The organism is Serratia sp. JKS000199 (genome assembly GCF_900215455.1).
GTDB classification, from domain to species: Bacteria; Pseudomonadota; Gammaproteobacteria; order Enterobacterales; family Enterobacteriaceae; genus Serratia; species Serratia ureilytica.
In genome coordinates, this window is the sequence record NZ_LT907843.1 from 2,037,462 (window position 1) to 2,094,189 (window position 56,728).

52 protein-coding genes, 2 tRNA genes, 1 other RNA gene and 1 pseudogene (1 of these 56 running past the window's edge) are annotated in these 56,728 nt (G+C 58.0%); 30 read left to right on the top strand and 26 right to left on the bottom strand.

The window, feature by feature from the left end; all coding sequences use genetic code 11:
- The 5 genes and pseudogenes from trpD to CPH57_RS09780 all read left to right on the top strand — a co-directional run.
- Positions 1–1,591 (top strand): annotated as a pseudogene (gene trpD, locus CPH57_RS24670) (bifunctional anthranilate synthase glutamate amidotransferase component TrpG/anthranilate phosphoribosyltransferase TrpD) (it extends 6 nt beyond the left edge of the window).
- Positions 1,592–1,594: 3 nt separating this feature from the next.
- The gene (gene trpCF / locus CPH57_RS09765) at positions 1,595–2,956 is read left to right on the top strand and encodes a bifunctional indole-3-glycerol-phosphate synthase TrpC/phosphoribosylanthranilate isomerase TrpF (protein ID WP_172428020.1); all 1,362 of its coding nucleotides are present in this window, start codon (positions 1,595–1,597) and stop codon (positions 2,954–2,956) included.
- A gap of 25 nt (positions 2,957–2,981) precedes the next feature.
- Positions 2,982–4,187, top strand: a complete 1,206-nt coding sequence (trpB, locus tag CPH57_RS09770) for a tryptophan synthase subunit beta (RefSeq protein WP_170852993.1) — start codon at positions 2,982–2,984, stop codon at positions 4,185–4,187.
- Positions 4,187–4,993, top strand: a complete 807-nt coding sequence (trpA, locus tag CPH57_RS09775) for a tryptophan synthase subunit alpha (protein WP_046687173.1) — start codon at positions 4,187–4,189, stop codon at positions 4,991–4,993. Before trpB ends, trpA begins: the two co-directional genes overlap by 1 nt.
- Before the next feature lie 218 nt (positions 4,994–5,211).
- A complete protein-coding gene (locus CPH57_RS09780) occupies positions 5,212–5,526 on the top strand; it encodes a BON domain-containing protein (protein ID WP_016927515.1) in 315 nt (104 codons plus the stop codon).
- Positions 5,527–5,570: 44 nt separating this feature from the next.
- Here the strand turns inward: CPH57_RS09780 and ompW are convergent, their stop codons facing one another.
- Entirely contained in the window at positions 5,571–6,203 is a 633-nt protein-coding gene (gene ompW / locus CPH57_RS09785; RefSeq protein ID WP_019452715.1) for an outer membrane protein OmpW, read from the bottom strand.
- Between the two features lie 286 nt (positions 6,204–6,489).
- Here ompW and CPH57_RS09790 point away from each other — a divergent pair, with 286 nt between their 5' ends.
- Complete coding sequence (locus CPH57_RS09790; protein ID WP_033643277.1) at positions 6,490–6,930, top strand: YkgJ family cysteine cluster protein; 441 nt, start codon at positions 6,490–6,492, stop codon at positions 6,928–6,930.
- Positions 6,931–6,964: 34 nt separating this feature from the next.
- Positions 6,965–7,717, top strand: a complete 753-nt coding sequence (locus CPH57_RS09795; RefSeq protein WP_033643278.1) for a YciC family protein — start codon at positions 6,965–6,967, stop codon at positions 7,715–7,717.
- Positions 7,718–7,768: 51 nt separating this feature from the next.
- Here CPH57_RS09795 and CPH57_RS09800 read toward each other — a convergent pair whose 3' ends face one another.
- The gene (locus CPH57_RS09800) at positions 7,769–9,472 is read right to left on the bottom strand and encodes a SulP family inorganic anion transporter (RefSeq protein ID WP_033643279.1); all 1,704 of its coding nucleotides are present in this window, start codon (positions 9,470–9,472) and stop codon (positions 7,769–7,771) included.
- 221 nt (positions 9,473–9,693) lie between these two features.
- Between CPH57_RS09800 and CPH57_RS09805 the strand changes: the two genes are divergently transcribed.
- Both CPH57_RS09805 and yciA read left to right on the top strand, forming a co-directional pair.
- Positions 9,694–10,233 (top strand): septation protein A, encoded by a 540-nt coding sequence (locus CPH57_RS09805; RefSeq protein ID WP_033643280.1) that lies wholly within the window; start codon positions 9,694–9,696, stop codon positions 10,231–10,233.
- A 116-nt stretch (positions 10,234–10,349) separates the two neighbouring features.
- Positions 10,350–10,778 carry an acyl-CoA thioester hydrolase YciA gene (gene yciA / locus CPH57_RS09810; RefSeq protein WP_004932085.1) on the top strand — a complete coding sequence of 143 codons (429 nt, stop codon included), beginning with the start codon at positions 10,350–10,352 and terminating at the stop codon, positions 10,776–10,778.
- Positions 10,779–10,848: 70 nt separating this feature from the next.
- On the opposite strand, the gene tonB is transcribed toward yciA, so the two are convergent.
- Both tonB and CPH57_RS09820 read right to left on the bottom strand, forming a co-directional pair.
- On the bottom strand, positions 10,849–11,592 hold the full coding sequence (tonB, locus tag CPH57_RS09815) for a TonB system transport protein TonB (protein ID WP_033643281.1): 744 nt from the start codon (positions 11,590–11,592) through the stop codon (positions 10,849–10,851).
- Positions 11,593–11,827: 235 nt separating this feature from the next.
- A complete protein-coding gene (locus tag CPH57_RS09820) occupies positions 11,828–12,481 on the bottom strand; it encodes an epoxyqueuosine reductase QueH (RefSeq protein WP_033643282.1) in 654 nt (217 codons plus the stop codon).
- A gap of 176 nt (positions 12,482–12,657) precedes the next feature.
- Between CPH57_RS09820 and CPH57_RS09825 the strand changes: the two genes are divergently transcribed.
- Positions 12,658–12,954, top strand: a complete 297-nt coding sequence (locus CPH57_RS09825; protein ID WP_033643283.1) for a YciI family protein — start codon at positions 12,658–12,660, stop codon at positions 12,952–12,954.
- A gap of 109 nt (positions 12,955–13,063) precedes the next feature.
- On the opposite strand, the gene CPH57_RS09830 is transcribed toward CPH57_RS09825, so the two are convergent.
- The gene (locus CPH57_RS09830; protein WP_033650235.1) at positions 13,064–13,918 is read right to left on the bottom strand and encodes a LysR family transcriptional regulator; all 855 of its coding nucleotides are present in this window, start codon (positions 13,916–13,918) and stop codon (positions 13,064–13,066) included.
- Positions 13,919–14,009: 91 nt separating this feature from the next.
- Between CPH57_RS09830 and CPH57_RS09835 the strand changes: the two genes are divergently transcribed.
- Positions 14,010–14,969 (top strand): DMT family transporter, encoded by a 960-nt coding sequence (locus CPH57_RS09835; protein ID WP_096242311.1) that lies wholly within the window; start codon positions 14,010–14,012, stop codon positions 14,967–14,969.
- Between the two features lie 37 nt (positions 14,970–15,006).
- On the opposite strand, the gene CPH57_RS09840 is transcribed toward CPH57_RS09835, so the two are convergent.
- Both CPH57_RS09840 and CPH57_RS09845 read right to left on the bottom strand, forming a co-directional pair.
- Entirely contained in the window at positions 15,007–16,008 is a 1,002-nt protein-coding gene (locus tag CPH57_RS09840; RefSeq protein ID WP_033643286.1) for a LacI family DNA-binding transcriptional regulator, read from the bottom strand.
- 71 nt (positions 16,009–16,079) lie between these two features.
- Complete coding sequence (locus CPH57_RS09845) at positions 16,080–16,634, bottom strand: D-lyxose/D-mannose family sugar isomerase (protein ID WP_033643287.1); 555 nt, start codon at positions 16,632–16,634, stop codon at positions 16,080–16,082.
- Between the two features lie 228 nt (positions 16,635–16,862).
- On the opposite strand from CPH57_RS09845, the gene CPH57_RS09850 reads away from it, so the two are divergent.
- From CPH57_RS09850 to CPH57_RS09870, 5 genes are read left to right on the top strand one after another with little or no spacing between them, the layout of a single operon-like run.
- The gene (locus tag CPH57_RS09850) at positions 16,863–17,897 is read left to right on the top strand and encodes an NAD(P)-dependent alcohol dehydrogenase (protein ID WP_033650233.1); all 1,035 of its coding nucleotides are present in this window, start codon (positions 16,863–16,865) and stop codon (positions 17,895–17,897) included.
- A gap of 4 nt (positions 17,898–17,901) precedes the next feature.
- A complete protein-coding gene (xylB, locus tag CPH57_RS09855; protein WP_060660637.1) occupies positions 17,902–19,419 on the top strand; it encodes a xylulokinase in 1,518 nt (505 codons plus the stop codon).
- Positions 19,413–20,921, top strand: coding sequence for a sugar ABC transporter ATP-binding protein (locus CPH57_RS09860; RefSeq protein ID WP_369825822.1), 1,509 nt, complete (start codon positions 19,413–19,415; stop codon positions 20,919–20,921). The genes xylB and CPH57_RS09860 overlap by 7 nt, the downstream gene beginning before the upstream one ends.
- Positions 20,922–20,939: 18 nt before the next feature.
- Positions 20,940–21,977 (top strand): ABC transporter permease, encoded by a 1,038-nt coding sequence (locus CPH57_RS09865; RefSeq protein ID WP_033643291.1) that lies wholly within the window; start codon positions 20,940–20,942, stop codon positions 21,975–21,977.
- 33 nt (positions 21,978–22,010) lie between these two features.
- Positions 22,011–23,018, top strand: coding sequence for a substrate-binding domain-containing protein (locus CPH57_RS09870; protein WP_033643292.1), 1,008 nt, complete (start codon positions 22,011–22,013; stop codon positions 23,016–23,018).
- Between the two features lie 143 nt (positions 23,019–23,161).
- On the opposite strand, the gene CPH57_RS09875 is transcribed toward CPH57_RS09870, so the two are convergent.
- Positions 23,162–23,725 (bottom strand): TetR/AcrR family transcriptional regulator, encoded by a 564-nt coding sequence (locus CPH57_RS09875; RefSeq protein WP_033643293.1) that lies wholly within the window; start codon positions 23,723–23,725, stop codon positions 23,162–23,164.
- A 127-nt stretch (positions 23,726–23,852) separates the two neighbouring features.
- Here CPH57_RS09875 and smfY point away from each other — a divergent pair, with 127 nt between their 5' ends.
- Both smfY and CPH57_RS09885 read left to right on the top strand, forming a co-directional pair.
- Positions 23,853–25,325 (top strand): multidrug efflux MFS transporter SmfY, encoded by a 1,473-nt coding sequence (gene smfY, locus CPH57_RS09880; protein ID WP_033643294.1) that lies wholly within the window; start codon positions 23,853–23,855, stop codon positions 25,323–25,325.
- Between the two features lie 200 nt (positions 25,326–25,525).
- Positions 25,526–26,017 (top strand): Dps family protein, encoded by a 492-nt coding sequence (locus CPH57_RS09885; protein ID WP_019452735.1) that lies wholly within the window; start codon positions 25,526–25,528, stop codon positions 26,015–26,017.
- 46 nt (positions 26,018–26,063) lie between these two features.
- Here the strand turns inward: CPH57_RS09885 and CPH57_RS09890 are convergent, their stop codons facing one another.
- The gene (locus CPH57_RS09890; RefSeq protein ID WP_025159792.1) at positions 26,064–26,240 is read right to left on the bottom strand and encodes a YciY family protein; all 177 of its coding nucleotides are present in this window, start codon (positions 26,238–26,240) and stop codon (positions 26,064–26,066) included.
- 242 nt (positions 26,241–26,482) lie between these two features.
- On the opposite strand from CPH57_RS09890, the gene cls reads away from it, so the two are divergent.
- Together cls and CPH57_RS09900 are read left to right on the top strand one after the other, a co-directional pair.
- On the top strand, positions 26,483–27,943 hold the full coding sequence (gene cls / locus CPH57_RS09895; RefSeq protein WP_033643295.1) for a cardiolipin synthase: 1,461 nt from the start codon (positions 26,483–26,485) through the stop codon (positions 27,941–27,943).
- A 56-nt stretch (positions 27,944–27,999) separates the two neighbouring features.
- A complete protein-coding gene (locus tag CPH57_RS09900; RefSeq protein WP_004932139.1) occupies positions 28,000–28,323 on the top strand; it encodes an HI1450 family dsDNA-mimic protein in 324 nt (107 codons plus the stop codon).
- Positions 28,324–28,397: 74 nt separating this feature from the next.
- On the opposite strand, the gene oppF is transcribed toward CPH57_RS09900, so the two are convergent.
- From oppF to CPH57_RS09935, 7 genes are all read right to left on the bottom strand, one after another.
- The gene (oppF, locus tag CPH57_RS09905; RefSeq protein ID WP_019452737.1) at positions 28,398–29,399 is read right to left on the bottom strand and encodes a murein tripeptide/oligopeptide ABC transporter ATP binding protein OppF; all 1,002 of its coding nucleotides are present in this window, start codon (positions 29,397–29,399) and stop codon (positions 28,398–28,400) included.
- Entirely contained in the window at positions 29,396–30,412 is a 1,017-nt protein-coding gene (locus CPH57_RS09910) for an ABC transporter ATP-binding protein (RefSeq protein WP_047574933.1), read from the bottom strand. Before CPH57_RS09910 ends, oppF begins: the two co-directional genes overlap by 4 nt.
- An 11-nt stretch (positions 30,413–30,423) precedes the next feature.
- Complete coding sequence (gene oppC, locus CPH57_RS09915; RefSeq protein ID WP_033643297.1) at positions 30,424–31,332, bottom strand: oligopeptide ABC transporter permease OppC; 909 nt, start codon at positions 31,330–31,332, stop codon at positions 30,424–30,426.
- Between the two features lie 14 nt (positions 31,333–31,346).
- The gene (oppB, locus tag CPH57_RS09920) at positions 31,347–32,267 is read right to left on the bottom strand and encodes an oligopeptide ABC transporter permease OppB (RefSeq protein WP_004932150.1); all 921 of its coding nucleotides are present in this window, start codon (positions 32,265–32,267) and stop codon (positions 31,347–31,349) included.
- An 83-nt stretch (positions 32,268–32,350) separates the two neighbouring features.
- Positions 32,351–33,988 carry an oligopeptide ABC transporter substrate-binding protein OppA gene (gene oppA / locus CPH57_RS09925; protein ID WP_033643298.1) on the bottom strand — a complete coding sequence of 546 codons (1,638 nt, stop codon included), beginning with the start codon at positions 33,986–33,988 and terminating at the stop codon, positions 32,351–32,353.
- Positions 33,989–34,137: 149 nt separating this feature from the next.
- Complete coding sequence (locus CPH57_RS09930; protein WP_096242312.1) at positions 34,138–35,775, bottom strand: ABC transporter substrate-binding protein; 1,638 nt, start codon at positions 35,773–35,775, stop codon at positions 34,138–34,140.
- A gap of 695 nt (positions 35,776–36,470) precedes the next feature.
- Positions 36,471–37,115, bottom strand: a complete 645-nt coding sequence (locus CPH57_RS09935; RefSeq protein ID WP_015378089.1) for a YchE family NAAT transporter — start codon at positions 37,113–37,115, stop codon at positions 36,471–36,473.
- Positions 37,116–37,644: 529 nt separating this feature from the next.
- Between CPH57_RS09935 and adhE the strand changes: the two genes are divergently transcribed.
- Entirely contained in the window at positions 37,645–40,317 is a 2,673-nt protein-coding gene (gene adhE, locus CPH57_RS09940) for a bifunctional acetaldehyde-CoA/alcohol dehydrogenase (protein ID WP_033643300.1), read from the top strand.
- Between the two features lie 119 nt (positions 40,318–40,436).
- Here the strand turns inward: adhE and CPH57_RS09945 are convergent, their stop codons facing one another.
- The gene (locus CPH57_RS09945; protein WP_033643301.1) at positions 40,437–41,021 is read right to left on the bottom strand and encodes a thymidine kinase; all 585 of its coding nucleotides are present in this window, start codon (positions 41,019–41,021) and stop codon (positions 40,437–40,439) included.
- A gap of 704 nt (positions 41,022–41,725) precedes the next feature.
- On the opposite strand from CPH57_RS09945, the gene hns reads away from it, so the two are divergent.
- Positions 41,726–42,133 carry a histone-like nucleoid-structuring protein H-NS gene (gene hns, locus CPH57_RS09950; RefSeq protein ID WP_004932170.1) on the top strand — a complete coding sequence of 136 codons (408 nt, stop codon included), beginning with the start codon at positions 41,726–41,728 and terminating at the stop codon, positions 42,131–42,133.
- Positions 42,134–42,320: 187 nt separating this feature from the next.
- On the opposite strand, the gene CPH57_RS09955 is transcribed toward hns, so the two are convergent.
- The 5 genes from CPH57_RS09955 to rssA all read right to left on the bottom strand — a co-directional run bounded on the left by CPH57_RS09955 (position 42,321) and on the right by rssA (position 47,878).
- Positions 42,321–43,331: an NAD-dependent epimerase gene (locus tag CPH57_RS09955; protein WP_046687224.1), complete on the bottom strand. Its 1,011-nt coding sequence runs from the start codon at positions 43,329–43,331 to the stop codon at positions 42,321–42,323.
- Between the two features lie 9 nt (positions 43,332–43,340).
- A complete protein-coding gene (locus CPH57_RS09960) occupies positions 43,341–44,684 on the bottom strand; it encodes a UDP-glucose/GDP-mannose dehydrogenase family protein (protein ID WP_046687225.1) in 1,344 nt (447 codons plus the stop codon).
- A 43-nt stretch (positions 44,685–44,727) separates the two neighbouring features.
- On the bottom strand, positions 44,728–45,645 hold the full coding sequence (gene galU, locus CPH57_RS09965; protein WP_033650221.1) for a UTP--glucose-1-phosphate uridylyltransferase GalU: 918 nt from the start codon (positions 45,643–45,645) through the stop codon (positions 44,728–44,730).
- 213 nt (positions 45,646–45,858) lie between these two features.
- Positions 45,859–46,872 (bottom strand): two-component system response regulator RssB, encoded by a 1,014-nt coding sequence (gene rssB, locus CPH57_RS09970; protein ID WP_004932178.1) that lies wholly within the window; start codon positions 46,870–46,872, stop codon positions 45,859–45,861.
- A 103-nt stretch (positions 46,873–46,975) separates the two neighbouring features.
- Entirely contained in the window at positions 46,976–47,878 is a 903-nt protein-coding gene (gene rssA / locus CPH57_RS09975) for a patatin-like phospholipase RssA (protein ID WP_042784708.1), read from the bottom strand.
- A gap of 118 nt (positions 47,879–47,996) precedes the next feature.
- Between rssA and CPH57_RS09980 the strand changes: the two genes are divergently transcribed.
- From CPH57_RS09980 to CPH57_RS10015, 8 genes are all read left to right on the top strand, one after another.
- Positions 47,997–48,461, top strand: a complete 465-nt coding sequence (locus CPH57_RS09980; RefSeq protein WP_033643306.1) for a YchJ family protein — start codon at positions 47,997–47,999, stop codon at positions 48,459–48,461.
- A 68-nt stretch (positions 48,462–48,529) separates the two neighbouring features.
- A complete protein-coding gene (gene purU / locus CPH57_RS09985; protein WP_004932187.1) occupies positions 48,530–49,378 on the top strand; it encodes a formyltetrahydrofolate deformylase in 849 nt (282 codons plus the stop codon).
- A gap of 175 nt (positions 49,379–49,553) precedes the next feature.
- Positions 49,554–49,638 (top strand) — tRNA-Tyr (locus CPH57_RS09990).
- Between the two features lie 189 nt (positions 49,639–49,827).
- Positions 49,828–49,912: transfer RNA gene (locus tag CPH57_RS09995), tRNA-Tyr, on the top strand.
- A gap of 48 nt (positions 49,913–49,960) precedes the next feature.
- Positions 49,961–50,088: non-coding RNA, RtT sRNA (locus CPH57_RS10000), on the top strand.
- Positions 50,089–50,264: 176 nt separating this feature from the next.
- Positions 50,265–50,837: a TIGR00730 family Rossman fold protein gene (locus CPH57_RS10005; protein WP_004932190.1), complete on the top strand. Its 573-nt coding sequence runs from the start codon at positions 50,265–50,267 to the stop codon at positions 50,835–50,837.
- Between the two features lie 102 nt (positions 50,838–50,939).
- Complete coding sequence (gene xthA, locus CPH57_RS10010; protein ID WP_004932192.1) at positions 50,940–51,746, top strand: exodeoxyribonuclease III; 807 nt, start codon at positions 50,940–50,942, stop codon at positions 51,744–51,746.
- A gap of 44 nt (positions 51,747–51,790) precedes the next feature.
- Complete coding sequence (locus tag CPH57_RS10015; protein WP_033643307.1) at positions 51,791–52,192, top strand: pyrimidine (deoxy)nucleoside triphosphate diphosphatase; 402 nt, start codon at positions 51,791–51,793, stop codon at positions 52,190–52,192.
- 21 nt (positions 52,193–52,213) lie between these two features.
- Here the strand turns inward: CPH57_RS10015 and CPH57_RS10020 are convergent, their stop codons facing one another.
- Genes CPH57_RS10020 through selD form a run of 4 tightly spaced genes read right to left on the bottom strand, consistent with a single transcriptional unit; the run spans position 52,214 to position 56,593 of the window.
- Positions 52,214–52,510 (bottom strand): YnjH family protein, encoded by a 297-nt coding sequence (locus CPH57_RS10020; protein WP_033643308.1) that lies wholly within the window; start codon positions 52,508–52,510, stop codon positions 52,214–52,216.
- Positions 52,507–54,432 carry a DNA topoisomerase III gene (locus CPH57_RS10025; protein WP_021503851.1) on the bottom strand — a complete coding sequence of 642 codons (1,926 nt, stop codon included), beginning with the start codon at positions 54,430–54,432 and terminating at the stop codon, positions 52,507–52,509. Before CPH57_RS10025 ends, CPH57_RS10020 begins: the two co-directional genes overlap by 4 nt.
- Positions 54,432–55,541 (bottom strand): tRNA 2-selenouridine(34) synthase MnmH, encoded by a 1,110-nt coding sequence (mnmH, locus tag CPH57_RS10030; RefSeq protein WP_096242313.1) that lies wholly within the window; start codon positions 55,539–55,541, stop codon positions 54,432–54,434. The genes CPH57_RS10025 and mnmH overlap by 1 nt, the downstream gene beginning before the upstream one ends.
- An 8-nt stretch (positions 55,542–55,549) precedes the next feature.
- The gene (selD, locus tag CPH57_RS10035; RefSeq protein WP_042784711.1) at positions 55,550–56,593 is read right to left on the bottom strand and encodes a selenide, water dikinase SelD; all 1,044 of its coding nucleotides are present in this window, start codon (positions 56,591–56,593) and stop codon (positions 55,550–55,552) included.
- Positions 56,594–56,728 lie beyond the last annotated feature (135 nt).

A 56,728-nucleotide genomic window follows, 5' to 3' on the forward strand; every position in this document is an offset into this window, starting at 1 on the left:
GATATCCTGCTGCTCGACAACGTCGACTCCTTTACTTACAACCTGGTTGATCAGCTGCGCGCCAGCGGCCACCAGGTGGTGATTTACCGTAACCAGATCGCCGCCGAGGTGATCATCGAGCGTCTGGCGCAGATGGAACAGCCGGTGCTGATGCTGTCGCCCGGCCCCGGCGCCCCTTCCGAAGCGGGCTGCATGCCGGAACTGCTGCAACGCCTGCGCGGCCGGCTGCCGATCATCGGCATCTGCCTCGGCCACCAGGCGATCGTCGAAGCCTATGGCGGCCAGGTCGGCCAGGCGGGGGAAATCCTGCACGGCAAAGCCTCGGCGATCGTTCACGACGGTGAAGGCATGTTCGCCGGCATGGCCAACCCGCTGCCGGTGGCGCGTTACCACTCGCTGGTCGGCAGCAACATCCCGGCCGATCTGACCGTCAACGCCCGGTTCGGCGAGATGGTGATGGCGGTACGCGACGATCGCCGCCGCGTATGCGGCTTCCAGTTCCACCCGGAATCGATTCTGACCACCCATGGCGCGCGCCTGCTTGAGCAGACCCTGGCCTGGGCGCTGGCGAAGTCATAAAAGGAACACGACGATGCAACCTATCCTTGAGAAACTGTACCGCGCTGAATCGATGAGCCAGCAGGAAAGCCAGCAGCTGTTCAGCGCCATCGTGCGCGGCGAACTGGAGCCGAGCCAACTGGCGGCGGCGCTGATCAGCATGAAAGTCCGCGGCGAGCGCCCGGAAGAGATCGCCGGCGCCGCCAAAGCGCTGCTGGAAGATGCTCAACCGTTCCCGCGCCCTGACTATCTGTTTGCCGATATCGTCGGCACCGGCGGCGACGGCACCAACAGCATCAATATTTCCACCGCCAGCGCCTTTGTGGCGGCAGCGTGCGGCGCGAAAATCGCCAAACACGGCAACCGCAGCGTCTCCAGCCGCTCCGGCTCTTCGGATCTGTTGGCGGCATTCGGCATCCGCTTGGATCTGCCGGCGGAAGAGGCGCGCAAGGCGTTGGACGATCTTGGCGTGTGCTTCCTGTTTGCGCCGCAGTACCACACCGGCTTCCGTCACGCCATGCCGGTACGCCAGCAGTTGAAGACCCGCACGCTGTTCAACGTGCTGGGCCCGCTGATCAACCCGGCGCGTCCGCCGCTGGCGCTGATCGGCGTTTACAGCCCGGAACTGGTGCTGCCGATCGCCGAAACCCTGCGCGTGTTGGGCTATCAGCGCGCGGCGGTGGTTCACGGCGGCGGCATGGACGAGGTGGCGATCCACGCCCCGACGCACGTGGCGGAATTGAACAACGGCGAAATCTGCAGTTATCAGCTTACCCCGCAGTCCTTCGGATTGGAAACCTATCCGCTGGAGGCCTTGCTGGGCGGCACGCCGGAAGAAAACCGTGACATTTTGGCGCGGCTGTTACAAGGTAAAGGCGAGCCGGCGCACGCTGCGGCGGTCGCGGCCAACGTCGCGTTGCTTCTGAAGTTATTCGGACATGAAGACCTGCGCCAAAATGCGCGGCAGGCACTGGATATGATCAACAGCGGGCAGGCCTATGAGCGTGTCATCGCACTGGCGGCAAGAGGATAAATGATGCAGGAAACCGTGCTACACAAGATTGTCCGCGACAAAGCGCAATGGATCGCGGCGCGACAACAGCAACAGCCCCTGGCCGGCTTTCAGAATGACATCGTACCGAGCGAACGCAGCTTCTACCACGCGCTGCAGGGCACCCGTACGGCTTTCATTCTCGAATGCAAGAAGGCCTCGCCTTCCAAGGGGCTGATTCGCGAGAACTTTGATCCGGTGGAGATCGCCACGGTCTATAAAGATTTCGCCTCGACGATCTCGGTGCTGACCGACGAGAAATACTTCCAGGGCAGCTTTGATTTCCTGCCGCTGGTGAGCAAAACCGTCAGCCAACCGGTGTTGTGCAAAGACTTTATCATCGACCCGTATCAGATTTACCTGGCGCGCTACTATCAGGCCGACGCTATCCTGCTGATGCTGTCGGTGTTGACCGACGAACAGTACCGCCAGCTGGCGGCGGTGGCCCACAGCCTCAATATGGGCGTGCTGACCGAAGTGATCAGTGAAGAAGAGCTGCAGCGGGCGATCGCGCTGGAAGCCCGCGTGGTCGGCATCAATAACCGCGATCTGCGCGATCTGAGCATCGATCTGGACCGCACCCGGCAGTTGGCGCCGCGCGTGCCGCATGGGGTGACGGTGATCAGCGAGTCGGGCATCAACAATTACGGGCAGATCCGCGAGCTCAGCCACTACGCCAACGGTTTCCTGATCGGCAGCGCGCTGATGTCGGAACCCGATCTGCGCGCCGCCGTGCGCCGTGTGATCCTGGGCGACAATAAAGTGTGCGGCCTGACTCGCCCACAGGACGCCGCCGCCGCGTATCAGGCCGGCGCCATCTACGGCGGATTGATTTTCGTCGGCCGCTCGCCGCGCTATGTGGATATCGTCCGCGCCCGCGAAGTCATTTCCGGCGCGCCGCTGAAGTACGTCGGCGTCTTCTGCGACGCCCAGCTTGATACCGTGGCGCTGACCGTAGAGCGCCTCGGTCTGCAGGCGGTGCAACTGCACGGCGCGGAGGACCAGGCCTATATCAGCGCCCTGCGCGCCCGCTTGCCGGCCGATTGCCGCATCTGGAAAGCGCTGAGCGTGAAAGAACAGGTGCCGGCGCGCGATCTGCAGCATGTCGATCGCTATCTGCTGGACAACGGCGCAGGCGGCACCGGCCAACGCTTCGACTGGTCGGTATTGCAAGGCGAAGATCTGACCAACGTTATGCTGGCGGGCGGTCTGCGCGCCGACAACTGCGTCGAAGCGGCCAAGCTCGGCTGCGCCGGGCTGGACTTCAATTCCGGCGTGGAAAGCGAACCGGGTATCAAAGATCCCGCGCGCCTGGCCTCGGTCTTCCAAACCCTGCGCGCTTACTGAATACGGCTCTACATTATAACGGATAATGACGGGAACTCTCATGACGCTGCTTAACCCCTACTTCGGCGAATTTGGTGGTCAATACGTACCGCAAATTCTGATGCCGGCCCTGAAACAACTCGAAGAAGCCTTTGTCAGCGCTCAGCGCGATCCGGCGTTTCAGGCGGAATTCATCGATCTGTTGAAGAACTACGCGGGCCGCCCTACGGCGCTGACGCTGTGCAAAAATCTCACCGCCGGCAGCAACACTAAGCTCTATCTGAAGCGGGAAGATCTGCTGCACGGCGGCGCGCACAAGACCAACCAGGTGCTGGGCCAGGCCCTGCTGGCCAAGCGCATGGGCAAAACCGAGATCATCGCGGAAACCGGCGCCGGCCAACACGGCGTCGCGTCGGCGCTGGCCTGCGCGCTGCTCGGCCTGAAATGCCGTATCTATATGGGCGCCAAAGACGTTGAGCGCCAGTCGCCGAACGTGTTCCGCATGCGGCTGATGGGCGCGGAAGTGATCCCGGTGCACAGCGGCTCCGCCACCCTGAAAGACGCCTGCAACGAAGCGTTGCGCGACTGGTCCGGCAGCTATGAAACCGCGCACTACATGCTCGGCACCGCCGCCGGCCCGCATCCGTACCCGACTATCGTGCGTGAATTCCAGCGCATGATCGGCGAAGAAACCAAAGCGCAGGTGCTGGAGCGCGAAGGCCGTCTGCCGGATGCGGTCATCGCCTGCGTCGGCGGCGGCTCCAACGCCATCGGCATGTTCGCCGATTTTATCGATGACGCCGACGTTGGGCTGATCGGCGTGGAACCCGCCGGTCTGGGCATCGAAACCGGTCAGCACGGCGCGCCGCTCAAGCATGGCCACGTCGGCATCTATTTCGGCATGAAGGCGCCGATGATGCAGACCGCCGAAGGCCAGATTGAAGAATCCTATTCAATCTCCGCCGGGCTGGACTTCCCGTCCGTCGGGCCGCAGCACGCCTACCTGAACAGCACCGGCCGCGCCGAATACGTGTCGATCACCGACGACGAAGCGCTGGAGGCGTTCAAGGCGCTGTCGCGCCATGAAGGCATCATCCCGGCGCTGGAATCCTCACACGCCCTGGCGCACGCGCTGAAAATGATCCGTGAAACGCCGCAGAAAGAGCAGATCCTGGTGGTCAACCTGTCCGGCCGCGGCGACAAAGACATATTTACCGTTCACGACATTTTGAAAGCACGGGGAGAAATCTGATGGAACGTTATCAGCAACTGTTCACGCGTCTGGAAAGCAGCAAGGAAGGCGCCTTCGTCCCGTTCGTGACGCTGGGCGATCCTAATCCGGCGCTGTCGCTGCAGATTATCGACACCCTGATCGAAGCCGGCGCGGACGCGCTGGAGCTGGGTATCCCCTTCTCCGACCCGCTGGCGGATGGCCCAACCATCCAGAGCGCGACGCTGCGTGCCTTCGCCGCCAGCGTTACGCCGACCCAGTGTTTCGAGCTGCTGGCGGCCATTCGTCAGAAGCACCCGACCATTCCCATCGGCCTGCTGATGTACGCCAATTTGGTGTTCCATAAAGGCATCGATGCTTTTTACCAACGCTGTGCGGAAGTGGGCGTGGATTCAGTGTTGGTCGCCGACGTGCCGTTTGAAGAATCGGCGCCGTTCCGCGCCGCGGCCGTGCGCCACGGTATCGCGCCCATCTTCATTTGCCCGCCGAACGCCGATGACGATCTGCTGCGTGAAATCGCGTCGCACGGTCGCGGCTACACCTACCTGCTGTCGCGTTCCGGCGTCACCGGCACCGAAAGCCGGGCGCAGTTGCCGCTGCATCACCTGGTGAACAAGCTGCGCGAGTATCACGCCGCTCCGCCGCTGCAGGGCTTCGGCATCTCCGAGCCCGAGCAGGTGAAGGCTGCGCTGCAGGCCGGCGCCGCCGGCGCCATCTCCGGATCGGCAATCGTCAAAATCATCGAACGGCACCATGCCAACCCGGCGGAAATGCTGACCAAGCTGGCGGCCTTCGTCAGCGCGATGAAGCACGCGACCCGCGCGTGATCCCCTTCGGCGAGCGCCTTGCCGGCGCTCGCTTTAACAGCTTGTTTCCCCTCAAAGTTTGTTCTATTTATTTACAGCAAAAATTTGAACAAACCCGCGTCTTGTCTCACAATAAACATTGTTCGCTATGCATTTCTTCATTTGATTTGGGGAATGCGCTCGCTGCGGCGAAAAAACCGCATCGAATTTCAACCATAACATTGCATGGAGAGTAATTTATGAAGCTGTTTAAAACCCTTTCGGCCTTGTGCATGGCAGCCGTTGTGGCGGTCGCGGTGAGCGCTTGCGCACCGACGGCGAAATCGGAGGGAACAGGCGGTTATATCGATGACACCGTGGTCACCACCAAAGTGAAATCGGCGCTGCTGGCGGATAAAAACATCAAGTCGCGCGAAATCAGCGTGGAAACCTTTAAAGGACGCGTGCAGTTGAGCGGCTTCGTGACGTCAAGCGATGACGCCAATCGTGCGGTGCAGGTCACACGCGGCGTGGCCGGCGTGAAATCTGTTGAGAACGTCATGCAGGTTAAATAATACCGACACAGGGAGGCGCAATGCCTCCCTGTTTGCGGCCTTCATCAGAAGCGATAACCCGCCCCAAACATAAACACCCACGGATCCAATCGTGTATCGAAGCTGTGGTGCCCACCGTTCGCGTCGTTGAAACGCGTTTTGGTTTCGATGTTCATCCACCACACCGACATGTTCAGCATCCAGTGCTCATCCAGGTTGTAATCCAGACCGGCCTGTGCCGCCACGCCCCAGGAGTCTTTCAGATCGAGGTTGCTCAACCCGGCGCTTTTGCCGTAGTCGTTGAACTTCTCGTCGAAGAAAGTGGTGTAGTTAACGCCGACGCCCAGATAAGGACGCAGTTTGTCCTGCTTGTCGCCGAAGTAGTATTGCGCCATCAGCGTAGGCGGCAGTTGATGAACGGTCGCCAGATCGGTGCCGCCCAGGGTAACCTTGTGGCGGAACGGTGTCGCGGCCAACAACTCAACGCCGATGTTGTCCGTCACCATATAACCGAAGGTCAAACCGAGCTGGGTATTGTTTTTCGCATCCAGCGATCCCAAACCCAATACGTTGTCCGAGCCCGCATTTGGACGCACCGTCGCGGTGCCCGCACGGAACAGGAAATCACCGGCCTGATGCGCACTTGCCAACATAGGCGCCATCATCGTCGCCAATACCACCAGAGTTGTCTTTTTCATTATCCATTCCATTTGTGTGGTTAATCTCTCGAGGGGGAATATACCTACTTTCGGGTATTTGTGATCCCATCGAGATCACATCTTATGTGTAAAATTTTAAAATCCCACCAAAAACAAGGTTACCTAACCGCTTAATAAATCAAGGATTGATCTGCATCAAAAAAACGATTTTGTTGCAAATTATCTGCATGTTCAAATTTCAGTTGCGGAAAAAAATACGGCTGAGGTAATTTCATCTTCCGTGTTGGTTTTGGTTGGTGCCGTGAGGAGTCGGCGGGCAATCAAGATGAGCGAAATCCTTAATCCCTGTGTCAGCTGCGGCGCATGCTGCGGTTATTTTCGAGTGTCATTCTATTGGGCCGAAGCCGAAGACGGCGGCGGCACCGTTCCCCTTTCCCTGACGGAGCCTCTGACCCCGTTCCTGCGCTGCATGCAGGGGACCAACAGCAAGTCTCCGCGCTGCACCGCGCTGGACGGCGAGATTGGCAAAGCCGTGTCGTGCTCGATTTATCTTAATCGGCCAAGCCCGTGCAGAGAGTTCGATCAGTCCGGTGAAAACGGCCTGCGCAACGAAGCCTGCGATCGCGCTCGCGAACGCTACGGCCTGCCCCCCTTGCCGGTGCCCTTGCCGCTGTCGTTGCCTGAGACGACGATCGTTGAAGAAATAGACGTAGTGCAATTCGCGGGGTGCCACAGCGGCGTGGAACAGGGTACAATCACCCACTGATTTATCTCTGTTTTCTCGACGCCAAGGAGTCTGCATGCCTATCACGGCCAACGCTTTGTACCGTGACAGTTTTAACTTTTTACGCAATCAACTGGCCAGCATCCTGATGCTGGCGCTGTTGACGGCGTTTATCTCGGTGCTGCTGAACCAAGCTTTCAGCCCCGATGCCGAACAGTTGGCGACGCTGGCCGCCTCCACCAGCGATTTCGCGTCGTCGACCGGCATGGGCATTCAGGACGTGATCCAGCAGATGACGCCGGAACAACAGATGGTGTTGCTGAAAGTGTCGGCCGCCGCCACATTCTCCGCGCTGGTCGGCAACGTGCTGCTGGTCGGGGGGATGCTGACGTTGATCCGTCTGGTGTCTCAGGGGCAACGCACCAGCGCCCTGCGCGCGCTCGGCGCCTCGGCGCCCGATCTGCCGCGCCTGCTGCTGCTGCTGTTTATCTGCACCTTGCTGATCCAGCTCGGCCTGACGCTGTTCGTGGTGCCGGGCGTGATCATGGCTATCGCCTTCGCGTTGGCGCCAGTGATCGCCTCCGTCGACAAGAAAGGCGTCTTCGCTTCGCTCAAGCTGAGCAGCAAATTGGCCTTCGCCAATGCGCGCGTGATTGTGCCGGCGATGATGCTGTGGTTGGCGGCCAAGCTGCTGGTGCTGTTTTTAGTGAGCCATCTGTCAGTGCTGACGCCGAACGTGGCTAGCGTCGTGCTGACCGCGTTAAGCAACCTGGTCTCCGCCCTGCTGCTGATCTATCTGTTCCGTTTGTATATGCTGCTGCGCGGCTAACGCCGACGCAACCAAAACCCAAGGGGCACGCTTCGGCGCGCCCCTTTTTGTTTACCCCACCGCGGCGGCTTCCGCCTGTTCCTTACTCTGAATCAGCTTCAGCGCCAGATAGAGATCCGGCACCAAAATCAGCTCCTTGTCCCGCCCCAACCGATTGATGCGGAACCAGCGCGTCAGTTCAGTGCGGCGCCCGGCCAGCACCAGTTTGACGTTACGCTGCAACAGATCGCGTTTCAGTTCGTCGATGGCCGCCAGCACGCTGATATCGGCATGGGTAAAGCTGGCCACCGCGTCCACCACCACCCAGCGCGGCTGGAATGGCGTACTGTCGACCAAATTGAGAATGCGGCGTTTGAAGTAGGCCACGTTGAAGTAGGTCAGCGGCGAATTGAAGCGATACATCATGACGCCGGGCACCGCCTTCACCCCATTGTTGTTGCCCATGGAATGGATCATGCCTTCGTCGTTAACGCCCAGCAGCTGTTCCGTCGGCCGAAAGACGGTGTGCAGAAACTGCATCAGCCCCAGCAATACCGCCAGCCCGATGCCGCTGATCACCCCGACCAACAAGACGCTGAGGAAGGTAAATATCGCCAGGCGGAAAGCCTGTGCGTTGCGACGGCGCAAGATCCAGATGCCGCGAAAATCCAGCAGCGACCAGGCCGCATACATCAGCACCACGCCCAATCCCGCCACCGGAATAAACTGCAGCGGCGCCATCAGGAACAGCAAGACGAAAGCGATCACCGCGGCGGCGATGATCGACACGAGCTGGCTCTTGCCGCCGTTGGCGTCATTCACCGCGGTGCGCGAATCCGCCCCGCTGATGGCGAAGCCTTGCGACAATGCGGAGACGATATTCACCATCCCCAGCGCGCGAAACTCAGCGTCAGCGTTGACCTCATAGCCATTTTTGGCCGCGAAACTGCGGGCGGTCAGCATCATGCTGACAAAGCTCACGACCGCCAGGTTGAGCGCCGGGATCACCATGTCGCGCAGCAGCCCGGGCTGAAAGTCCGGCCACTGGACGATCGGCAACACGCCGCTGAAACCGCCCACCGTCACCACGCCATACTGCTGCAATCCGCCCGCCCAGGTGACGAACGCCGCCAGCACGATGGCGAACAGCGGCGCCGGCCAGTTAGGCCGCCATTTTTTAAATCCGAGCAGCGTCACCAGCGTCAGCAAGGACACCGCCATCGTCAGCCAGTCGCTGTGCAACAGGTTGGCCGGCAGCGCGTAGATGCGCTCGATCAGCTGCGCCGGGCGCACTGTGAACCCCAACACCTTGCCGATCTGATCGACGATGATGGTCAGCGCCACGCCGTTCAGCAGCCCGCTGAGGATCGGCCGCGACAGCAGATCCGCCAGCGCCCCCAGCTTGAACCGGCTGGCCAACAGGCACCAGCCGCCCATCATCGCGGTCATCATGATGGTCAACTGCCAATGGCGTTCCATATTGCCCGCCGCCAGCGGCGTCACCACCGCGGCGATCACCGCACAGGTGGCGGCATCGGGCCCGACGATCAGCTGGCGTGACGAACCGAACAGCGCATAGGCCACCATCGGCAAGATACAGGAATAAAGCCCCACCACCGGGCTAACCCCGGCCAGTTCGGCATAGGCGATGGCCACCGGCAAGGCGACGGCGGCGACGGAAAGACCGGCGCGCATATCCGGTTTGAGCCAACTGCGTTGATAGCCCAATAAATGCGTCAAACCAGGCGTCAGGGCCTGGAGAGATTTCCACTGCATGCTGTTTTCCGCGGTAAATTATCTGGTTATTATGGCACTTACTATGCGATCTGCGGCCAGCGCTGGCAATGCGCCCGTGCTTTCTTGCGTAAGTTTATGCAAATTCCTGCTTTCGCGGCAGAAATCCGCCGGCCAAACGCCGATAATCGGCAGCGCCCGGCGGTACACAGAACTCGCCGAATCCGGTATAGTCGGCCGATGAACAGATGATGGATTGATTTATGAAGCAGTTTCTTGATTTCCTCCCGTTAATTGTCTTTTTCGCTTTTTACAAGCTGTACGACATTTACGTCGCTTCCGGCGCATTGATCGTCGCCACCGCGCTGGCGCTAGTGTTCACCTGGGTGAAATACCGCAAGGTCGAGAAGATGACGCTGATCACCTTCCTGATGGTGCTGGTGTTCGGCACCCTAACGCTGGTGTTCCACAACGATTTATTCATCAAGTGGAAAGTGACGGTGATTTACGCGCTGTTCGCGCTGGCGCTGCTGATCAGCCAGTGGGTGCTCAAAAAGCCGCTGGTTCAGCGCATGCTGGGCAAAGAGCTGACGCTGCCGGACAAAGTGTGGAGCAACCTCAACCTGGCCTGGGCCCTCTTCTTCCTGGCCTGCGGCCTGGCGAACATCTATGTCGCCTTCTGGCTGCCGCAAAGCGTCTGGGTCAATTTCAAAGTCTTTGGCCTGACGGTGCTGACGCTGGTATTCACCCTGCTCAGCGGCATCTATATTTACCGGCACATGCCGGCAGAACAGAAAAAATAGTTACAAATACCGGCACGTACCGGCAGAAGAAACAAAATAGTTACAAAATTGTTAATGCCTGCGGCATTTGCCGCGGGCAGTATGATGTTATCCCTTCCTTTTAAAAGCAGACTGCTATGACACAACAACGACCTTTACCCAGCGGCGAGCTGGTGCTGCGCACGCTGGCGATGCCGGCCGATACCAATGCCAACGGCGATATTTTCGGCGGCTGGCTGATGTCGCAAATGGACATCGGCGGCGCCATCCAGGCAAAAGAGATCGCCGAGGGGCGCGTAGTGACGGTACGCGTAGACGGCATGACCTTCCTGAAACCGGTGGCGGTAGGCGACGTGGTTTGCTGCTATGCGCACTGCATCCGCACCGGGCGCAGCTCGATCACCATCAATATCGAAGTGTGGGTAAAGAAAGTCTCCTCCGCCCCAATCGGCCAACGCTACCGGGCGACCGAAGCGGTGTTCACCTACGTGGCGGTCGATGCGGAAGGCAACTCGCGCGCGCTGCCTGAGGGTAAAATGAATTTCCGCGTCGGCTTCGAAGAGTAAGCCTGCGGCTGCGCCGTAAATGCAAAAAGGGTCGCCGAGGCGACCCTTTTTTTCTTGGCGCAAACCGAAATCAGTTCATTTCGGTGGTGCCGTTCAGCTTGAAACGAATATTGACGATAAGATCCTTCGCTTCTTTGGCTTGATACCGCCATTTGCGCAGCGCCTGTTTCACTTCACGCTCGAACATGTTGCGCGGCTCAGCCGACAAGATGCGCACGTTGGTCACGCGGCCATCGCTGTCGACGTCGAACTGCACCCGCACGTTGCCTTCGATCTGCAAGGCTCTGGCGCGCGGCGGATAAATCGGTTCCGCACGGCTGATCGGTTTTGGCCCGACCTCGCGCGAGTTGCCCTGTACCGGCGCGGCGGGCGCTTGTTTCACCGGCGCTTTATCGATCGGTTTGGCCGGCGAGTCGTTATTGAACGGCGAAGGCTCGCGCGGCTCGACCTTCTTCGGCTCCGGTTTCACCGGTTTTTCTACCTTCGGCTTTGGCTTGGGCTTCGGTTTCGGCTTGACCGGCTCCGGTTTCACAATCGCCTTCGGCGGCGGCTCCACAATAGGTTCTGGTTCAGGTTCCGGCTCAGGTTCCACCTGCGGCGGCTCCGGTTCTGCCGGAGCAGGCGGCGGCGGTTCAGCCATCGCGGCGGTGTTGACCATCATGACGCTGATCGGCGCCTCTTCAGGCTTTGGCAGCTCAACCACTTCTTTTACCGAAGCGTAAAGCAGTCCCGCCACCAGGGCGCTGTGCAGGCCTACGGACAAGACGAAAGGCACGGATATACGGCGATTAAGGAACATCTTTTTTAGCGGCATAATGATTCTGTTTCCTCTGGTTCGCCAAGTTTAAATGCAAATAGCAATCATATTCAATAACGAAAGGCAAACTATCGCTTTAATCGTCAGTCTCCGCGGCGAAAACCAGCAAACTCATAAGGATATTAACCTGAACGTTGCTTTTTTACCGCCGAATCAACACGCTTCGTTAACGTTCAGACGGCGCTAAAAAATAAAAAACCCGCCGTAGCGGGTGGATTGCGGTAATTAAGCGTTATTCTTCATCACCATAGTAGAGCACGCCCAGTTTGATCAGCGGCCGCCCTTGCGCTTTGCGATGCAGGTTGGTGTCGCGCAGCGAATAGACGCAGCCGCAGTATTCCTGCTGATAGAAGCGTTCGCGCTTGCTGATCTCTATCATGCGGGCCGCGCCGCCCTTCTTGCGCCAGTTGTAATCCCAATACACCAGATCGGGATACTTTTCCGCCGCCCGAATGCCGCAGTCGGTAATCTGCTGCATGTTCTTCCAGCGCGAGATGCCGAGCGAGCTGGAGATGGTGTCGTAACCGTGCTCATGCGCATACAGCGCCGTGCGCTCAAAACGCATGTCGAAGCACATGGTGCAGCGAATGCCGCGCTCCGGCTCATGTTCCATGCCCTTGGCGCGTTCGAACCAGTTGTCGGTGTCATAATCGGCATCGATGATCGGCACCCCGTGCTTTTCGGCGAAACGGATGTTCTCTTCCTTACGCAGCAAATACTCTTTTTGCGGGTGAATGTTGGGGTTATAGAAGAAAATAGCGTACTCGATGCCGGACGCCTGGATCGCTTCCATCACCTCGCCGGAACAGGGCGCACAGCAAGAATGCAGCAGCAGTTTGCTTTTGCCCGCAGGCAAATCGAGTTTTTCCCTTACCAGTTCCGTCATGTCCTCACCTCAATGGCATATCTGTTTAAGCGCGCCGCACTATACGAATAAAAAGTAGCGGCTTCAAGGCATAAGCGCCAATCCCCCCCATAAATTCACCGCGCGCCGTTCCCCTGCCGCGCCTTTTGCGCTACCTTGGTAGCACCGTTTTATAGCCATGATTTTACAGGTGAAATATGCTTTATCTGATCTACGCGCAAGACGTTCCCCACTCACTGGAAAACCGTCTGGCGGTGCGCCCGGCACATCTGGCGCGCCTGCAGGCGCTGCGTGACGCCGGCCGTCTGGTGGTCGCCGGCCCCAACCCGGCCATCGACAGCAACGATCCCGGCGCCGCCGGCTTCACCGGTTCAACGGTGATCGCCGAGTTCGCCTCACTGGCGGAAGCCCAGGCCTGGGCGCAGCAGGATCCGTACGTCGCCGCCGGCGTCTACGCCGACGTGACGGTGAAGCCGTTCAAACAGGTGTTCTGATCTCCAGCCCTCCGAATACCGGGAACGCCCCGCTATACGGCGTTTCCGGCGCTAGCCACACCTCTGCTTGACCGTCGCGCTCGGGTCGTCTTCCCCACGCGGTCGATATTCATGTTCCGCCCCGGAAATACTCACCGATAACGCTTTCCAGCATCGCCACCGCCGATTGACCGGCGGCAGCGGCAGAGCGCAGCAGCTGCACTTCGTGCGGAGCGACCGACGGCAATTCGTCGAGGATCCGCATCGCCGCCGTCACGCGTGCGCGGTCGAGCAGCGTGACGGCCAATCCTGCCTCGACGGCGGCAGCCACCACGCTGGCCGATGGGCTGCTCACAACCACTCGCCAATGCCTTCCCGCCCCGCTCAATGCATCGATCATAGCCTCTCGGTAAGGGCAATCGGCGGCATGCAACGCCAATGGTATCGGTTGGGCCATATCCAGCGCCAATCGGCGGCCGCCAACCCAAACCGGCGCAGTCACCGCAAGCGGCATCTGGCGCAGTCCCCCCATCGGCAGCACCGCTAACGCCAGCTGTAGCCGGTTGCGTCCGATCTGTTCAACCAACGCCTGGCTGGCGGCCGTAGACACCTCCAGCATCACCGCAGGAAAACGGGTGGCAAACGCCGGCAGCACATCGCGCATGACATGTGATGCGTATTCATCAGGCACTCCCAGCTTGATGTGCCCACTCAGCGGTGCGCCCTGCAGCTCACGCAGAATATCGTCGTGGGCATTCAACAGCCCGAGCGTCGAGGCCAGCAGTTTGTCGCCTAAGGGCGTCAACACGACGGACTGATTGTCGCGCTCCAGCAAGCGGCCGCCCACGACCTGTTCCAGACGCTGAATATGAACGCTCACCGCGGCTGGGCTGCGATGAACAAAGGCCGCCGCCGCACGAAATTGCCCCAAACGGGCGATAGCGTGAAAAGTGCGCAAAAGATTAATGTCCAGGGTTGGCCGCATGGTTTAACTCTATTAAACAACTGAACGAAAATTATTCGATTTATTAAATTATAGCGGCTCACTACCCTTGGGGAAAAAGGAGAAGATCACCATGCCCCTGTCAGAATTTCGTCCACCTTCCTGCCGCGATAAGGTGGGCGACAAAGCCGCCGTCTGGTTGCCGGCAGCGGAAGTCCTGCTGATCGTCGCCTGGAGCTCGGGCTTTGTCGGCATCCGTTTCGCCGCCGATTACGCGCCGGTGTTGCTGGTGGCGTTCTGGCGCTGTGTCGTGGTCGCTTTACTGCTGATGCCGTTTAGCCTTCGCGCCATCAGGCGCTCCTCGCCGCAGTCGGTAGCCGCTCATGCCGGGATCGGGCTGCTTGCCATGACCGGATACCTGACCGGCGTCAGTAAAGGCATCGAGTACGGCGTGCCGACCGGGTTGGCCGCGCTCATCGCCGATTTGCTCCCTCTCGGCACCGCACTCTTGAACATGCTGTTTCTACGCCGGCTGCCCGATGGCCGCGTCTGGCTCGGCCTGGCATTAGGCTCTCTCGGGGTGATATTGGCGACGGGCGGTGCTATTTCCTGGGGAAATGCGCCATTGTGGAGCTACCTGTTGCCGCTGGCGGGGATGCTGTCACTGGCACTGGCGACGCTGTGGCAGCAACGGCTGCCGCAGGCGCAAGCGGTGAGCCTGCCCGCCAGGTTGGGGATACAAAGCGCGATTTCAGCGCTGGCTTTTGCCCCACTGGCAGGCGCAGAAAGCCCGCTGCTGCCAACCATGACGACAGGGTTGGTTATCGGCGTGCTTTGGACCGCGCTTTTGGCCACCCTGGCCGGTTACGGTTTGTATTGGTTCTGCCTTAGGCATACCTCTGCATTGCGTGTGACGGGCCTGCTGTTCCTCAGCCCCTTCGTCACCTTCTGCTGGGCATGGTTAATGTTCGATGAGCCCCTTTCCTGGCCCATGCTGCTGGGCGCAGCAACGGCGGGGAGCGGCTTGTGGCTGCTTATCCGCCCCCCGATGAGGGGCCGGACTGAACGCGCTGAAATGAATAATGGCAGATAAGGTTAACGGAGATGTCGGCTACACGTTGCCGGCACCGTTACACGACGAGTTTTCCCCGCACCACCACCTTGCCCGGCTTTATCTCAGGATCGGCAATACGGCGGATCGCCAGATTCAACGCTTGCCAGGCGATCTCTTGCAAGTCGTGTGACACACAGGGGAAATGGAAACCGTAGATCTCGGCATGTGAAACCTCATCGATGCTGAACAACGACACGTCCTGCATCAACGGCAACCGATGTTCGATACAGGCCTTGATGATGCCCAGCGAGATCTGGTTATTGCAGCCGACGAAAAAATCGGGGGCGGGGTTATTGGCCAGCCAGCGGCTCGTCTCTTGCCAGGCGACATCCATAAAGAAATCGGCATACCGCACGTCGAGCGAAGCCACCTTCCCTTGCAATGCCGCCTGCAAGCCAGTGACCCTGTCACGTGCAACGTTGGAATTCTCCGGCCCGGAGATCACCACCACCCGCTGCGCCTGCTGTTCCAGAAGCCAACGCCCCGCCTGAAGGCCGCAATCCAGATTATCAATATACACCCCGCTGCAGTGGTGACTCTCCAATTCCCGATCGATCAACACCACCGGTATATTGAGCGTTTCCAGACGTTTGAGGTAGGAAGGCCGGTACAGATGATCGTTGGAAATGACCGAGAGAATAATCGCATCGACGTTGTAGCCAATGAGTTTGTCGATGATCCTGTCTTCGCTTTCCTGAGACTCATAGGAGTCGAACACCAGCGTGTCGTACCCCATCTTTTGCGCTTCAAGCGTCATCAGACGCGTCAGGCCGCCAAAGAATGGGTTGGCCATGTCGGGGTTGACGATGCCAATGGTTCTGCTGCTTTTCGCCCGCAGATTGCGCGCCGCGGCATTGACCACGTAACCGAGTTCGGCGGCGGTCTCCCGAATTCTCCTCAACGTTTCCGGATGGACCTTGTCCGGCTGTGAAAATGCCCGCGAAGCGGTTATTTTGCTGACGTTCGCCTGTGCGGCGACGCTAGCCAGCGTCGCTTTCCGTCCTCGACCCACGGCCAAATGCAGCTCCTTAGCTTGAAGGTATCATTTTGTATCATTCCCGGCATCATGACAGAACTTTGTTCTTGGCGCTAATGGTTTACGCCGGCAAGACGGTTAATTCGCGGATCGGTAAAAATATCCAGCTCGTCACGGCTCTCGGAAGAGAACTCGGACACCACCGCGCCCTGCTTCCCCGCCTGAAACCAGTGACGGGTATTGGGCGCAATGGTGTATTGTTCCCCCGGCCGCAAGAGGATATAGCGATGACAGGTATACCACTGCTCCGCGCCCTCTGGCACCCGGCATACCGGTTGGCCGCCGCGATCGTTGGGCGTCAGATTTTCATCATCGACAAACAAAAACACCTCTCCCCAACGGCAACGGAACGTCTCTTGCTTGCCGGGCGTGCCGGCAAAGGGAGGGTGTAAATGTTCCGGGCAAGTCTGCCCAGGAAACAGCACCAGCTCTTTCGCGCAATACCGAGGTGAGTTGACGTAGGTCAGCAGCTGCAACCCGGACGCGGGATAGTCGGCCAGACCAAACGTCGCAATTTCAATGCGTTGCTGTTCTTCTTCGGTCAAGATAATGTCCGCCTGGCGCAAATACTCCAGCGTAGCGGCTCTGGCGCTTTGTTGTTTGTTCATCATTCCCCCGGCAAAGTAACGGTATCGATATCAACAGGCCGATATTAAAACCGTCATTGCCACGCCGATTTTGTGACCACCATCGCTATATTGAATAACAACCCGCCAGCAAAATTAACTCTCGTCGAGTAATTCCAACATTGATCACAGTTTAACCACCCGCATTAGCTCACTATCGCCGCATTGAAATGATACCGTTACCATAAAAATGATTCACCAGGAGGCAATATGAAAGCATTAGTGCTGGCCAAAGCGGGGGAAATCGCTATCGAGGACGTCCAACTGGCCGAAACGCTGGGGCCCGACGATGTAAAGATAAAAATTCATTCCGTGGGCATCTGCGGCAGCGATGTGCACTATTACCAGCATGGCCGCATTGGCCCGTTTGTGGTCAAAGCCCCGATGGTGCTCGGCCATGAGGCCGCCGGCGTGGTACTCGCGACAGGTGAAAACGTCACTCACCTCAGCGTCGGCGATCGCGTTTGCATGGAGCCCGGCATTCCCGACCTCAACTCGGCGCAGACGCGCGCCGGGATTTACAACCTGGACCCCGCCGTTCGCTTTTGGGCGACGCCGCCGGTGCACGGCTGTTTGCGCGAAACCGTCATCCACCCCGCCGCATTCACGTTCAAACTGCCGGACAACGTCAGTTTCGCTGAAGGCGCCATGGTTGAACCCCTGGCCATCGGCATGCAAGCGGCCACCAAAGCCGGGATCAAACCCGGCGATATCGCGCTGGTGATCGGCGCTGGGCCGATCGGCGTGGTCACCGCCCTCGCGGCGCTGGCGGGTGGCTGCTCGGACGTCATTATCTGCGACCTGTTTGACGAGAAACTCGCCGTGGCGGCCAGCTATGAAGGGCTGCACGCCGTCAATATCAAAACCGGCGACCTGGCGGGTAAAGTGGCTGCGCTCACCAGCGGCAATGGCGTCGATATCGTGTTTGAATGCAGCGGCGCAAAACCGGCTATCGCTACGCTGGCCGAACATGCGGCGCCAGGGGCAACCGCCGTGCTGGTCGGCATGCCGATCGACGCCGCGCCGATGGATATCGTCGCAGCGCAGGCCAAGGAAATCACCTTCAAGACCATTTTCCGCTACGCCAACATGTATCCGCGCACGCTGCGGCTGTTGAGCAGCGGCAAGTTGCGCGTCCAGCCGTTGATAAGCCAAACCTACAAATTCTCCGACAGCGTGGCCGCCTTCGAGCGCGCGGCGGCGGGACATGCCTCGGACATCAAAATCATGCTGGAAATGGAGTGATCCTATGGCGCTCTATGCTGGCATAGACTGCGGTACGCAAGGCACGAAAGTCGTGATTGTCGACAGCACACAGGGCGTGATCCTCGGTGAGGGCAGCGCCCCTCACCGCCTCATCAGCCAAGCCAATGGCCGGCGCGAACAAGAGGCCGACTGGTGGATTGAGGCGTTGGTCACCGCGTTTCGCCAAGCCGTGACTAACGCCGGTATTGATGCCGGGGAAATTAACGCTCTGGGGGTCTCGGGCCAACAGCATGGATTTGTGCCGCTGGACGCAGACGGCAACGTGCTGCACAGCGTCAAGCTGTGGTGCGATACCGAAACCGCGGAGGAAAACGAACTGCTGCTGCAGCGGCTCGGCGGCGCCAAGGGCTCGCTGGACAAGCTCGGCCTGCGGCTCGCCACCGGTTATACCGCGTCAAAAATCCTTTGGTTCAAGACGCACCATCCGGCGCTCTGGGCAAAACTGCACACCGTGCTGCTGCCGCATGATTATTTGAACTTCTGGTTGACCGGGGAGCGTGTAGCGGAATATGGCGATGCTTCCGGCACCGGGCTGTTCGATGTGCGCACCCGTAGCTGGAGTCAAGCCGCCGTCAATCTTATCGATGACAGCGGCCGTTTATGGCATGCCCTGCCGCCGCTCAAAAGCGCGGAATGCTGCATCGGCACGGTGTGCCCCTTCGTGGCGGAAAAGCTCGGCCTCGGCCCGGCAGTTCGGGTCTCGACCGGCGGCGGCGACAACATGATGGCGGCCATCGGTTCCGGCAACATCGAGGCCGGCACCGTTACCCTGAGCCTCGGCACCTCCGGCACGCTATTCGCCTGGTCCGCCGCGCCCGTCGTGGCGGAATCCGACATGATTGCCGGTTTCTGCTCCAGCACCAACGGGTGGCTGCCCTTGATATGCACCATGAATGTCACCTCGGCCACCACGGCCATGCAGACGCTGCTGGACGAAGATCTTGACGGCTTTAACCGCTTATTGGCGCAGGCGGCGCCGGGTGCCGGCGGCGTCGAGATGCTGCCGTTCTTCAACGGCGAACGCGTTCCCCCGCTGCCCCACGCGCGCGCCAGCCTGCATAACCTCGATAGCGACAATTTTACTCGCGCCAATCTCTGCCTGGCGGTGGTTGAAAGCGCCACCTACGGCCTGCGCTATGGCATCGAGCTGTTTCGCCGCCAGGGCATCGAAACGCGCGAGATCCGCCTCACCGGTGGCGGCGCCCGCAGCGCCGCCTGGCGACAAATCGTCGCGGACGTGATGGGGTGCCCGGTGGTCTGCCTGAACGTCAAAGAGACCGCCGCGCTGGGCGGCGCCATTCAAGCGATGTGGGCGACGTCGTTGGCCGATCGCCCGCACCAGAACGCCGCCGGGCTCTTGGCTGAACTGTGCCAACGCTTCGTTTCCCTGGATGAAGCCACACGCACGACGCCAAACGCCGACAGGCAAACGCAATACGAGACGCTTTATCAACGGTACCTGCAGCGTTTGCAGCGGACATACCCGGAGGTTCAATCGTGACGCGAGATCCCCATACGCAAGCCCCTGCCTACCTGCTGGAAGTCAGTGGCGTCAGGAAAGCCTTTGGCCCGGTCGTGGCGCTCAAGAACGCCGAGTTTTGCCTGCGGCGCGGATCCATCCATGCCCTGTGCGGCGGCAACGGCGCGGGGAAATCCACCTTTCTCAGCATTCTGATGGGCTTTATTCAACCCGATGGCGGCGACATTTTTATCAATGGTCAACGCTGTGAATTTCATCATCCCCGGGAAGCCCTCAATGCCGGCATCGCCATCGTGCAGCAGGAGCTGAGCGCGATCCCGGACCTGACGGTGGCCGAAAACATTTGGCTGGGCCGCGAGCCGAGACGCCTGGGGTTCGTCGACTTTGCGACGCTCAACCAACGCACCACCCGTCTGCTCGAGGAACTTGATTTCAAGATCGACGCCCGAGAAAAAATGCGCAACCTGAGCGTCGCCGAGCAGCAACTGGTCGAGATCGCCAAAGCGCTGTCGCACGCCAATGCCGACATCATCATCATGGATGAACCCACCTCGGCGATTGGCGAAGAGGATGCGCAAAAAATCTTTCATACGCTTCAGCAACTGGCGGCGAAAGGTAAAGGCATTATCTACGTCTCCCACCGTTTGTCCGAGATATTCCAAATCGCGGACAGCTACACCATTTTCCGCGACGGCGCCTATATCCATGAAGGCTATATCGCCGACATTACCCGCGAGCAGTTGATCGAACACATTATCGGCGGCGAATACGACAGCGAGTTCGCCAAGTTCAATCAACCCGGCGAAGAGGTCTTGCTGGAGGTCAACGGTCTGTGTTGGCGCAGCAAGATAAAGGATATCAGCCTGCAGCTTAAGCACGGTGAGATCCTGGGCATCTACGGCCTGGTGGGATCGGGCCGCAGCGAGTTTCTCGATCTTATCTTCGGCATTCAGCATGCCGACAGCGGCACGATCCGCTTGGGCGACAAGACGCTTAACCGCCATTCCCCGCGAGAGGCCATCGACAGCGGCATTGCCTACGTGACGGAAGATCGCAAGGAAACCGGCCTGGTGCTGTGCCGTTCCGTCAGTGAAAACATCAATATCGCCTCTTTTGCCGGCATAAGCCGAATGGGGTTCGTCAGCGAAAAACGGGAGCAAGCGCGAACCCGCGACATGATCCAGCGCTTTAACGTTAAAACCCACGATGGCGAACAGCCCGTGGGCAACCTGAGCGGCGGCAACCAGCAAAAAGTGGTGCTGGGCCGCTGGGCGCTGTTGGAGCCGGAGGTGTTGTTGCTCGACGAGCCGACGCGCGGTATCGACGTCGGCGCCAAGAAAGAGATCTATCGATTTATGTCGGAGTTCGCCTTGCAAAACAAAGGGATCATCATGGTTTCCTCCGAGCTTTCGGAAATTATCGGCATGAGCGATCGCATCCTGGTGTTTCGTGACGGGCAGTTGGCCGGCGAGCTTGCGGCAGCCGATGCGACTCAGGCAGCACTGATGAAACTTGCGGTTTAACAGAGAGAGAAAAACAAAATGAGCAGCGCCCACTCCTTATCACCAGGAATGTCATTTTTCACCCGCAATAAGCGCCGTATGCACAAATACGGCATTATCATCGCCTTTTTCGCGCTGTGCCTGATCGTGGCGCTGATTGGCGAATATCAGGTCGCCCAGGGAGCCTGGAGCAGCAATTATTTTCTCAGCAATGAAAACACCCTGATCGTACTGCGCCAGGTCTCGATCAACGGCATTCTGGCGATAGGCATGACCTTCGTCATCATCACGGCAGGCGTCGATCTCTCCGTCGGCTCGGTGCTGGCGTTAAGCGGCATCGTCGCCGCCCGCTTCGCCACCAACAATAGCGGATTGGCTATCGGTGATACCGCGACCGCCGTTATGGCGCCGCTGATCGTGGCGCTGGGGATCGGCATCGTCTGCGGCCTGGTGAACGGCACCGTGTTGGCTCGCTACCGGTTGCAGCCGTTTATCGTCACCATGGGCATGCTCTCCGCGGCGCGCGGGTTAACCATGTTGACCACCAACGGCAATCCAGTATCGCAATTGAACAGCGATTTCCGCTGGTTAGGCAATGGCTATGTCGGCGGCGTTCCGGTGCCCGTCATCATCTTCATCGTGCTGTTCGCCCTCGCCTGGCTCGTGCTGAATAAAACCCTCTTCGGGCGCTACATCTACGCCGTCGGCGGCAACCCGAAAAGCGCGCGCACCTCGGGGATTAACGTCACGCGCATCAAAATACTGGTGTATACGCTGTGCGGCGCGCTGGCCGGCATCGCCGGCCTGATCCTCACCGCGCGCACCGGTTCGGCGCAAACCAACGCCGGCGCTGGGTATGAGCTGGACGCCATCGCTGCGGTGGTGATCGGCGGCACCAGCATGGCCGGCGGCGTCGGTACGCTGGTCGGCACCTTCTTCGGCGTGCTGATTATCGGGGTGATGAATAACGGCCTCGATCTGCTCGGCGTGCAATCGTACTACCAACAAATTATCAAAGGCGCATTGATCGTTCTTGCCGTCTTGCTCGACCCCTCGCGTAAGCAACAGCGCGATTAATAACATCAGACCCAACTCTACCAGGAGAAAACCATGAATAAGACCAAGATAGCGTTGTTTGCCTCTGCCATGCTGTTCGGCAGCCTGTCGGCGGCTCAGGCCGCCCCGGTTAAAATCGCGGTATTGATGTACGGCAACAAAGCCGAGTTCGTGCAATTGATGGAAAGGTTCGGCAAGGAACACCCGGCGGTGAAAAGCGGCGAAGCCGTACTGACTTTCTACGATGGGCGTTATGATGCATCGGTGCAAAACGATCAGGCCGCCACCGCTATCCAGACGCGCGCCGATGCCATTATCGTCAACCCGATGGATTTTGAGGCCAATATCGATATCGTCACCAATGCCAACGAAGCCAAAATCCCGGTGGTGGTCACCAACGCGCGCCTGAACACGGACGCGATGACGTCTGAAGTGGTGTCTAATGACGAGCTGGGCGGGTATCTGGAAGCCAAAGCCGTACTGGACAAACTCGACTGCAAGAACCAGAAGGTGAACGTAGTGATTATCGAAGGCCCGAAAGGCGGCAGCGGCGAGATCCAGCGCGGCAAGGGCAATGATAAAGCGATTGCCGAGTGCGGCGCCGGCCAGGTGACCGTGCTTGAACGTAAAACGGCCAACTGGTCACGCGCTGAAGCGCAGCCGCTGATGGAAAACTGGCTGCAGAAACACCGGGGCAAAATCAACGGCGTGATTGGCCAGAACGACGAGATGGCGCTGGGCGCCATCGAAGCGATTAAAGGGGCCGGCCTGAACGTGAAAGACTTTGCCATTGCGGGCGTCGACGGCGTTTCCGACGCGATTCATGCGGTGCAGGCCGGTGAAATGGTCTCTATCCTGCAAGATGCCAAAGGCCAGATGCAGGGTTCCATCGACGTCGCGCTGCGCGCCGTGAAAGGGGAAAGTTATCAACCACAGTCGGATATCTGGAAACAGTACGCCAAAGATCTGAAATGGGAGGGCGGCACGCAGAAGCATTATTATATTCCGTGGACCGTCGTCACCGCAGAGAATGCCCAGCAACTGTTGGACGCGCGCAAGTAATGTCCGGCGCCCCCTGCACTCAGGGGGCCTTTGCTCCGAAGCTTGCCGCAGGCAAAAAAAAAGCCAGCACGGAGGGGCTGGCTAAAAAGTTCTTCGAGGGAATATCTTGTGCGATAAACATACGCCTTTCGCCGCACGCTTTACTAGCTATCAGTGCGATAGGCGCTGCCCGTTAAAATCAACGCCTGCATATCGGCGAACATCGTTTCCCATTCCGCCTGGCCGATATCCATCAAACCGAAATAACGCAGCATAAAGGCGCCTTCGGTGGCCAGAAACGCCAGCCGCGCGCGCTTACCCTCTTCGGTAGTCAAATCCAGCCCGGCGATGCGGCTGCGATACCATTCGCGCGTGCTCGCCAGATGCTCCGGCGTTTGAATCAGCGTCGCCATCAACCCGGCGGCCTTGGCGCTGGCGGTCTGATCCGAACTTTGGGTAGCCAACATATGCGCCCGCACGCTGGTCTGCGGCGAAGGATCGTCGCCGGCGATCTCCGCGAACAGCGTTTCATAGGCGCTGCCCCAGCGATCGAACATCGCGTCGATCAGGGCGTCTTTGCTGCCGAAGCAATACTGCACCCCGCCCTTGGAGATCCCCATCGCTTTGGCGACGGCGTCGATGGTTAAACCGGCGGCGCCCTGGGTGGCGACGATCTCTTCGGCGGTGTCCAAAACCTTGTCGCGATCGATGCTGCGTTGACGTCCCATTAAGAAACCCTTCTTTTCAATACGAACGTATGGATATATATTATCACCAGTATACCACCCGGCATCGCCGGAGGGTTACCGCAATGGCGGCGCCTTCGCGTCGCCCACGTAAACTGGATTATGACTTATGTACGCCAAGAACCGCTGGTTGATCCTGACGATGGTCGCCAGCGCCCTTTTCCTGATTGTTATCGACATGACGGTGCTCTATACCGCTCTGCCACGTTTAACCCAGGCGCTGGACGCCAGCGCCTCGCAAAAACTCTGGATCGTCAACGCCTACCCGCTGGTGGTCGCCGGGCTGCTGCCCGGCGCCGGCATGCTGAGCGATCGCGTCGGCCATAAGCGGCTGTTTCTCGCCGGGCTGCCGGTGTTTGCCGTCGCTTCGCTGTGCGCCGCCTTTTCGCCCACCGCCGAATGGCTGATCGCCGCACGGGTGTTCCTCGCCGTTGGCGCAGCAATGATGATGCCCGCCACGCTGTCCATCGTGCGCCACGTCTTTACCGACGAACGCGAACGCGCGCTGGCGATCGGCATCTGGGCCTCGGTGGCCTCGGGCGGCGCGGCCATCGGCCCGGTGGTCGGCGGCCTGCTGCTGGAGTATTTCTGGTGGGGATCGGTGTTCCTGATCAACGTACCGGTGGTGTTGCTGGTCTGGCCGCTGGCGTGGAAACTGATCCCCCGCTGCGGCGGCGATAACCCGCGCCCCGCCGATATCGTCGGCTCGGTGCAGATCATGATCGGTCTGGTCGGCGCTATCTATGCGCTGAAGGAACTGAGTAAGCCGGCGCCTGACGTCAGCGCGTTGCTCGCAGCGGCCCTGATCGGCATCCTGTTCCTGGCGCTGTTCGTGCGTCGCCAGCAGCGCAGCGCCCACCCGATGATCGATTTCTCCCTGTTCCGCAACCGGCTGTTCGCCGGCGGCATCGGCGTGGCGCTGCTGTCGATGGTGGCCCTGATCGGCGTCGAGCTGGTGCTCAGCCAACGCCTGCAGCTGGTGCTCGGCCTCAGTCCGCTGCAGGCGGCGCTGTTCATCTTGCCGATCCCGCTGGCCTCGGCGCTGGCGGGGCCGATGGCCGGTTTACTGTTGCCGCGCTATGGCGAACGCAGCATCATCCTCGGCGGTTTCGCCCTGACCGCCTTCGGCATCGCCGGCCTCGCCCTGTTGTATCAAAGCAGCATAGCGCTGCAGCTGGTGAGCCTGGCGTTGGTGGGCTTTGGTCTCGGCGGCGTGATCACCGCCGCGTCCACCGCCATCATGCTGAACGCGCCGGAGGAGAAATCCGGTATGGCGGCCTCTATCGAAGACGTCTCCTACGAGCTGGGCGGCGTACTGGGCGTGACGTTGCTCGGCGGGCTGATGACGGCGGTCTACAGCCATAGTCTGGCGCTGCCGGCGGAGCTGCCGGTCAGCGAGTTGGCCTACGACAGCATCGACGAGGCGTTGCGCCTGGCGGCCGGGATGGCGGCCGATCGCGCGCAGCAGCTGACGCAGTTGGCGCGTTTGGCCTTCGATCGCGCGTTTATCATGGTGCTGATCGCCGCCGCGCTGTTAATGGCGCTGGGCGCCGGCGTGGTAAAACTGGCGCTGCGCAAGTAACCGATAAAAGCGACTTTTTTCGCCTGCGGATCCTGCGTAAACTGATTCGGCAATTTGCTCGACGGATTTATCGTCATCGGTTTGAGCGATGGCAATGATGCCTGTTATCGTGTTTAACCCTGCGATAAATCCGGTTACTGTAACAGCTATGGAAATTGATTCTGTCTACCCTTGGAACGAATAATCAGGAGAAGATTATTATGGCAACGGCGAAGAAAGCAGCGAAAACCCATATCGGCCTCGACAGTAAACAATCGGCAAAACTCGCCGAAGCGCTAAATGCGCTGTTGGCGAATTATCAGGTGCTGTATATGAACGTGCGCGGCTATCACTGGAATATTACCGGCCCGCAATTCTTTGAGCTGCACGCGAAATTCGAAGAAACTTACAACGATCTGCTGACCAAGGTGGATGAGCTGGCGGAACGCATTCTGACGCTGGGCTCGCAGCCGCGCCACGCTTACAGCGACTATCTGAAAACCGCCGATATCAAGGAACACACCAATGTGACCGATGATAAGGGCACGCTGCGCGGCCTGTTGGAAGGGTATTCAATCTTGCTGCAACAGCAGCGTGAACTGCTGACGGTCGCGGCGGACGCCGGCGACGAAGGCACCGCGTCGCTGATGAGCGATTACATCAAAGAGCAGGAAAAACAGGTCTGGATGCTCAACGCCTACCTCGGCAAATAAACCCAGGCGCCATAACAAAACAGTCCCTCACGGGACTGTTTTCGTTTTACCACTCGCAGGATACCGCAAACAGCAGCGCGCGCCGATGCTGATCGTCCAGGCGACGGCGCACCCGGATAATATGGCGATTGCTGCAAGACTGGCGCTCCAGCCAACGATGCCGACGGCGTTGGCTCTGCCGCAACATTCGCCAACGGCCCACTTCATTTCTACTGCGTCTCATAATTCCGTCACTCGTTCGTCTAATGCCAACCGCGGGCATTATAGCCCTTTCAGCCCGCGATCCAAGTCGCCGTTATCGGCGACATCGCAGGCGCCGCGCCGCTAAAAGCCGCCCTTTCGGTTTCGGCAAGTGCCTTAACTTCATCATATTTATGTAACATAAGCGCCGATAAAAGGTTTCGCCTTGACCGATCTGTGCGTACACTCATCATTGGTGGTTTGCGAACGGGATTTTTCGCCTTTATGACAACATTTTATACCGTAATCAGTTGGCTCATGGTGTTCGGCTACTGGCTGCTGATCGCCGGCGTGACGATGCGCATTTTGATGAAACGCCGTGCGGTTCCCTCTGCCATGGCCTGGTTGCTGGTTATCTATATTCTGCCGCTGTTCGGCATCGTCGCCTATTTATCGTTCGGCGAGCTGCATCTGGGCAAGCGCCGGGCCGAGCGCGCCAAGGCCATGTGGCCGTCGACCGCGCGCTGGCTGAAAGAGCTGAAAGAGAGTCGCCGCATCTTCGCCACCGAATACAGTAAAGTCGCCGAACCGCTGTTCCAGCTGTGCAACCGCCGCCAGGGCATCGACGGCGTCAAGGGCAACCAGCTGCAGTTGCTCACCACCACCGACGACACGCTGAAAGCGCTGATCCGCGACATCGAGCTGGCGCGCCACAACATCGAAATGGTGTTCTATATCTGGCAGCCCGGCGGCCTGGTCGATCAGGTGGCCGAATCGCTGATGGCCGCCGCGCGGCGCGGCGTACACTGCCGTCTGATGCTGGACTCCGCCGGCAGCCTGCAATTTTTCCGCAGCCCCTACCCGGCGATGATGCGCAACGCCGGCATCGAAGTGGTCGAAGCGCTGAAGGTCAACCTGCTGCGCGTATTCCTGCGCCGCATGGATCTGCGCCAGCACCGCAAGGTGGTGCTGATCGACAACTACATCGCCTATACCGGCAGCATGAACATGGTCGATCCGCGCTATTTCAAACAGGATGCGGGCGTCGGTCAATGGATCGATCTGATGGCGCGCATGGAAGGCCCGGTGGCCACCACCATGGGCATCGTCTATGCCTGCGACTGGGAAATTGAAACCGGCAAGCGCATTCTGCCGCCGCCGCCGGACGTCAACATCATGCCGTTCGAGCAGGAAAGCGGCCACACCATTCAGGTGATCGCCTCCGGCCCCGGCTTCCCCGAGGAAATGATCCACCAGGCACTGCTGACCGCGGTTTACTCCGCGCGCGAACAGCTGATCATGACCACGCCGTACTTCGTGCCGAGCGACGATCTGCTGCACGCCATCTGCACCGCCGCTCTGCGCGGCGTCGAGGTCAGCATCATCGTGCCGCGCGACAACGATTCGATGATGGTGCGCTGGGCCAGCCGCGCGTTCTTCTCCGAGCTGCTGGAAGCCGGCGTGAAAATCTATCAGTTCGAAGGCGGCCTGCTGCACACCAAGAGCGTGCTGGTCGACGGCCAGCTCAGCCTGGTCGGCACCGTCAATCTGGATATGCGCAGCCTGTGGCTGAATTTCGAAATCACCCTGGTGATCGACGACGACGGCTTCGGCAGCGATCTGGCCTGCGTGCAGGAAGATTACATCGCTCGCTCCAAGCTGCTGAACGCCAAAGAGTGGCTGAAGCGGCCGTTCTGGCACCGCCTGGTCGAGCGCCTGTTCTACTTTTTCAGCCCGTTGCTGTAAAAGCCGCGGCGAGCGTGCTTTAATAGCGCCAAATCATTTGTTATCAGGATTTTTTTATGGATTTGAATAACCGCCTTACCGAAGACGAAACGCTGGAACAGGCCTACGACATCTTCCTCGAATTGGCCGGCGACAATCTGGATCCGGCGGATATTCTGCTGTTCAATCTGCAGTTTGAAGAGCGCGGCGGCGCAGAACTGTACGACCCCTCCGAAGACTGGAGCGAGCACGTGGATTACGACCTGAACCCGGACTTCTTCGCCGAAGTGGTGATCGGTCTGGCGGACAGCGACGGCGAGCCGATCAACGACGTGTTCGCCCGCGTGCTGATCTGCCGCGAGAAAGACCACAAGCTGTGCCACATTCTGTGGAAAGAGTGATTCACCGCTAACGTTTCGGATAAAAAAAAGCCCCGCTGAATAAGCGGGGCTTTTTGTTGCCGGCTAGCGGCGCATTACAGCGGATCGACCTTCAGGCACGAAACCGCATGTCGGAAACTGCCCTCCAGCAATGGGCGCGTCTTGGCGCACTCCGGCCCGGCGATCGGGCAGCGGGTGCGGAACACGCAGCCGGACGGCGGGTTGATCGGCGAAGGCAGCTCCCCTTCCAACAGCTGGATCTGCTTTTCCTTCTCCTTGTCCGGATCCGGAATAGGCACCGCCGACATCAGCGCCTTGGTGTAAGGGTGCTGCGGATTGTGGTACACCTCGTCATAGGTGCCCAGCTCCACCGCATGGCCCAGATACATCACCAGCACGCGATCGGAAATGTGCTTCACCACCGCCAAATCGTGGGCGATAAAGATCAATGACAGCCCCATTTCGCGCTGCAGCTGCTGCAGCAGGTTCACCACCTGCGCCTGAATCGACACGTCCAACGCGGAGACCGGCTCGTCGCAGATCACCAGCTTCGGTTCGAGGATCAGCGCGCGCGCGATGCCGATACGCTGGCACTGGCCGCCGGAGAACTCGTGCGGATAACGGTTGATCAGATTAGGCAGCAGGCCGACCTTCAGCATCATCGCCTTGACCTTGTCCTTCACTTCCTGACGCGGCATTTTCGGGTAGTATGTGCGCAGCGGCTCGGCGATGATTTCGCCGATGGTCATGCGCGGGTTGAGCGAAGCCAGCGGATCCTGGAAGATCATCTGGATATCGCTGCGGGTTTTGCGCCAGTCGGCGTCGCTCATGCCCAGCAGATCTTTACCCAGCCAGGCGACGCGCCCGCTGGTGGCCTTCACCAGGCCGATGATGGCGCGCGCGAAGGTGGATTTGCCGCAGCCGGATTCGCCGACCACGCCCAGGGTTTCCCCCTCGAACAGCCGCAGCGTAACGCCGTCGACCGCCTTCAGGGTTTTCGGCGGCTGCCAGAACCACTGCTTGTCGTCATGAATGTCGAAGTGCACTTTCAGATCGGCCACTTCGAGCAGCACTTTCTTGTCGGTTACCGCTGTCATACCAACGCCTCCACCGGTTTAAAGCAGGCGCGCAGGCGCCCTTCCCCAAATTGCTCCAACGGTGGAGCGCTCGCGCACTGTTCCATGGCGTACGGGCAGCGCGGCTGGAACGGGCAGCCTTTCGGCAACCGCAGCAGGTTCGGCGGGTTGCCGGGAATGGTCAGCAACGCCTCGCCTTCGGCGTCGAGACGCGGCACCGCGTTCAACAGACCGATGGAATACGGGTGGCTCGGCTGGTAGAACACCTCGCGCGCGCTGCCGTATTCCATGGTACGCCCGGCGTACATCACCAGCACCTTGTTGCAGATGCCGGCCACCACGCCCAGATCGTGGGTGATCATGATGATGGCGGTGTTGAACTCGCGCTTCAGCTCGTTGAGCAACGTCATGATCTGCGCCTGGACGGTCACGTCCAGCGCGGTGGTCGGTTCATCGGCGATCAGCAGCTTCGGCCGGCACAGCAGCGCCATGGCGATCATCACGCGCTGGCGCATGCCGCCGGAAAACTCGTGCGGATACATGCGCATGCGCTTACGCGCTTCCGGCATTTTCACCGCGTCAAGCATGCGTACCGACTCTTCAAAGGCTTCGCTTTTGCTCATTTTCTTATGCAGCATCAGCACTTCCATCAGCTGTTCGCCAACGCGCATATACGGGTTGAGCGAGGTCATCGGGTCCTGGAAGATCATCGAGATCTCTTCGGCCCGCAGCTTGTTGAGCTGGTTTTCCGGCAGGTTGAGGATTTCACGGCCGTTGAATTTGGCCGAGCCGCCGATGCGGCCATTGCTGGCCAGCAGCCCCATCAGCGCGAACGCGGTCTGCGATTTGCCGGAGCCGGATTCACCGACGATGCCCAGCGTTTCACCGGCGCGCAGATCGAAGTTCAGATCGTTCACCGCCGTCACGTCGCCGTCCGGGGTGGAAAACGTGACACGCAGGTCTTTCACGTCCAGCAGCGGCGACGCTTTGACGCCGGCGGCGGTTTGCAGTTGAGGATGTTCAATGGTGCTCATGGTTGCACTCCTTAACGATCTTTCGGGTCGAGGGCGTCACGCAGGCCATCGCCGATAAAGTTGAAACAGAACAGAGTGACGACCAGGAAACCCGCCGGGAACAGCAGCAACCACGGTGAAACTTCCATTGAGTTGGCGCCGTCGCTGAGCAATGCGCCCCAACTGCTCAACGGTTCCTGCGTGCCCAGCCCCAGGAAGCTGAGGAAGGATTCGAACAGGATCATGCTCGGCACCAGCAGCGAGGCATACACCACCACCACGCCGAGCACGTTAGGCACGATATGCCGCAGCACGATGTTGCGCGTGGAGACGCCGCACACCAGCGCCGCTTCGATGAACTCCTTGCGCTTCAGGCCAAGGGTTTGCCCGCGCACGATACGCGCCATATCCAGCCACGACACCATGCCGATCGCCACGAAGATCAGCAGGATATTCTGACCAAAGAAGGTCACCAGCAGGATCACGAAGAACATGAACGGGAAGGAGTTTAGGATCTCCAGCAGGCGCATCATCACCGAGTCGACCTTACCGCCCAGATAGCCGGACATCGCGCCGTACAGGGTGCCCACCACTACCGCCACCAGCGCGGCGGCCACGCCGACCATCAGCGAGATGCGCCCGCCGATCGCCACGCGCACCAGCAGATCACGCCCGGAGGAGTCGGTGCCGAAGTAGTGCCCCGATTCCATGCTCGGCGCGGCGGACATCATCGCCCAATCCGTATCGTCGTAGGCAAATTGCGACAGCATCGGCGCCAGCACCACAAACAGCGTGATCAGCGCCAGAATGAACAGGCTGCCGACCGCCGCGCGGTTGTGCATAAAGCGCCGACGCGCGTCTTGCCACAGGCTGCGCCCTTCCACTTCCAGCTTCTCGCTGAAGTGCTCCAGAGCTTCGCTGTTCTTTTTAGTCAACATCATTCGCGTGCTCCAGATTAATAACGGATTTTCGGATCGATGACCGCATACAGCACATCGACGATCGCGTTGAACAGAATGGTCAGAGCGCCCACCAGAATGGTCAGGCTCAACACCAGGGAGTAGTCGCGGTTCAGCGCGCCGTTAACGAACAGCTGGCCGATCCCCGGCAGACCGTAGATGGTTTCGATCACCATCGAGCCGGTGATGATCCCGACGAACGCCGGGCCCATGTAGGACAGTACCGGCAGCAGCGCCGGCTTCAGCGCGTGGCGGAAAATGATGCGGCGCATCGGCAAACCTTTGGCGCGCGCGGTGCGAATGAAGTTGGAGTGCAGCACTTCAATCATCGAGCCGCGCGTGATACGGGCGATGCTGGCGATATAGGCCAGCGACAGCGCCACCATCGGCAAGATGATGAACTTAGGCGCGCCGCCGTTCCAGCCGCCGCCCGGCAGCCATTTCAACGTAATCGCGAAGATCAGCACCAAGAGCGGCGCCACCACGAAACTGGGTATCACCACCCCGGTCATGGCGAACCCCATCACCGTATAGTCCCATTTGGTGTTTTGATTCAACGCCGCGATCACGCCGGCGCTAACGCCCAGCACCACCGCCAACAGAAACGCGGCCAGACCGAGCTTGGCGGACACCGGGAAAGAACTGGCCACCAAATCGTTGACCGAATAGTCCTTGTATTTAAAGGACGGGCCGAAGTCTCCCTGCGCAAGCTGCGCCAGATAATGACCGTACTGTTTCCAGATCGGGTCGTTCAAATGGTATTTGGCTTCGATATTCGCCATGACTTCCGGCGGTAATGCGCGTTCCCCGGTAAATGGACTGCCGGGCGCGAGGCGCATCATGAAGAATGAGATGGTAATAAGGATAAATAGTGTCGGGATCGCTTCCAACAAGCGACGAAGTATAAATTTCAGCATTGCCCTAACCCTGTGCGACAGCCTGATGACGGCTTATTATTCTCAACATGGGCCGGCGGCCTGCGCCGCCGGCTCTTACCGTATCAATGCTTGATGATGTACAGGTTTTTGTCGTACACGTTATCAAGCGGGTCTTTGCCGGTGTAACCACCAACGTAAGGTTTCACCAAACGGGCGTTCACGTAGTAATACAGCGGAACGATGGCGGAATCTTTATCCAGCTGCACTTCCGCTTTCTGATACAGGTCGGCGCGTTCGTCTTTGGTCTTCGCGGTCAACACGTTGGCCATCAGCTTGTCGAACTCGGCGCTCTTGTAGTGCGGGGTGTTACTGCTGCTGTCGGACAGCATCATGTTCAGGAACGAACTCGGTTCGTTGTAGTCGGCGCACCAGCCGGCGCGCGATACGTCATAGGTGCCCTGATGGCGGGTATCCAGGAAGGTTTTCCACTCCTGGTTCACCAGCTTCACGTCCACGCCCAGGTTTTTCTTCCAGATGGAGGCGGCGGCGATCGCCAGCTTCTTGTGCAAGTCGGAGGTGTTGTACAGCAGGGAGAAGGTCAGCGGTTTACCCGGGCCGTAGCCGGCGTCCGCCAGCAGTTTCTTCGCCACTTCGTTGCGTTTTTCCTGCGTCCAGCCGAACCACTCCGGCGGGGTCAGCTTGGCGCCGTCGGTGTATGGCGGCGTAAAGCTGTAGGCCGGCAGATCGCCCTGGTTTTTCACCTTGTTGACGATGATGTCGCGGTCCATGCCCAGCTTCAGCGCTTCACGCACGCGCGCATCGGTGAACGGCGCCTTCTGGTTGTTGATTTCGTAGTAGTAGGTGCACAGATAAGGATCGACGTGCACCTCTTTCGGGATCTCTTTCTTCAACTTCTGGAACAGTTCGATCGGCATGTTGTTGTAGGTCATGTCGATTTCACCGGTGCGGTAGCGGTTAACGTCGGTCACTTCCGACGAAATAGGCAGGAACGTCACTTTATTGATGATGGTTTTGGCGTTATCCCAGTATTCCGGGTTACGTTCCAGTACGATGCGTTCGTTGACAACCCAGTCTTTCAGTTTGTAGGCGCCGTTGCTGACGTAGTTGGCCGGCAGCGTCCACTTCTCGCCAAACTTCTCTACCGCGTCCTTATAGACCGGTTTCATGGCGTAGTGTGGGGTCATTTCAACCAGATAAGGCACCGGCTCGCTCAGGGTCACCTGGAAGGTGTGGTCGTCGATGGCCTTCACGCCCAGCGTCGACTTGTCTTTTTTACCGGCGATGATGTCATCGACATTTTCTACGTGGGCGTACTGCAGGTAGCTGGCGTAAGGCGACGCGGTTTTCGGATCCACCACGCGCTGCCAGCTGTAGACGAAATCTTGCGCCGTCACCGGCTTGCCGTTGGACCATTTGGCGTCTTTACGCAGGTGGAAGGTCCAGACTTTGAAATCCTTGTTATCCCAGCTTTCCGCGACGCCCGGCACGATGGAACCGTCCGGGCTGTTGTTCGCCAGGCCTTCCATCAGATCGCGGGTCACGTTGTTTTCCGGCACGCCCTCGATTTTATGCGGGTCAAGCGACTGCACTTCGGAACCGTTGTTTTTGACGATTTCTTGCTTGTCGGCCAGTTGCACGCCTGCAGGAACGTCGGCCGCGAAGGCGGAGGTGGTTGCTGTGATGCCGAGCGCGGCGATGACGCCGGCGGCAATGAGGGTTTTCTTCGTGATGTTGGTCATACTTATCGACTCCAGTTTTTTATTATCACAGGCTCTTCGTGGAACCTGCGTTGCCCGTAAGCGGACTCTGTTTTCCCGCCGCTGCGGAACGAATGCGGCGGCGGGCCTTCCCCATATTCCCCTGCGGTTCAGCGTGAGGAATACCCCTTTTACTGCTTGATGATGTACAGATTTTTAACGTCGGTATAGTCCAGCGGATCTTTGCCGGTGAACCCGCCTACCGTCGGTTTGATCAAACGCGCACTGACGCGGTAATACACCGGAATCAATGCGGAGTCTTTGTCCAACTGCGTTTCCGCCTGTTGGTAGAGCGCGGCGCGCGCGGCTTCATCCGGCGCCTTCAGCGTGGCGGCCATGATGGCGTCGAACGCCGGGCTCTTGTAAAACACGGTGTTGATGCTGCTGTTGGACAGCACCAGGTTCAGGAAGGCGCTCGGCTCGTTGTAATCCCCGCACCAGGTGGCGCGCGCCACGTCGTACTGCCCCTGATGGCGGCTTTCCAGCGAAGTCTTCCACTCCTGGTTGCGCAGCGTGACGTCGGCGCCGAGGTTCTTCTTCCACATCGATGCGGCGGCGATCGCCTGCTGTTTGTTTTGATCGGAGGTGTTGTACAGCAGCGAGAACTTCAGCGGCTTGGCGGCGCTGTAACCCGCTTCCGCCAGCAGTTTTTTGGCTTCGGCGTTGCGCTGCTCCTGGCTCCAGCCGGCCCACGCGGGCTGCGTGAAGTTGACGCCTTCGGTGAAGGTCGGCGTGAAGCTGTAGGCCGGGATCTGCCCCTGGCCCATGATTTTGTTGGCGATAATGTCGCGATCCAGCGTCATCTTCACCGCCGCACGCACCCGCGGATCGGTGAACGGCGCCCGCTGGTTATTGAGTTCGTAATAGAAAGTGCACAGATAAGGGTTAACGTGCAGTTGCTCGGGCACTTCGCGCTTCATTTTGACGTACAGGTACGGCGGAATGGCGCTGTTGGTGATATCGATCTCGCCGCTGCGGAAGCGATTGACGTCGCTGACTTCAGAAGCGATCGGCAGGAAGGTCGCCTGGTTGATCACCGTCTGCTTGTTATTCCAGTAGCTCGGGCTGCGCTCCACCACAATGCGCTCGTTCACCACCCACTCTTTCAGGCGGTAAGCGCCGTTGCCGACATAGTTAGCGGGCAGCGTCCATTTATCGCCGAATTTCTCCACCACCGCGCGTTTGACCGGTTTGAGCGACGTGTGGCTCAGCATGCTGATGAAATACGGCACCGGTTCGCTCAGGGTCACCTGCAGCGTTTGATCGTCCAACGCCTTGACGCCGAGAGTCTGCGGGCTCTTTTTGCCGGTCAGGATGTCGTCGATATTCTCGACTTTGGTGTACTGCAGGTAACTGGCGTAGGGAGAAGCGATCTTCGGATCGGCCAGGCGCTGCCAACTGTAGACGAAGTCTTGCGCGGTGACCGGGCTGCCGTCGCTCCATACCGCGCCGGGGCGCAGGTGGAAGGTCCACTGCCGATAATCCTGGTTTTCCCAGCTCGCCGCCGCCGCCGGTACCACATGCCCGTTGGCGTCGGTGCTCACCAGCCCTTCCAGCAGGTTAAGAATGATATTGCTTTCGGGCACGCCCTCGACCTTATGCGGATCCAATGAAGCCACTTCGCTGCCGTTGTTGATGACAATATTCTGCTGCTGCGCCAATTGGACGCCGGCCGGAACCTCCGCCGCCAAACTGCTATTTACGGCAATGACGCTCAACGCGCCGCTAATCAACAAGGTCAAAGAAGTGCGCTTCAGGGTTTGCTGCATAATCGAGGCTCCTTTTCACCGACAAGCATCGCTTATCGAAGTTTGTGAAGTGTTTATAAGAATTCTAAATAAACGGATACCAGCAAAAATCATTCCCGTTTTTATGGCGCATTTCAGTTAATTGACCACGGGAAAGTTGCTCGGAAATTAGCAGAAGCCAAATTCCATAGCCAATAAATTTTACAAAAATGTTAAGCAATTCTCTTTTATCGCACCAAGCCCGATCCGGCCCTTGTGATGAAGGGCAAAGGAAGACATGAAAAAAACTTTGATTTTAAAGGAGAAAACTCAAAATTAGTTTCATTTGAAACTGTCGACGCAATACCATTGCCGCACAAAGAAACATTCAGTTAACAAACCAGCCATTCAAAGAACAAACACCTGCCTACAGGCGGTTAATCACTAATAACACCTGGATGAAAGTGAGACAAGCCCCACAGAATGATGTGATTAATTTAACAACAGCTTTACCGTTTAACGAGGAGAAAACGCGCGGAAATGGGGAAAGAAAAGTGTCTGAAATAACGCTTAGCGTTTTTTTTAAGCAGCAACATGAGATTTATGCAACATAAGAGTGCAATGGCATAAATTTTATTCATCTTGTGCACTATAATAATGCGAACCAATAAATAATTTAACTTTTAAAATTAATTTTAGCCGCGCTCAAGGTCAGAGGCGCGGCCAAGCGAGAGCGATTACAACAGGCCGGGGAATATCGCCTTAATGCCGGTAACGATAAATTCGATCCCGAGCGCCATCAGCAACAGGCCCATGATACGGGTGATCACGTTGATGCCGGTCTGCCCAAGCAAACGCACCAACAGCGGCGCGGCGCGGAACAATAACCAGCAGCAAAAAGCGAATAAGGCGATCGCCACCGTAAAGCCGAGCAGGCTTTGCCAATTGTGATAACGGGAACTCCACACGATGGTGGAACTGATCGCCCCCGGCCCCGCCATCAATGGCAGCGCTAACGGCACCACGCCGATGCTTTCGCGGATCGCGCTCTCCGATTTCTCCTGTTTGTTCTGCTTATCTTCACCCAGCTTGCCGCTGATCATCGACATGGCGATGGTCACCACCAAAATACCGCCGGCGATGCGGAACGAATCGATGGAGATGCCGAACATCCGCAATATCCCTTCCCCCAGGAACAGCGATGTCCATAGAATGATGGCAACCGACAGGTTGGCGGTCAGGTTGGTTTTATTGCGCCCCGCTTCCGCCTGGTAACTGGTCATACTGATAAATACCGGCAAGATGCCCACCGGGTTGACCAGCGCAAACAGACCGACAAAGAACTTGATAAAGCCGGAAAGATCCAACAGAGATTGGCCCACAGATGGCTCCGCGTTAATTGCTGTAAAGGTGTGCTGACTATGCGCGCTAATGTAATGGAATTGCCGCGGGTAATCCATCCGGCCAGAGCAGCATTTTTGACTACCAGCAAGTTAGGCAACAAAACAAATGCCCTTTGTTAAAGTGATGTATGGCCTTTTGATTTTTTATGTTGAAAAAAGAGTCACCGATCACAGTTATTGAGAATCACTCTCAAAAACACCAAGCTGAAAGGTGTCAGCTTGCACTTTTCATGATTTAGATCACAAATCAACTACCCAACAGTGGGTAAGCTCTTAGTCGTAGTCAGGGAGTAGAACAAAGTAGGCCGCGGCATCGCCGGTTCCGTTCTCCTCACTGCCTGCCCCTCCGGTTGGCGTAGGGTGAAGCTCTTTAAGCAAATCAGCAGCATGCGAAGAAATAACGCGGGAAGACCCCGGTATTCTCATCACCGCTTATCCCCGTTACGACTATACTAGTGGCTCGCACGGCTTATTTACTGAAAGAGTTTAACATTATCAGGAGAGCATTATGGCTGTAACGAATGTCGCTGAACTGAACGAGCTTGTCGCACGTGTCAAAAAAGCCCAGCGCGAATATGCCAACTTCACTCAAGAGCAAGTGGATAAAATCTTCCGCGCTGCCGCCCTCGCCGCTGCTGATGCCCGTATCCCGTTGGCCAAAATGGCCGTGGAAGAATCCGGAATGGGTATCGTCGAAGACAAAGTGATCAAAAACCACTTCGCTTCCGAGTACATCTACAACGCCTATAAAGATGAAAAAACCTGTGGCATCCTGTCTGAAGATGACACTTTCGGTACCATCACCATCGCCGAACCTATCGGCCTGATTTGCGGTATCGTTCCTACCACCAACCCAACTTCTACCGCGATCTTCAAAGCGCTGATCAGCCTGAAAACCCGCAACGGCATCATCTTCTCGCCGCACCCGCGTGCGAAGAATGCCACCAACAAAGCCGCCGACATCGTGCTGCAAGCCGCTATCGCCGCCGGCGCGCCGAAAGACATCATCGGTTGGATCGACCAACCTACCGTCGAGCTGTCCAACCAGCTGATGCACCACCCTGACATCAACCTGATCCTGGCCACCGGTGGCCCGGGCATGGTGAAAGCCGCCTACAGCTCCGGCAAACCGGCAATCGGCGTAGGCGCCGGTAACACGCCGGTCGTGGTGGACGAGACCGCAGACATCAAACGCGTGGTCGCCTCTATCCTGATGTCCAAAACCTTCGACAGCGGCGTTATCTGCGCTTCCGAACAGTCGGTCATCGTCGTTGACGCTATCTATGATGCGGTACGCGAGCGCTTCGCTTCCCACGGCGGCTATCTGCTGCAGGGCAAAGAACTGAAGGCGGTGCAGGACATCATCCTGAAAAACGGCGGCCTGAACGCGGCCATCGTCGGGCAATCCGCGCCGAAAATCGCCGAGATGGCGGGCATTAAAGTGCCGGCCAACACCAAAGTGTTGATCGGCGAAGTGAAGCTGGTCGACGAGTCCGAACCTTTCGCCCATGAAAAACTGTCGCCGACGCTGGCGATGTACCGCGCCAAAGACTTCGAAGACGCCGTCGCCAAAGCCGAAAAATTGGTCGCCATGGGCGGTATCGGCCACACCTCTTGCCTGTATACCGACCAGGATAACCAAACGGCTCGCATCGCCTACTTCGGCGATAAAATGAAAACGGCTCGCATCCTGATCAACACCCCGGCTTCTCAGGGCGGTATCGGCGACCTGTATAACTTCAAACTCGCGCCTTCGCTGACGCTGGGTTGCGGTTCCTGGGGTGGTAACTCCATCTCTGAAAACGTCGGACCTAAGCACCTGATCAACAAGAAAACTGTAGCGAAGCGAGCAGAAAACATGTTGTGGCATAAACTTCCGAAATCGATCTACTTCCGCCGTGGCTCGCTGCCAATCGCGCTGGAAGAAGTGGCGACCGACGGGGCGAAACGCGCCTTCATCGTGACCGACCGTTTCCTGTTCAACAACGGCTATGCTGACCAGATCACCAAGGTTCTCAAGTCACACGGCATCGAAACCGAAGTGTTCTTCGAAGTGGAAGCCGATCCGACGCTGAGCATCGTGCGTAAAGGCGCCGAGCAGATGAACTCCTTCAAACCGGACGTCATCATCGCGCTGGGCGGCGGCTCGCCGATGGACGCCGCGAAAATCATGTGGGTGCTGTACGAACATCCTGAAACCCACTTCGAGGATCTGGCGCTGCGCTTCATGGACATCCGCAAGCGTATCTACAAGTTCCCGAAAATGGGCGTCAAAGCGAAGATGATCGCCATCACCACGACGTCAGGCACCGGTTCGGAAGTCACGCCATTCGCCGTCGTGACCGACGACGCCACCGGGCAGAAATACCCGCTGGCCGACTATGCGCTGACCCCGGACATGGCGATTGTCGACGCCAACCTGGTGATGAACATGCCGAAATCCCTGTGCGCCTTCGGCGGCCTGGATGCGGTGACCCACGCGCTGGAAGCCTACGTGTCGGTGCTGGCGAACGAATACTCTGACGGCCAGGCGCTGCAAGCGTTGAAACTGTTGAAAGAGTATCTGCCGGCCAGCTATAAAGAAGGCGCGAAGAACCCGGTTGCCCGTGAACGCGTGCACAACGCCGCCACCATCGCCGGTATCGCTTTCGCCAACGCCTTCCTCGGGGTTTGTCACTCCATGGCGCACAAACTGGGTTCGGAGTTCCACATTCCGCACGGCCTGGCGAACGCGATGCTGATTTCCAACGTCATTCGTTACAACGCGAACGACAACCCAACCAAGCAGACGGCCTTCAGCCAGTACGACCGCCCTCAGGCGCGCCGCCGCTACGCTGAAATCGCCGACCACCTCGGCCTGAGCGCGCCGGGCGACCGCACCGCGCAGAAGATTGAGAAGTTGCTGGCCTGGCTGGACGAGCTGAAAACCGAGTTGGGCATCCCAGCTTCCATCCGTGAGGCGGGTGTGCAAGAAGCCGACTTCCTGGCGAAAGTCGACAAGCTGTCGGAAGACGCTTTCGACGACCAATGCACCGGCGCCAACCCACGCTATCCGCTGATTGCCGAACTCAAGCAAATCATGCTGGATACCTTCTATGGCCGCGAGTTCAGCGAAACGGTGGAAGAGGAAGCGGCTGCACCGGTCGCAGCCAAAACCGCAGTAAAGAAGCCCAAGAAATAACGGTTCCGTGAACCGATGAAAAAACCCGCCGAATGGCGGGTTTTTTATTGCGTCTGGCGCGCGGTTTTTCTTATCCCGCCGCCAAAACGCCTCAGCGGGCGCTGGCGGCATTTTCGCCCCTACTCCAGGGAGTGGATCGCCTCTTTATAATGCTTGCGACAGACGGAGACATAGCTCTCGTTACCGCCAATCACCACCTGCTCGCCGGCGTGCATCGCCTTGCCATGCTCATCCAACCGCAACACCATGTTGGCTTTACGCCCGCAGTGACAGATGGTTTTCAATTCCACCAGCTTATCGGCCCAGGCCAGCAAATATTGGCTGCCGGTAAACAACTCGCCGAGAAAATCGGTACGCAAGCCGTAACACAATACGGGAATGTCCAGTTGGTCCACCACATCGCATAATTGCTCAACCTGCGCTTTGGTCAGGAATTGGCTTTCATCCAGCAGCACACAATGCACCGGCTGCTGTTGATGCTCTTGCTGGATCATGGCGTACAGCATCGAGTCGTTGTTATAGAGCTGCGCCTGCGAGGATAAACCAATGCGCGAACTGACTTTGCCTACGCCAAAGCGGTGATCGATCTCCGCAGTGAACACCAGCGTGCGCATACCGCGCTCTTGATAGTTATATGAAGACTGTAGCAGCGCGGTGGACTTGCCGGCATTCATCGCAGAGTAATAAAAATAAAGTTGAGCCATGGCCCCGCAACTCCGATGGTATAAGAAATATTCAAAATGTTGATTAGGACGGTAAGTGTACCATAACCCGCCCCCCCGGCTCAGCCCAAAGCGAACGAATATTGCGTTCGCCGTAATAATGCGCTTTCAAGCGAAACATATCGTTCTGTCGGCCTGTTCTTTTTACAGCTATTTACAGGATAATGTATGCCTGTCATCACTATTAATTCTTGCTAATGGTTAAGTCCGGTGATTTGCCCATTAATGCCGACTTGCCCATTCCCTCTCGCTGGCGCTGCAGCCGCGGCGGAGCCCCCGTCTATTATACGCGAGCCCAATACCGGGCATTTAATCACCTGCGCCGACGCGCCAAGGTTTACTGACGCAATCTTTACCTATATACCCCTATTGTTTACAATGTCTGGCCTGCCGTGGCGTGATTAAGCCCACAGAACTCATTGTAATATTGATATAAATTACTACGATAACTTATCGATGAAAGCCTTGTGATACGCGCCTTTTAAAGCCTGTCTGCTGAAATTTTGACTTAAGCGTGCCAAGGGTAATAGTTAACAGCCCTTCCTATTATTAGTCGGACTGATCCGATTAACGGTTTTTTTAAAGGTAAATTTGAGTATTCAAGCCAATTTGGCTATTGCAGAAAAGAAAAGAGCACTCTATTATTATCGAGACGCCCCCCACCAATATAATTTGAGACTAGGACAATGAGCGAAGCATTAAAGATTTTGAACAACATCCGCACTCTGCGCGCCCAGGCAAGAGAATGCACACTGGAAACGCTGGAAGAAATGCTCGAGAAACTGGAAGTTGTTGTGAACGAACGTCGCGAAGAAGACAGCCAGGCTCAAGCAGAAATCGAAGAACGCACTCGTAAACTGCAGCAATACCGCGAAATGCTGATTGCTGACGGTATCGATCCAAATGAACTGCTGCAAACCATGGCTGCCAACAAGGCTGCCGGCAAAGCAAAACGTGCAGCACGTCCAGCTAAATACCAATATAAAGACGAAAACGGCGAACTGAAAACCTGGACCGGCCAAGGCCGTACTCCTGCGGTGATTAAGAAAGCAATCGAAGAGCAAGGTAAATCTCTGGATGATTTCCTGCTGTAATAGCGATTCAGTCCGTATCTGAAAGGCTCCCTGCGGGGGGCCTTTTCATTTTTAGAGCGTATAACCCTGATCCCGTCATTCCTCTCTCCTTTTAGTAAATATCCTAATTCGCTTTTGCGCCATACATGAGATCGCAGCGAAAAAAAGGGACCCAAAGGCCCCTTCTGTCGCATTTATCCGCGTTCAATTATTGAACCTGATAGAATGCCTTATACCAGTCAACAAAGCGCTTCACGCCCTCTTCAACGCTGGTTTCCGGTTTAAAGCCAATGTCACGATAAAGCTCTTCCGTATCCGCGCTGGTATCCATCACATCGCCCGGTTGCATCGGCAGCATATTCTTACGGGCCGTCACCCCCAATGCCTTCTCCAACGCACTGATATATTCCATCAGTTTAACGGGGGTGTTATTGCCGATATTATAAACGTGATACGGCGCTGAACTGGTTGCCGGCGATCCCTGTTCAACGGTCCATGACGGATCCGCCTGCGGAATAACCGCCTGCAACCGCACTATCGCCTCGGCGATGTCATCGATGTAAGTAAAATCTCGGTGCATTTCACCGTGGTTATATACGTCGATGTTCTCCCCGGCCAATATGGCTTTGGTAAACTTGAACAGCGCCATATCCGGGCGCCCCCAGGGACCATATACCGTAAAGAACCGCAGCCCGGTCGTCGGGAGACCGTATAAATGGGAATAGCTGTGTGACATCAGCTCGTTGGCTTTTTTAGTCGCCGCATACAGTGACACCGGATGATCGACAGAATCTTCGGTGGCAAACGGCAGCTTGCGATTCAGGCCATATACCGAGCTGGAAGAGGCGTAAAGTAAATGCTCAACCTTATTATGACGGCAGCCTTCCAAAACGTTTAAATGACCGATCAGGTTGGCATCGGCATAAGCCAACGGATTGACCAGCGAATAACGTACGCCGGCTTGAGCCCCCAAATGAATGACTCGCTGGAACTGATGCTCGGCAAACAATGCCGCCATGCCTTCACGATCGGCCAAATCCAGCTTGATAAAGCGGAATCCCGGCTTATCCGCCAGTCGATCCAGACGGGCCATTTTCAGGCCCACATCATAATAATCATTCAGGTTATCAATGCCGACAACCTGATGACCGGCGGTCAACAAACGCTCTGCAACGTGATAGCCAATAAACCCTGCGGCGCCTGTAACCAGGAATTTCATGCTCACTCCTTAAATAACCGGTTTAATCGAGGCGCCGCGGCCAATTGCGTAATAGGTAAAGCCGCGATTTGCCAAACGCTCCGGATCGTACAGGTTACGGCCATCGAAGATCACCGGCTGCTTCAACGCGCCCTTGATCACATCGAAGTCCGGCGCGCGGAAGTTCTGCCATTCGGTGCAGATCACCAGCGCATCGGCGCCGTGCAATGCAGCCTCTTTGGTGCCCACCAGCTTCAAATCGTCACGCTGGCCATAGATGCGCTGAACTTCGTTCATCGCCTCCGGATCGTAGGCTTGAACGGTGGCGCCTGCGGCCCACAGCTGTTCCATCAGCACGCGGCTGGAAGCTTCACGCATGTCATCGGTATTCGGCTTGAACGCCAGCCCCCACAGCGCGAAGGTTTTGCCCTTCAGATCGCCGCCGAAGTAGTCGTTGATAAAGCTGTTCAGCTTGTCTTTCTGCTGATAGTTGACCTGCTCTACCGCCTGCAGCAGCTTCGGTTGGTAACCGATCTGCTCCGCCGTGCGGATCAGCGCCTGGACATCTTTCGGGAAGCAAGAGCCGCCGTAGCCGCAACCCGGGTAGATGAAGTGATAGCCGATGCGTGAGTCGGAACCGATGCCCTGACGCACTTTTTCAATATCCGCGCCCAGCATTTCCGCCAGGTTGGACATTTCGTTCATAAAGCTGATCTTGGTCGCCAGCATGCAGTTAGCGGCATATTTGGTCAGCTCCGCGCTGCGGATATCCATCATGATCATACGATCGTGATTGCGGTTAAACGGTTCGTACAGCTCGCGAATAGGCTCGATCACATCTTTATTGTCGGTACCGATCACGATGCGCTCAGGACGCATGCAGTCTGCCACCGCCGCGCCTTCCTTCAGGAATTCCGGGTTGGATACCACGTCAAACGGCACGTTGCTGCCGCGTTTCGCCAGCGTTTCAGCCATCACCTGACGCACCTTGTCCGCCGTACCGACCGGCACGGTGGATTTGTCGATCACCACTTTGCGATCGGTCATGTGCTCGGCGATAGTGCGCGCCACCGCGGTGACGTACTTCAGATCGGCGGAACCGTCTTCATCCGGCGGCGTGCCGACGGCGATGAACTGGATAGTCCCGTGCGCCACGCCCGCTTTGGCATCGGTGGTGAAATGCAGACGGCCGGCCTCATAGTTTTGCTGCACCAGCGGCGTCAGACCCGGTTCGAAAATCGGGATATTCCCTTTTTTCAGGTTTTCGACTTTTCGCTCATCGACGTCAATACACATAACGTCATGGCCTACTTCAGCCAGTACGGCGGCCTGCACCAGACCCACATAACCAATACCAAAAACTGTTACTTTCATGTGAAAATCCTAGTTTTTCAAATTAAGACGAAAGATCACTCAATTACTTCTTGTCAGCGGCAACAACCTGTTGCAGCCACTGAGAAAATTCTTTGCCCAGGCTGGCATGGCGCATGCCGTATTCCACGAAGGCCTGCATGTAACCGAGTTTGTTACCGCAGTCATGGCTCACGCCTTTCAGGTGATACGCTTCCACCGTTTCCTGCTGCATCAGCATTTCGATACTGTCAGTCAGCTGAATTTCGTCGCCGGCGCCCGGAGGCGTTTTCGCCAACAGCGGCCAGATATCGGCGGAGAGGACATAACGACCGACAATCGCCAGGTTGGAAGGCGCTTTCTCCGGCGACGGCTTCTCGACCACGCTGACCATCGGCGCGCTTTCGCCCGGATGCAATTCGACGCCCTTACAGTCGGCTACGCCGTAGTTGCCAACATCTTTATGCGGCACAGGTTCAACCATGATCTGGCTGATGCCGGTGGTTTCGAAGCGCTGCAGCATGTCGTGCAAGTTGTCTTTTTTCGGATCGGCGCTGTATTCGTCAAGGATCACGTCCGGCAACACCACCGCGACCGGCTCATCGCCCACCATCGGGTAGGCGCACATAATCGCATGCCCCAAGCCTTTGGCATTCCCCTGGCGGACTTGCATCACGGTAACGCCCTTCGGGCAGATTGACTGCACTTCATCGAGCAGTTGACGCTTGACGCGTTTTTCCAGCATCGCTTCCAGTTCGAAACTGGTATCAAAATGGTTTTCGATCGAGTTCTTGGAGGAGTGGGTGACCAGCACAATCTCGTTAATCCCTGCTGCAATGCACTCATTGACGACGTATTGGATCAGCGGTTTATCAACCAGCGGCAGCATTTCTTTCGGAATGGCTTTGGTGGCCGGCAACATCCGCGTACCCAAGCCTGCAACCGGGATCACGGCTTTTCTGACTTTGCGATTTACAGCAGGCATTATTTCCTCTCTTAAAGCTGAAGCGCTCATTTTATGAGCTTGGGCTCGATATAAAAAAACCTTCGGAGTATACCAGCTTATGCGCGCCTGGCATTAACCAGAACACAAATAGAAAACATTTAGGACTATTACCCGTTCTGATAATCGGGAGAAAAAATAAACGGTTTAATTACCGATAAGTGAATAGCTTAAGATATCGCCGATCAACGTCTATTATTCAGCGCTGAGCATCAGCCGCAATCGGCCGCCGCTGCCCCATACCTGACATTGCCAGGCCGTACAGCGTTGACTGATCTGGTTCATGTAGGTGGCGCCCAGCGTGCCCAGCGGCACGCCGTTGCTCAGCTGAATTTGATTGTCGCCGGTATTGACGTTGGCATGCAGCCCGGCGGAAACCAGAATCAGGTTTTTATTTTCGGCGTGATAATATCCCAGCAACAGCGGGAATTGACCGTCTAATTTCCCCTGCCGCAATAATTGATTAACCTGCTTTAACAATGCCGACATTTGCGGCAGGCGATGTTGTTGATTAGCCAGATGGTCTTGCAGCAACCCATTAAATAATGCGCGTAACAGCAGCGCCGCCAATACGCCATTATCACCGGCGCGCGTGACGTCCAGGCAATAAAACGCCAGGTCTTTTTCTGACAATGCCGCGATATCCAGCACCAGCCCGGGATTTTCGCCCGTGGTTAACTGGCGATAGTTGATCCGGCAATGCGCAATGGTTTGCTGCACCGGCGGCTGCAATTGCTTAAGCAGTTTGACGGCTTCGGAAGGATTCTTGCTCAGCGCGTCCCAATCCTGAAACAGCTCAACCTCTTCAATCGCCTGGGAGGTAAACATATTGGGGTATAAACACGCCAGCACCGCCTCACGCAGGCGATTGAGATCGGTCAGCGGCTTCAGCAGCACATCCTGTACGCCCAAACGCAGCACCTTGGCGATGTCCGCCATCTTGTCGGTAGCGGAGATCACCAGCACCGGGATCTGCAGCCCCTGCAGACGCAGGTGTTCAACGAATTCGATGCCGCCCATTTCCGGCATCGCGAGATCGCACAGAATCAGATCCGGCTTGAAGTCATCGACGGCACTCAGCGCCTGTAAACCGTTGGTCGCCTCGCCGGTTTCAGCGCCCAGCGAGGTCAGATAACCGACCAGCACGGAACGAAAAACCTGTTCGTCCTCAACGATCAAGATACGCTTGTGAGTGAGTGGTAATGCCATCAGCCGAGCCTCGTCCCTTTCCATAGTGTAATAGTGGCTCAAAAAGGTCACTTATGCTCGTCTGAAACAGACCAACCGCGCATTGCCAACCAAGAACCGAGAATTATCTATTTTTTATCAACGGCAACAACCGATCCAGTTGTTTTTCAACCGCCAGCAACCCCGCCTCGATCGCTTCATCGGCGCGGTGGAAATCCAGCGTTGAGATCTGCGGGCAAAAAGGCTGGATCAAAACGTCCGGCGGATCGCTCGCCATCCGGTTGCGCTTCAGGCGATTTTCCAGCATTTGAATCGATGTGCTCATAATCTCCATCGCCGTCGGCGCCGTCGTCGGTTTGCGCTTGCGCATTCTGCCGACGCGCTCCCGCAGGCGCCCGCGCCAGGTCTCCGCAGGCGTATCGTCCGGGCTTTCGTCCTCGCCGCGTATCGAGAACAGATCCTGCTGCATCAAATGCGCGTCATGCTGCAGATCGACCGCAATGACAATATCGGCGCCCAGCGCCCGGCAGAGCGACACCGGTACCGGATTAACCACTGCGCCGTCCACCAGCCAATAACCGTCGGCCCACACTGGCGCCAATAGGCCTGGCATGCTGCAAGAAGCGCGCACCGCCTGATGAATATCGCCTTCGGTCAGCCACAGTTCGCGGCCGGTGCTGAGATTGGTCGTCACGGCGCCGAACTTCAGCGCACATTCGGCAATATCATTGATCTTCAACAGTTGCCCGACGGCAGTGAACACCCGATCGCCGCGCAACAAACCGCCGCGCTGCCAGGAAAAATCCATCAGACGAATGACGTCCCAATAGCTGAACGACCGTACCCACTGCTCCATCACCGGCAAACGGTGACTGGCGAATGCCGCCCCCACCAACGCGCCGACAGAACAGCCGGCAACGATATCGACCTCAATCCCCAGTTTCTTTAACGCATTGATCACGCCGATGTGCGCCCAGCCTTTAGCCGAGCCCGCCCCCAGCGCCAGTCCGATCTTGATTTGCCGCATAGCGCCATCCTCTCGGTAAAAGGTGTTCTCTGCTTTCAGGGTAGATTGTCACTGACGAATATTGTTAGGTAACATATGCGCTAAATTCATTTTCAGCCTCGTTTTCTCAGGAGTTATTTTGCCCGAATCATGCCCATGCGGCAGCGGACTGGCGTATAACGCGTGCTGCGCCCCTTTTATCAGCGGCAGTCAGCCGGCGCCGACGCCCGGCCAACTGATGCGTTCACGCTTCACCGCCTACGTGAATCATAACGTCGACTATCTGATCGCCACCTGGCACCCCGACTGCGGCGCCGAAGCGTGGCGCAATGCGATCGTCGACAGTTTCAAAAACACCGAATGGCTGGGCTTGACGATCGTCGAGGAGCAAACCGGCCATGAGCCGGACGAAGGCTTCGTCGAATTCATCGCCCGCTTCACCGATGGCGAAAGCGGCGAGCCCCAGGCGATGCATGAGCGCTCACGCTTCCTTCGTCGCGATCAACGTTGGTATTATATCGACGGCAGCAAACCCCAGCCCGGCCGAAATGCGATATGTCCCTGCGGCTCAGGGAAAAAATATAAGAAGTGCTGCGGGCGCTAGCCGGCCGGCGCTTCACGTTAACGCCTGCGCAGACAGGCCGTTCAGTATCAGACAGGATCCTCAAACCCATGCCACACCAAAATGTACAACGAAAAGTGTTACGCACCATCTGCCCGGACGCCAAAGGGCTGATCGCCAAGATCACCAACATCTGTTACAAACACGAGCTCAATATCGTCCAGAATAATGAGTTCGTCGATCACCGCACCGGGCGTTTCTTCATGCGCACCGAGCTGGAAGGCATTTTCAACGACAACACGCTGCTGGCCGATCTGGACAGCGCGCTGCCGGAAGGTTCGCTGCGTGAGTTGCACAGCACCGGACGTCGGCGCATCGTGGTGCTGGTCACCAAAGAGGCACACTGCCTGGGCGATCTGTTGATGAAAAGCGCCTATGGCGGCCTCGACGTTGAGATCGCCGCCGTAATCGGCAACCACGACACGCTGCAAACGCTGGTGGAGCGTTTCGATATTCCTTTCCATCTGGTGAGCCACGAAGGATTGACGCGCGAACAGCACGACCGCGAAATGACGGCCAAGATCGATCAATATCAGCCGGATTACGTGGTGTTGGCCAAATATATGCGCGTGCTGACGCCGGCCTTCGTGCAACATTATCCGAATCAGGTGATCAACATTCACCATTCGTTCCTGCCGGCGTTTATCGGCGCGCGGCCTTATCACCAGGCCTACGAACGCGGCGTGAAAATCATCGGCGCCACGGCTCACTACGTTAACGACAATCTCGACGAAGGCCCGATCATCATGCAGGACGTGATCCACGTCGATCACACCTATTCCGCCGAGGATATGATGCGCGCCGGCCGCGACGTAGAGAAAAACGTGCTCAGCCGAGCCCTGTATCAGGTGTTGGCGCAGCGCGTCTTCGTCTACGGCAATCGCACCGTTATTCTGTAATCGCTCAATAAATCGGTGCATTTCGTTCAGGGATGCACCGCCAAGAATAAAAAAACGGCAAACGATTCATTTTCTGCATTTCAATGCTTTACACATCCGCTTCATTTGATATGATGCGCCCCGCTTACCGAGACAGCGCTCTCGCAAGCAAGGCCAGTTAAATAGCCATGTATATGGTGGGGTTCCCGAGCGGCCAAAGGGAGCAGACTGTAAATCTGCCGTCACTGACTTCGAAGGTTCGAATCCTTCCCCCACCACCATCTTCTCTCTGTTGATGAACTTGAAGCGAAAGCTGAAATATCATTAAACGCCGGGGGGGAGGATGAGAAGCTTCGACAAGGTTCGAGCCGAGCGCGGCGAGACAACGCGCTTTAGCGCGGTAATCCTTAGAAGCACACAATAGGAATTTAGCCCATTCCTTAAAAAATCAGCAAATCCATGAATACCATGGTGGGGTTCCCGAGCGGCCAAAGGGAGCAGACTGTAAATCTGCCGTCACTGACTTCGAAGGTTCGAATCCTTCCCCCACCACCATCTCTTCCAGAAAATTCCAAAATCGAATTAAAAGTACATCGCATCCATAATGCTCCGTATTGGGGAAGGATGAGAAGCTTCGACCAAGGTTCGAGTCTCACGCAGTGAGACAACGCGCTTTAGCGCGGCCCGCAGGGTGAGTCGCGCAGCGACGAATCATCCTTCCCCCACCACCATCTCTTGCCCCTCCAAAAATCTAATTAAATAGCCCTCGCATCAATAAACTCAATTTATCTCCCCTTATCGCCGCTTTCACCTTGATGTTTTATCTCCTCACTCCCAGCAGTAACTTGAACTCCGGCCGACAATTCGCTATACCACTGGCTTCTTTAGTGCAGTAAGGAACAGGTGGATGCGAAACAATATTTGCGTTTTTTGTGGCGCCAGCGAAGGTGTCAATCCCGCTTATGCCGAGCAGGCTCGCCAACTGGGGCAATTGCTGGCCGCACAGGGACGCCGTTTAATCTACGGCGGCGGCAAAAAAGGACTGATGGGGATTGTGGCGGACGCGGTGTTGGCGGCGGGCGGTGAAGCTGTCGGCATTATCCCCGAGCGCCTGGTTGAAGCGGAAACGGCGCATCGCGGCCTGACTGAATTGGAAGTGGTGCCAGACATGCATACGCGCAAAGCCCGTATGGCGGCGCTGGCGGACAGTTTTATCGCCCTGCCCGGCGGCATCGGCACGCTGGAAGAGCTGTTTGAAATCTGGACCTGGGGGCAAATCGGGTATCACAACAAACCGGTCGGCCTGCTGAACGTCAACGGTTTCTACCGCCCACTGAGCCAGTTCCTCGAACACGTCGCCGATCAGGGCTTCATGCGCCACGACTATCTCGGTACGCTGCACATCAGCGAATCGGCGCAAACGCTGCTGCAACAGTTTGACGACTATCAACCCAAAAATTACGACCGCTGGGCGAAATAATGCCGGCTGCGCAGTCAGCGGGCTCGCCGCTGTCTGCGTTACATTTCCCGCCAAACTCTGCTACTATCACAGCACATTTTTCTCGTGAAAACGGCACCGCTCATGAAGTTTGTCTCTTTTAATATCAATGGACTGCGCGCGCGTCCGCATCAGCTGGCGGCAATTATCGAACAGCACCAGCCCGACGTGATCGGTCTGCAGGAAACCAAAGTTCACGATGACATGTTCCCATTGGAAGAAGTCAGCCAGCACGGCTATCACGTGTTCTATCACGGGCAAAAAGGCCATTACGGCGTGGCGCTGCTGACCAAAGCGGAGCCCCTGGCCGTGCGCCGCGGCTTCCCGACCGATGAAGAAGACGCGCAGCGTCGCATCATCATGGCCGATCTGGCTACGCCGCAGGGCACGCTGACGGTGATCAACGGCTACTTCCCGCAAGGTGAAAGCCGCGACCACCCGATCAAATTCCCGGCTAAAACACGCTTTTATCAGGATCTGCAAAACTACCTGGAGCAGCAGCTGTCGGCGGAATCCCCGGTGCTGATCATGGGCGACATGAATATCAGCCCCAGCGATTACGATATCGGCATCGGCGAAGACAACCGCAAACGCTGGCTGCGCACCGGTAAATGCTCCTTCCTGCCGGAAGAGCGCGAATGGATGGATCGCCTGCTGAACTGGGGCCTGGTCGATACCTACCGCCACGCCAACCCGGGGCGCAACGACGAGTTCTCATGGTTCGACTACCGCTCCAAAGGGTTCGACGACAACCGCGGCCTGCGTATCGATCTGCTGCTGGCCAGCACCCCGCTGGCTTCGCGCTGCATCGCCACCGGCATCGATTACCAAACCCGCGGCATGGAGAAACCTTCCGACCATGCGCCGGTCTGGGCGGAATTTACGCTGTAACCCCATCACCCCGGCGTCCGCCGGGGTTTTACTCTGTGAAGCCAATGAAAATTATCGACGTGGTAGCCGCCATTCTGGAAAAAAATGGCCGCATTTTGCTGGCCCAGCGCGGCGCAGACAGCGATCAGGCCGGTCTGTGGGAGTTTCCCGGCGGCAAAGTTGAGCCGGGTGAAAGCCAACCGCAGGCGCTGGCGCGCGAACTGGATGAAGAATTGGGGATTTGCGCCCGTATCGGCAACTATGTGGGCTGCAATCAGTGGCAGCAAGGCGAACGCCTCATCCGGCTACACGCCTGGCGAGTCGCGGAGTTCTCCGGTGAATTGCAGCTGCATTGTCACTCAGCGCTGGTGTGGGTCACGCCGCAACAGGCGCAGGAATATACCCTGGCCCCGGCCGACGTTCCACTGCTGGCGGACTATATCGCCGCGCAAGGCGATGCACGCTGAGCGCGGCGATAGGTTACATGGTCACTTCTTCAATCGCACCCAAATCAAGGGGTTGGTGCCGATGGTGTTAGGCTCACGCACGCACTGCAGCACTTCTCCTTCGACTTTGAGCACCGCGCCTTCGGAATAGTTTTGATTCTGGTAGACGCAACAGCGGTTGCAGGGTTGCGCCGGTGGCGAATTGGCGCCGTTTTTCGCCGTCCCCCAAATCTCCGGCGAAACCGGCAACACCACGTCCACATCGCCCCGGTTGGCGGCCGCCAGGCCGCAGTAGGCCAGGGCAGCGGCAGCCAGCACCCCATTGAGTCCGTGCTTCATTCACTCTTCTCCTGCGCCTTGCCGGCGCTTTTCCTGCGTTTTTTGCCTCCGCTGGAAGGCGGCGGCGGCAACCCACGGAACGCCATGCTCGCCCGGCTCTGCTTGGCCTGATAAATCAGCTCTTGCAGCGTGCCGACCAACGGCTGCATAAAGTCCTGATAACGGCAGGATTTCTCGCTGATTTGCGTCAGCGTTGCCTCCCAGTTGGCCGTCATATCAGGACGCGCAGCAAGATCCGGCAGCGAGTGAATCAACGCGCGCCCGGTTTCGCTGGAGTGAATATAGCGTCCCTTCTTGTACAGAAACGCCCGTTTGAACAGCAATTCGATGATCCCCGCTCGCGTCGCTTCCGTACCTAAACCATCGGTCGCCCGCAGGATTTTCTTTAGCGCTTTATCTTGTACGAAGCGCGCGATGCCGGTCATGGCCGACAACAGACTGGCGTCGGTAAACGGCCGCGGGGGCTGCGTCTGACGCTCCACCACCTCACCGCGCTCACACAGCAGCTCATCATCTTTAGCCACCACCGGCAGCGGTGCGCCTTCGTTTTCTTCGTCGCGCTCCTTGCTGCCCAGCAGCGTACGCCAACCGGCTTCTGCCAGGAAACGCGCCTTGGCGATAAATTTGCCGCCGGCGATATCCAGCTCAATCACGCATTTGCGGAATACCGCATCCGGACAAAACTGCATCAGATACTGGCGCGCCACCAGCCCATACACGTTCCGTTCATCCTGAGTCAGATTAATCTTGCCGGCACGGGCGGTGGGAATGATAGCGTGGTGCGCATCGACTTTTTTATCGTCCCAGCAGCGGTTGCGGCGATCGCTGTCGATCACCGGCTGCGGGTACAGCTCAGGCTGGTGCACGCTGATGGCGTTCAGCACCGCGTGACGGCCGGCGAAATGTTCTTCCGGCAGGTAGCGGCAGTCGGAACGCGGATAGGTGATCAATTTATGGGTTTCATACAACCGCTGGCAAACGTCCAGCACCTGTTGGGCGCTGAGGTTATAACGCCGGGCCGCTTCGATTTGCAGCGTGGAGAGCGAAAACGGCAGCGGCGCGGTATCTGATTCCCGTTTATCGTTATAGGACGTGACCAGCGCCGGCTGGCCCTCGATGCGCTTGACCACGTGCTCCGCCAACGGCCGGTGCAGCAAACGCCCCTCTTCGTCCTGATAAGGCTCGCACGACTCGCTGGGCTGCCACAGCGCCACGAAACGCTCTTCTTTCGGCGTAACGATGTGCGCCTTGACCTCAAAGAAGTCTTTCGGCACGAAGTTTTCGATCTCTTCATCGCGCCGCACCACCAACCCCAGCACCGGCGTCTGCACCCTGCCCACCGACAACACGCCGTCATAACCGGCGTTGCGGCCCAGCAGCGTATAAGCGCGGGTCATATTGATGCCGTACAGCCAGTCGGCGCGTGAGCGCGCAAGGGCGGACACGCACAGCGGGATGAAGTCACGGTTGTCGCGCAGGCGTTCAACCGCGCGTTCCACCGCCTGCGGGTTGAGATCGTTGATCAGACAGCGGCGCACGTTCTGGCGTTTTTCCGGCGTCAGATCCAGGTAGTCCAGCACCTCATCCACCAGCAGTTGCCCTTCGCGATCCGGGTCGCCGGCATGAACCACTTCATCGGCTTCAAGCAGCAACTTTTTAATGGCGTTGAGCTGTTTACTGACCGACGGCCGCGGCTGCAACCGCCATTTTTCAGGAATGATCGGCAGATCCGCCAACGACCAGCGCGCATAGCGGCTGTCATAAGCGTCAGGCTGAGCCTGCTCCAACAGGTGGCCAACGCACCAGGTCACCACATCGTTGTTGCCGCAGGCGATATACCCGTCGCCGCGGCGATGCGGCTTGGGCAATACGTCGGCAATGGCGCGCGCCAAACTCGGTTTCTCGGCTATGAACAGTCGCATTATTCACCGTTTTTCTGGCTGAACGTCATCAAGAATTCTCTTACTTCTGCATAGTTCCCACGGAAGACAATCCGCTGGGCTTTCTTTTCCAACTGATAGCAATACATCGGATCGTAGTACTGCTGCAACAGGGGCGCCAGCCACTCGTGGTGCGCCTCGCCCTGGCCGCTGAGCCGCTGTGTCCGCAGCGCCGCTTCCAGTCGTTGCGTCAGCTGCTGGAAGCGTTCCAGCCCCAGGCGGCGGCGTATGGCGAACAGGCCGTGGTGCAGATAGTCGTCGTACTGTCGCCAGCCCTCTTCCATGCCATAGGCCTGTTCGAACTGTTCGCGCATGCCGTCGATATATTCCGCCTGCAAACGCGCCAGGCGAATGTCGAACGGATCGTCGATCACCGCCACCGGCGCCTGCTGCATCCCATTGAACAACGGCAGCGGCAAATTGTTGCTGCCGATGATCCGCCCTTCGTCTTCCAGCACCCAACGGCGGCTGCCACCATGCTGTTTTTTCAGCAATAACACAGCCAGACGATTCTCAAAATCGATCTGCGAGCTCTGGCCCGCCAGCGTTCGACCAAAAGATGAACCGCGATGGCGCGCCGCGCCTTCCAGATCGACGCCGTCGGCCAATTCGTTGACCAGCAACGTCTTGCCGCTGCCGGTATTGCCGCCCACCAGGGCCATCGGCAATGCCGCGCTTTGCGCCAGCACGCCGAGCAAATAATTGCGCAGCGCCTTATAACCGCCAATGATCCGCGGGTACTCGACGCCGGCCTCATGCAGCCATTGCTGCACCAGCTGTGAGCGCAGACCGCCGCGGAAGCAATAGAGATAGCCTTCGGGCCGCTGCGCACAGGCCACCAACCAGGCGGCGGTGCGCTGTTCGCGCAGTTTGCCGTTCACCAGACTGTGGCCGAGCGCTATCGCCGCTTGCTGCCCATGCTGTTTATAGCAGGTGCCCACCGCCTGCCGCTCGCTGTCGATCATCAGCGGCAGGTTCAGCGCCTGAGCGAAGGCGCCCTGCTGAAACTCGATCGGCGCGCGCACGTCAATCAGCGGCACGTCCTGCAGGAAAATGCGTTGGTAATCGTCGCTGTCCGGCCTTCCTTGCATGTTGGACACTACACGACCTCGATCAGCGGCTTATCGGCCGATGCCACATGCAGCTCGCCAATGGCGTTGAGCGTAATGCCATGCTGTTCGGCAATCGCCAGCACCTGCGCTTCCGCCTCCGGCAATACCGCCAACAGCAAACCGCCGGAGGTCTGAGGATCGCACAGCAACTGGCGCTGCAGATCGCTCATCTCGCCCACCAGATGGCCATAGCTGTCGAAGTTGCGCCCGGTACCGCCCGGCACGCAGCCCTCGGCGATATACGCCTCGACGTCCGGCAGCTTCGGCACCCGATCGAACCAGACCGTCGCCTGCAGGCCGGAGCCCTGACATACCTCGCTCAGGTGGCCCAGCAGGCCAAAACCGGTGATGTCGGTCATCGCCGTGACGCCCGCCACCTCGGCAAAGTCGGCGCCCGGCTTGTTCAGGCGGCACATCACGTCCGTCGCCAGGCCCTGATGCTCGGGGCGCAGCTTGCTTTGCTTCTCGGCGGTCGTCAGCACGCCGATGCCCAGCGGCTTGGTCAGATAGAGTTTAGCCCCGGCCCGCGCGGCGCTGTTCTTCTTCACCCGCTCGGTATTGACCACGCCGGTGACCGCCAGGCCGAAGATAGGTTCAGGCGCATCGATGGAGTGGCCGCCGGCCAGCGCGATCCCCGCCTGCTGGCAGGCGAAACGCCCACCGTCGATCACCTGTTGCGCCACCTCCGGCGGCAGTTTGGCGATCGGCCAGCCGAGAATGGCGATCGCCATGATCGGTTTGCCGCCCATGGCGTACACATCGCTGATGGCGTTGGCGGCGGCGATGCGGCCGAAATCGAACGGATCGTCGACGATCGGCATGAAGAAGTCGGTGGTGCTGATAATGCCGACGCCGTTGCCGATGTCATATACCGCCGCGTCGTCGCGGGTTTCATTGCCGACCAACAGACGCGGATCGACAAATTTCTCCCGCTCGCTGTGCAGGATGGTTTCGAGAACTTTCGGTGAGATTTTGCAGCCGCAGCCAGCGCCATGGCTGTACTGGGTTAAACGGATCGCTGGCGATGTCATAGTCCACTCCCTTCGATAACGGCACTCAAGATAACATAGGGTAGCGCTTGCCGAGGGGATTGATAAGAGCGGGCCGCCGATAAGCGAACGGCCTGCTCAGAAACCATGCAATTTTGCGGGGTTTGGCGCATTTTC

What these genes read in the sequence shown, in the direction of transcription:
- tonB (WP_033643281.1), bottom strand. Translation starts at nt 11,592, where the DNA reads ATGCCGCTAAAAAAGATGTTCCTTAATCGCCGTATATCCGTGCCTTTC.
- CPH57_RS09910 (WP_047574933.1), bottom strand. Translation starts at nt 30,412, where the DNA reads ATGAGCACCATTGAACATCCTCAACTGCAAACCGCCGCCGGCGTCAAA.
- CPH57_RS10015 (WP_033643307.1), top strand. Translation starts at nt 51,791, where the DNA reads ATGAAAATTATCGACGTGGTAGCCGCCATTCTGGAAAAAAATGGCCGC.
- CPH57_RS09870 (WP_033643292.1), top strand. Translation starts at nt 22,011, where the DNA reads ATGAATAAGACCAAGATAGCGTTGTTTGCCTCTGCCATGCTGTTCGGC.
- CPH57_RS09825 (WP_033643283.1), top strand. Translation starts at nt 12,658, where the DNA reads ATGCTTTATCTGATCTACGCGCAAGACGTTCCCCACTCACTGGAAAAC.
- CPH57_RS09945 (WP_033643301.1), bottom strand. Translation starts at nt 41,021, where the DNA reads ATGGCTCAACTTTATTTTTATTACTCTGCGATGAATGCCGGCAAGTCC.
- CPH57_RS09790 (WP_033643277.1), top strand. Translation starts at nt 6,490, where the DNA reads ATGAGCGAAATCCTTAATCCCTGTGTCAGCTGCGGCGCATGCTGCGGT.
- CPH57_RS09820 (WP_033643282.1), bottom strand. Translation starts at nt 12,481, where the DNA reads ATGACGGAACTGGTAAGGGAAAAACTCGATTTGCCTGCGGGCAAAAGC.
- smfY (WP_033643294.1), top strand. Translation starts at nt 23,853, where the DNA reads ATGTACGCCAAGAACCGCTGGTTGATCCTGACGATGGTCGCCAGCGCC.
- oppB (WP_004932150.1), bottom strand. Translation starts at nt 32,267, where the DNA reads ATGCTGAAATTTATACTTCGTCGCTTGTTGGAAGCGATCCCGACACTA.
- mnmH (WP_096242313.1), bottom strand. Translation starts at nt 55,541, where the DNA reads ATGCAAGGAAGGCCGGACAGCGACGATTACCAACGCATTTTCCTGCAG.
- rssB (WP_004932178.1), bottom strand. Translation starts at nt 46,872, where the DNA reads ATGGCATTACCACTCACTCACAAGCGTATCTTGATCGTTGAGGACGAA.
- CPH57_RS09890 (WP_025159792.1), bottom strand. Translation starts at nt 26,240, where the DNA reads ATGAGACGCAGTAGAAATGAAGTGGGCCGTTGGCGAATGTTGCGGCAG.
- hns (WP_004932170.1), top strand. Translation starts at nt 41,726, where the DNA reads ATGAGCGAAGCATTAAAGATTTTGAACAACATCCGCACTCTGCGCGCC.
- rssA (WP_042784708.1), bottom strand. Translation starts at nt 47,878, where the DNA reads ATGCGGCAAATCAAGATCGGACTGGCGCTGGGGGCGGGCTCGGCTAAA.
- CPH57_RS09795 (WP_033643278.1), top strand. Translation starts at nt 6,965, where the DNA reads ATGCCTATCACGGCCAACGCTTTGTACCGTGACAGTTTTAACTTTTTA.
- cls (WP_033643295.1), top strand. Translation starts at nt 26,483, where the DNA reads ATGACAACATTTTATACCGTAATCAGTTGGCTCATGGTGTTCGGCTAC.
- CPH57_RS09875 (WP_033643293.1), bottom strand. Translation starts at nt 23,725, where the DNA reads ATGGGACGTCAACGCAGCATCGATCGCGACAAGGTTTTGGACACCGCC.
- galU (WP_033650221.1), bottom strand. Translation starts at nt 45,645, where the DNA reads ATGCCTGCTGTAAATCGCAAAGTCAGAAAAGCCGTGATCCCGGTTGCA.
- CPH57_RS09930 (WP_096242312.1), bottom strand. Translation starts at nt 35,775, where the DNA reads ATGCAGCAAACCCTGAAGCGCACTTCTTTGACCTTGTTGATTAGCGGC.
- CPH57_RS10020 (WP_033643308.1), bottom strand. Translation starts at nt 52,510, where the DNA reads ATGAAGCACGGACTCAATGGGGTGCTGGCTGCCGCTGCCCTGGCCTAC.
- ompW (WP_019452715.1), bottom strand. Translation starts at nt 6,203, where the DNA reads ATGAAAAAGACAACTCTGGTGGTATTGGCGACGATGATGGCGCCTATG.
- CPH57_RS09845 (WP_033643287.1), bottom strand. Translation starts at nt 16,634, where the DNA reads ATGAACAAACAACAAAGCGCCAGAGCCGCTACGCTGGAGTATTTGCGC.
- xylB (WP_060660637.1), top strand. Translation starts at nt 17,902, where the DNA reads ATGGCGCTCTATGCTGGCATAGACTGCGGTACGCAAGGCACGAAAGTC.
- CPH57_RS09865 (WP_033643291.1), top strand. Translation starts at nt 20,940, where the DNA reads ATGAGCAGCGCCCACTCCTTATCACCAGGAATGTCATTTTTCACCCGC.
- trpB (WP_170852993.1), top strand. Translation starts at nt 2,982, where the DNA reads ATGACGGGAACTCTCATGACGCTGCTTAACCCCTACTTCGGCGAATTT.
- yciA (WP_004932085.1), top strand. Translation starts at nt 10,350, where the DNA reads ATGACACAACAACGACCTTTACCCAGCGGCGAGCTGGTGCTGCGCACG.
- purU (WP_004932187.1), top strand. Translation starts at nt 48,530, where the DNA reads ATGCCACACCAAAATGTACAACGAAAAGTGTTACGCACCATCTGCCCG.
- oppC (WP_033643297.1), bottom strand. Translation starts at nt 31,332, where the DNA reads ATGATGTTGACTAAAAAGAACAGCGAAGCTCTGGAGCACTTCAGCGAG.
- CPH57_RS09835 (WP_096242311.1), top strand. Translation starts at nt 14,010, where the DNA reads ATGCCCCTGTCAGAATTTCGTCCACCTTCCTGCCGCGATAAGGTGGGC.
- oppA (WP_033643298.1), bottom strand. Translation starts at nt 33,988, where the DNA reads ATGACCAACATCACGAAGAAAACCCTCATTGCCGCCGGCGTCATCGCC.
- CPH57_RS09800 (WP_033643279.1), bottom strand. Translation starts at nt 9,472, where the DNA reads ATGCAGTGGAAATCTCTCCAGGCCCTGACGCCTGGTTTGACGCATTTA.
- CPH57_RS10005 (WP_004932190.1), top strand. Translation starts at nt 50,265, where the DNA reads ATGCGAAACAATATTTGCGTTTTTTGTGGCGCCAGCGAAGGTGTCAAT.
- CPH57_RS10025 (WP_021503851.1), bottom strand. Translation starts at nt 54,432, where the DNA reads ATGCGACTGTTCATAGCCGAGAAACCGAGTTTGGCGCGCGCCATTGCC.
- selD (WP_042784711.1), bottom strand. Translation starts at nt 56,593, where the DNA reads ATGACATCGCCAGCGATCCGTTTAACCCAGTACAGCCATGGCGCTGGC.
- CPH57_RS09805 (WP_033643280.1), top strand. Translation starts at nt 9,694, where the DNA reads ATGAAGCAGTTTCTTGATTTCCTCCCGTTAATTGTCTTTTTCGCTTTT.
- CPH57_RS09960 (WP_046687225.1), bottom strand. Translation starts at nt 44,684, where the DNA reads ATGAAAGTAACAGTTTTTGGTATTGGTTATGTGGGTCTGGTGCAGGCC.
- xthA (WP_004932192.1), top strand. Translation starts at nt 50,940, where the DNA reads ATGAAGTTTGTCTCTTTTAATATCAATGGACTGCGCGCGCGTCCGCAT.
- trpA (WP_046687173.1), top strand. Translation starts at nt 4,187, where the DNA reads ATGGAACGTTATCAGCAACTGTTCACGCGTCTGGAAAGCAGCAAGGAA.
- CPH57_RS09780 (WP_016927515.1), top strand. Translation starts at nt 5,212, where the DNA reads ATGAAGCTGTTTAAAACCCTTTCGGCCTTGTGCATGGCAGCCGTTGTG.
- CPH57_RS09900 (WP_004932139.1), top strand. Translation starts at nt 28,000, where the DNA reads ATGGATTTGAATAACCGCCTTACCGAAGACGAAACGCTGGAACAGGCC.
- trpCF (WP_172428020.1), top strand. Translation starts at nt 1,595, where the DNA reads ATGCAGGAAACCGTGCTACACAAGATTGTCCGCGACAAAGCGCAATGG.
- CPH57_RS09830 (WP_033650235.1), bottom strand. Translation starts at nt 13,918, where the DNA reads ATGCGGCCAACCCTGGACATTAATCTTTTGCGCACTTTTCACGCTATC.
- oppF (WP_019452737.1), bottom strand. Translation starts at nt 29,399, where the DNA reads ATGACAGCGGTAACCGACAAGAAAGTGCTGCTCGAAGTGGCCGATCTG.
- CPH57_RS09850 (WP_033650233.1), top strand. Translation starts at nt 16,863, where the DNA reads ATGAAAGCATTAGTGCTGGCCAAAGCGGGGGAAATCGCTATCGAGGAC.
- adhE (WP_033643300.1), top strand. Translation starts at nt 37,645, where the DNA reads ATGGCTGTAACGAATGTCGCTGAACTGAACGAGCTTGTCGCACGTGTC.
- CPH57_RS09955 (WP_046687224.1), bottom strand. Translation starts at nt 43,331, where the DNA reads ATGAAATTCCTGGTTACAGGCGCCGCAGGGTTTATTGGCTATCACGTT.
- CPH57_RS09885 (WP_019452735.1), top strand. Translation starts at nt 25,526, where the DNA reads ATGGCAACGGCGAAGAAAGCAGCGAAAACCCATATCGGCCTCGACAGT.